55 protein-coding genes and 1 riboswitch (2 of these 56 cut by a window edge) are annotated in these 56,182 nt (G+C 65.7%); of the genes, 35 read left to right on the forward strand and 20 right to left on the reverse strand.

The features are described 5' to 3' along the window. Positions 1-813, reverse strand: partial view of an ATP-binding protein gene (locus JQ573_RS08225; RefSeq protein ID WP_249131265.1) — the 5' portion only. It extends 885 nt beyond the left edge of the window; only the first 813 of its 1,698 coding nucleotides appear in the window; it begins with the start codon at positions 811-813; the stop codon falls past the left edge of the window. Positions 814-970: 157 nt separating this feature from the next. Then, positions 971-1,897 carry a LysR family transcriptional regulator gene (locus JQ573_RS08230; RefSeq protein WP_212310929.1) on the reverse strand — a complete coding sequence of 309 codons (927 nt, stop codon included), beginning with the start codon at positions 1,895-1,897 and terminating at the stop codon, positions 971-973. 167 nt (positions 1,898-2,064) lie between these two features. Here JQ573_RS08230 and JQ573_RS08235 point away from each other — a divergent pair, with 167 nt between their 5' ends. The 12 genes from JQ573_RS08235 to JQ573_RS08290 all read left to right on the forward strand — a co-directional run bounded on the left by JQ573_RS08235 (position 2,065) and on the right by JQ573_RS08290 (position 16,186). Continuing rightward, on the forward strand, positions 2,065-3,084 hold the full coding sequence (locus JQ573_RS08235) for a class 1 fructose-bisphosphatase (protein ID WP_212311648.1): 1,020 nt from the start codon (positions 2,065-2,067) through the stop codon (positions 3,082-3,084). Between the two features lie 10 nt (positions 3,085-3,094). Next, on the forward strand, positions 3,095-3,970 hold the full coding sequence (locus tag JQ573_RS08240; protein WP_212310928.1) for a phosphoribulokinase: 876 nt from the start codon (positions 3,095-3,097) through the stop codon (positions 3,968-3,970). Then, entirely contained in the window at positions 3,967-5,988 is a 2,022-nt protein-coding gene (gene tkt, locus JQ573_RS08245; RefSeq protein WP_212310927.1) for a transketolase, read from the forward strand. Before JQ573_RS08240 ends, tkt begins: the two co-directional genes overlap by 4 nt. Before the next feature lie 15 nt (positions 5,989-6,003). Continuing rightward, on the forward strand, positions 6,004-7,086 hold the full coding sequence (fba, locus tag JQ573_RS08250; RefSeq protein ID WP_212310926.1) for a class II fructose-bisphosphate aldolase: 1,083 nt from the start codon (positions 6,004-6,006) through the stop codon (positions 7,084-7,086). A gap of 33 nt (positions 7,087-7,119) precedes the next feature. Beyond that, complete coding sequence (locus JQ573_RS08255) at positions 7,120-8,583, forward strand: form I ribulose bisphosphate carboxylase large subunit (RefSeq protein ID WP_212310925.1); 1,464 nt, start codon at positions 7,120-7,122, stop codon at positions 8,581-8,583. A gap of 12 nt (positions 8,584-8,595) precedes the next feature. Next, complete coding sequence (locus tag JQ573_RS08260) at positions 8,596-9,021, forward strand: ribulose bisphosphate carboxylase small subunit (protein ID WP_212310924.1); 426 nt, start codon at positions 8,596-8,598, stop codon at positions 9,019-9,021. A 111-nt stretch (positions 9,022-9,132) separates the two neighbouring features. Beyond that, positions 9,133-10,062, forward strand: a complete 930-nt coding sequence (gene cbbX / locus JQ573_RS08265) for a CbbX protein (RefSeq protein WP_212310923.1) — start codon at positions 9,133-9,135, stop codon at positions 10,060-10,062. After that, positions 10,059-10,775: an HAD family hydrolase gene (locus tag JQ573_RS08270; RefSeq protein ID WP_212310922.1), complete on the forward strand. Its 717-nt coding sequence runs from the start codon at positions 10,059-10,061 to the stop codon at positions 10,773-10,775. The genes cbbX and JQ573_RS08270 overlap by 4 nt, the downstream gene beginning before the upstream one ends. 618 nt (positions 10,776-11,393) lie before the next feature. Next, positions 11,394-12,461: a multiple monosaccharide ABC transporter substrate-binding protein gene (gene chvE, locus JQ573_RS08275; RefSeq protein WP_212310921.1), complete on the forward strand. Its 1,068-nt coding sequence runs from the start codon at positions 11,394-11,396 to the stop codon at positions 12,459-12,461. 57 nt (positions 12,462-12,518) lie between these two features. After that, a complete protein-coding gene (gene mmsA, locus JQ573_RS08280) occupies positions 12,519-14,099 on the forward strand; it encodes a multiple monosaccharide ABC transporter ATP-binding protein (RefSeq protein ID WP_212310920.1) in 1,581 nt (526 codons plus the stop codon). Continuing rightward, complete coding sequence (mmsB, locus tag JQ573_RS08285) at positions 14,096-15,286, forward strand: multiple monosaccharide ABC transporter permease (RefSeq protein WP_212310919.1); 1,191 nt, start codon at positions 14,096-14,098, stop codon at positions 15,284-15,286. The genes mmsA and mmsB overlap by 4 nt, the downstream gene beginning before the upstream one ends. 57 nt (positions 15,287-15,343) lie before the next feature. Next, a complete protein-coding gene (locus tag JQ573_RS08290) occupies positions 15,344-16,186 on the forward strand; it encodes an inositol monophosphatase (protein WP_312011379.1) in 843 nt (280 codons plus the stop codon). 282 nt (positions 16,187-16,468) lie between these two features. Here JQ573_RS08290 and JQ573_RS08295 read toward each other — a convergent pair whose 3' ends face one another. After that, on the reverse strand, positions 16,469-17,695 hold the full coding sequence (locus tag JQ573_RS08295) for an ABC transporter substrate-binding protein (RefSeq protein ID WP_212310918.1): 1,227 nt from the start codon (positions 17,693-17,695) through the stop codon (positions 16,469-16,471). A gap of 183 nt (positions 17,696-17,878) precedes the next feature. Here JQ573_RS08295 and JQ573_RS08300 point away from each other — a divergent pair, with 183 nt between their 5' ends. Both JQ573_RS08300 and JQ573_RS08305 read left to right on the forward strand, forming a co-directional pair. Beyond that, entirely contained in the window at positions 17,879-19,510 is a 1,632-nt protein-coding gene (locus JQ573_RS08300; protein WP_212310917.1) for an NAD(P)/FAD-dependent oxidoreductase, read from the forward strand. Between the two features lie 160 nt (positions 19,511-19,670). Further along, positions 19,671-20,081, forward strand: coding sequence for a cupin domain-containing protein (locus JQ573_RS08305; RefSeq protein ID WP_212310916.1), 411 nt, complete (start codon positions 19,671-19,673; stop codon positions 20,079-20,081). A gap of 10 nt (positions 20,082-20,091) precedes the next feature. Here the strand turns inward: JQ573_RS08305 and JQ573_RS08310 are convergent, their stop codons facing one another. Together JQ573_RS08310 and JQ573_RS08315 are read right to left on the reverse strand one after the other, a co-directional pair. After that, a complete protein-coding gene (locus JQ573_RS08310) occupies positions 20,092-21,138 on the reverse strand; it encodes a LacI family DNA-binding transcriptional regulator (protein ID WP_212310915.1) in 1,047 nt (348 codons plus the stop codon). Between the two features lie 128 nt (positions 21,139-21,266). Beyond that, positions 21,267-22,193 (reverse strand): LysR family transcriptional regulator, encoded by a 927-nt coding sequence (locus JQ573_RS08315; protein ID WP_212310914.1) that lies wholly within the window; start codon positions 22,191-22,193, stop codon positions 21,267-21,269. 113 nt (positions 22,194-22,306) lie between these two features. On the opposite strand from JQ573_RS08315, the gene JQ573_RS08320 reads away from it, so the two are divergent. From JQ573_RS08320 to JQ573_RS08340, 5 genes are read left to right on the forward strand one after another with little or no spacing between them, the layout of a single operon-like run. Next, complete coding sequence (locus JQ573_RS08320) at positions 22,307-23,563, forward strand: CaiB/BaiF CoA-transferase family protein (protein WP_212310913.1); 1,257 nt, start codon at positions 22,307-22,309, stop codon at positions 23,561-23,563. 54 nt (positions 23,564-23,617) lie between these two features. Beyond that, positions 23,618-24,841, forward strand: coding sequence for an ABC transporter substrate-binding protein (locus JQ573_RS08325; protein WP_212310912.1), 1,224 nt, complete (start codon positions 23,618-23,620; stop codon positions 24,839-24,841). A gap of 19 nt (positions 24,842-24,860) precedes the next feature. Continuing rightward, entirely contained in the window at positions 24,861-25,478 is a 618-nt protein-coding gene (locus tag JQ573_RS08330; RefSeq protein ID WP_158231186.1) for a DsbA family protein, read from the forward strand. An 18-nt stretch (positions 25,479-25,496) separates the two neighbouring features. Further along, positions 25,497-26,231 (forward strand): glutathione S-transferase N-terminal domain-containing protein, encoded by a 735-nt coding sequence (locus JQ573_RS08335; protein ID WP_212310911.1) that lies wholly within the window; start codon positions 25,497-25,499, stop codon positions 26,229-26,231. A 1-nt stretch (position 26,232) separates the two neighbouring features. Continuing rightward, entirely contained in the window at positions 26,233-27,504 is a 1,272-nt protein-coding gene (locus tag JQ573_RS08340; RefSeq protein WP_212310910.1) for a CaiB/BaiF CoA-transferase family protein, read from the forward strand. A gap of 25 nt (positions 27,505-27,529) precedes the next feature. Here the strand turns inward: JQ573_RS08340 and JQ573_RS08345 are convergent, their stop codons facing one another. Genes JQ573_RS08345 through cobU form a run of 5 tightly spaced genes read right to left on the reverse strand, consistent with a single transcriptional unit; the run spans position 27,530 to position 29,977 of the window. Continuing rightward, complete coding sequence (locus JQ573_RS08345) at positions 27,530-28,267, reverse strand: CbtA family protein (protein WP_212310909.1); 738 nt, start codon at positions 28,265-28,267, stop codon at positions 27,530-27,532. Positions 28,268-28,277: 10 nt separating this feature from the next. Then, entirely contained in the window at positions 28,278-28,457 is a 180-nt protein-coding gene (locus tag JQ573_RS08350; protein WP_212311646.1) for a CbtB-domain containing protein, read from the reverse strand. 29 nt (positions 28,458-28,486) lie between these two features. After that, complete coding sequence (locus JQ573_RS08355; protein WP_212310908.1) at positions 28,487-28,831, reverse strand: hypothetical protein; 345 nt, start codon at positions 28,829-28,831, stop codon at positions 28,487-28,489. Next, positions 28,809-29,441, reverse strand: a complete 633-nt coding sequence (bluB, locus tag JQ573_RS08360) for a 5,6-dimethylbenzimidazole synthase (RefSeq protein ID WP_212311645.1) — start codon at positions 29,439-29,441, stop codon at positions 28,809-28,811. The genes JQ573_RS08355 and bluB overlap by 23 nt, the downstream gene beginning before the upstream one ends. Before the next feature lie 32 nt (positions 29,442-29,473). Next, on the reverse strand, positions 29,474-29,977 hold the full coding sequence (gene cobU / locus JQ573_RS08365; protein WP_212310907.1) for a bifunctional adenosylcobinamide kinase/adenosylcobinamide-phosphate guanylyltransferase: 504 nt from the start codon (positions 29,975-29,977) through the stop codon (positions 29,474-29,476). 150 nt (positions 29,978-30,127) lie between these two features. Here cobU and cbiB point away from each other — a divergent pair, with 150 nt between their 5' ends. After that, positions 30,128-31,069, forward strand: coding sequence for an adenosylcobinamide-phosphate synthase CbiB (gene cbiB / locus JQ573_RS08370; RefSeq protein WP_312011380.1), 942 nt, complete (start codon positions 30,128-30,130; stop codon positions 31,067-31,069). A gap of 11 nt (positions 31,070-31,080) precedes the next feature. Continuing rightward, positions 31,081-32,046, forward strand: coding sequence for a threonine-phosphate decarboxylase CobD (gene cobD / locus JQ573_RS08375; protein WP_212310906.1), 966 nt, complete (start codon positions 31,081-31,083; stop codon positions 32,044-32,046). On the opposite strand, the gene JQ573_RS08380 is transcribed toward cobD, so the two are convergent. Then, a complete protein-coding gene (locus JQ573_RS08380) occupies positions 32,043-33,491 on the reverse strand; it encodes a cobyric acid synthase (RefSeq protein WP_212310905.1) in 1,449 nt (482 codons plus the stop codon). The genes cobD and JQ573_RS08380 overlap by 4 nt on opposite strands. 11 nt (positions 33,492-33,502) lie before the next feature. Further along, positions 33,503-34,156 carry a cob(I)yrinic acid a,c-diamide adenosyltransferase gene (gene cobO / locus JQ573_RS08385; RefSeq protein ID WP_212310904.1) on the reverse strand — a complete coding sequence of 218 codons (654 nt, stop codon included), beginning with the start codon at positions 34,154-34,156 and terminating at the stop codon, positions 33,503-33,505. Between the two features lie 36 nt (positions 34,157-34,192). Then, positions 34,193-34,409: riboswitch (cobalamin riboswitch) on the forward strand. 92 nt (positions 34,410-34,501) lie between these two features. Here cobO and JQ573_RS08390 point away from each other — a divergent pair. The 7 genes from JQ573_RS08390 to cobJ are packed head-to-tail and all read left to right on the forward strand — an operon-like array spanning position 34,502 to position 42,409. Beyond that, positions 34,502-34,876, forward strand: a complete 375-nt coding sequence (locus JQ573_RS08390; protein WP_212310903.1) for a DUF1636 domain-containing protein — start codon at positions 34,502-34,504, stop codon at positions 34,874-34,876. Further along, on the forward strand, positions 34,873-35,907 hold the full coding sequence (gene cobW, locus JQ573_RS08395) for a cobalamin biosynthesis protein CobW (protein WP_212310902.1): 1,035 nt from the start codon (positions 34,873-34,875) through the stop codon (positions 35,905-35,907). The genes JQ573_RS08390 and cobW overlap by 4 nt, the downstream gene beginning before the upstream one ends. Then, positions 35,907-39,155 (forward strand): cobaltochelatase subunit CobN, encoded by a 3,249-nt coding sequence (cobN, locus tag JQ573_RS08400; protein WP_212310901.1) that lies wholly within the window; start codon positions 35,907-35,909, stop codon positions 39,153-39,155. Before cobW ends, cobN begins: the two co-directional genes overlap by 1 nt. Further along, a complete protein-coding gene (cobG, locus tag JQ573_RS08405) occupies positions 39,152-40,315 on the forward strand; it encodes a precorrin-3B synthase (RefSeq protein ID WP_212310900.1) in 1,164 nt (387 codons plus the stop codon). Before cobN ends, cobG begins: the two co-directional genes overlap by 4 nt. Then, the gene (locus tag JQ573_RS08410) at positions 40,315-40,944 is read left to right on the forward strand and encodes a precorrin-8X methylmutase (RefSeq protein ID WP_212310899.1); all 630 of its coding nucleotides are present in this window, start codon (positions 40,315-40,317) and stop codon (positions 40,942-40,944) included. The genes cobG and JQ573_RS08410 overlap by 1 nt, the downstream gene beginning before the upstream one ends. 2 nt (positions 40,945-40,946) lie before the next feature. Further along, a complete protein-coding gene (locus JQ573_RS08415) occupies positions 40,947-41,678 on the forward strand; it encodes a precorrin-2 C(20)-methyltransferase (protein ID WP_212310898.1) in 732 nt (243 codons plus the stop codon). After that, positions 41,675-42,409, forward strand: a complete 735-nt coding sequence (gene cobJ / locus JQ573_RS08420; protein ID WP_212310897.1) for a precorrin-3B C(17)-methyltransferase — start codon at positions 41,675-41,677, stop codon at positions 42,407-42,409. Before JQ573_RS08415 ends, cobJ begins: the two co-directional genes overlap by 4 nt. Here the strand turns inward: cobJ and JQ573_RS08425 are convergent. Then, positions 42,385-43,134, reverse strand: coding sequence for a cobalt-precorrin-6A reductase (locus JQ573_RS08425; protein ID WP_212310896.1), 750 nt, complete (start codon positions 43,132-43,134; stop codon positions 42,385-42,387). The genes cobJ and JQ573_RS08425 overlap by 25 nt on opposite strands. Between JQ573_RS08425 and cbiE the strand changes: the two genes are divergently transcribed. The 6 genes from cbiE to cobF are packed head-to-tail and all read left to right on the forward strand — an operon-like array spanning position 43,133 to position 48,250. After that, positions 43,133-44,314, forward strand: coding sequence for a precorrin-6y C5,15-methyltransferase (decarboxylating) subunit CbiE (cbiE, locus tag JQ573_RS08430; RefSeq protein WP_212310895.1), 1,182 nt, complete (start codon positions 43,133-43,135; stop codon positions 44,312-44,314). The genes JQ573_RS08425 and cbiE overlap by 2 nt on opposite strands. After that, positions 44,311-44,679 (forward strand): cobalamin biosynthesis protein, encoded by a 369-nt coding sequence (locus JQ573_RS08435; protein WP_212310894.1) that lies wholly within the window; start codon positions 44,311-44,313, stop codon positions 44,677-44,679. The genes cbiE and JQ573_RS08435 overlap by 4 nt, the downstream gene beginning before the upstream one ends. After that, on the forward strand, positions 44,676-45,461 hold the full coding sequence (gene cobM / locus JQ573_RS08440; protein WP_212310893.1) for a precorrin-4 C(11)-methyltransferase: 786 nt from the start codon (positions 44,676-44,678) through the stop codon (positions 45,459-45,461). The genes JQ573_RS08435 and cobM overlap by 4 nt, the downstream gene beginning before the upstream one ends. Further along, the gene (locus JQ573_RS08445) at positions 45,458-46,768 is read left to right on the forward strand and encodes a cobyrinate a,c-diamide synthase (RefSeq protein ID WP_212310892.1); all 1,311 of its coding nucleotides are present in this window, start codon (positions 45,458-45,460) and stop codon (positions 46,766-46,768) included. The genes cobM and JQ573_RS08445 overlap by 4 nt, the downstream gene beginning before the upstream one ends. Beyond that, positions 46,765-47,493, forward strand: coding sequence for a uroporphyrinogen-III C-methyltransferase (gene cobA, locus JQ573_RS08450; RefSeq protein WP_212310891.1), 729 nt, complete (start codon positions 46,765-46,767; stop codon positions 47,491-47,493). The genes JQ573_RS08445 and cobA overlap by 4 nt, the downstream gene beginning before the upstream one ends. 7 nt (positions 47,494-47,500) lie before the next feature. Further along, entirely contained in the window at positions 47,501-48,250 is a 750-nt protein-coding gene (gene cobF, locus JQ573_RS08455; protein WP_212310890.1) for a precorrin-6A synthase (deacetylating), read from the forward strand. Positions 48,251-48,287: 37 nt separating this feature from the next. Here the strand turns inward: cobF and JQ573_RS08460 are convergent, their stop codons facing one another. From JQ573_RS08460 to JQ573_RS08470, 3 genes are all read right to left on the reverse strand, one after another. Then, positions 48,288-48,482, reverse strand: a complete 195-nt coding sequence (locus tag JQ573_RS08460) for a hypothetical protein (RefSeq protein WP_212310889.1) — start codon at positions 48,480-48,482, stop codon at positions 48,288-48,290. Between the two features lie 354 nt (positions 48,483-48,836). After that, the gene (locus JQ573_RS08465; protein ID WP_212310888.1) at positions 48,837-49,343 is read right to left on the reverse strand and encodes a YkgB family protein; all 507 of its coding nucleotides are present in this window, start codon (positions 49,341-49,343) and stop codon (positions 48,837-48,839) included. A 31-nt stretch (positions 49,344-49,374) separates the two neighbouring features. Then, the gene (locus JQ573_RS08470) at positions 49,375-49,911 is read right to left on the reverse strand and encodes a carboxymuconolactone decarboxylase family protein (RefSeq protein WP_212310887.1); all 537 of its coding nucleotides are present in this window, start codon (positions 49,909-49,911) and stop codon (positions 49,375-49,377) included. 130 nt (positions 49,912-50,041) lie between these two features. On the opposite strand from JQ573_RS08470, the gene JQ573_RS08475 reads away from it, so the two are divergent. Further along, the gene (locus JQ573_RS08475) at positions 50,042-51,028 is read left to right on the forward strand and encodes an AraC family transcriptional regulator (protein ID WP_212310886.1); all 987 of its coding nucleotides are present in this window, start codon (positions 50,042-50,044) and stop codon (positions 51,026-51,028) included. A gap of 53 nt (positions 51,029-51,081) precedes the next feature. Here JQ573_RS08475 and JQ573_RS08480 read toward each other — a convergent pair whose 3' ends face one another. From JQ573_RS08480 to JQ573_RS08495, 4 genes are all read right to left on the reverse strand, one after another. Then, positions 51,082-51,756 (reverse strand): peroxiredoxin-like family protein, encoded by a 675-nt coding sequence (locus JQ573_RS08480; RefSeq protein WP_212310885.1) that lies wholly within the window; start codon positions 51,754-51,756, stop codon positions 51,082-51,084. A gap of 165 nt (positions 51,757-51,921) precedes the next feature. Next, positions 51,922-52,800, reverse strand: coding sequence for a LysR family transcriptional regulator (locus JQ573_RS08485; RefSeq protein WP_212310884.1), 879 nt, complete (start codon positions 52,798-52,800; stop codon positions 51,922-51,924). A 96-nt stretch (positions 52,801-52,896) separates the two neighbouring features. Further along, entirely contained in the window at positions 52,897-53,823 is a 927-nt protein-coding gene (locus JQ573_RS08490) for a response regulator transcription factor (protein WP_212310883.1), read from the reverse strand. After that, a protein-coding gene (locus tag JQ573_RS08495; RefSeq protein WP_212310882.1) for an ATP-binding protein crosses the window boundary here: on the reverse strand, positions 53,813-56,182 show its 3' portion. Its footprint extends 999 nt past the window's final position; only the last 2,370 of its 3,369 coding nucleotides appear in the window; its start codon lies beyond the right edge, outside the window — the gene reads right to left on this strand; its stop codon occupies positions 53,813-53,815. The genes JQ573_RS08490 and JQ573_RS08495 overlap by 11 nt, the downstream gene beginning before the upstream one ends.

Consider the following 56,182-nt stretch of genomic DNA (forward strand, 5'->3'; position numbering starts at 1 on the left):
CAGCCGCGCGGTGTCCTGCACCAGCGTGTTGAGGTTGGCTTCACGCGGCTGCAGCGGCTGCTGCCGCGAGAAGGCCAGCAGATGCTTGGTCACCTCGGCTCCGCGAAAGGCGGCGTCGCTGATCATTTTTGTCACCGACGACAGCGCGGCATCGTGCTCGACGGCTTCGGCGAGGATGTCGATCAGGCCGGTGATGACGGTCAGGATGTTGTTGAAGTCGTGGGCGATGCCGCCGGTGAGATGCCCGACGGCCTCCATCTTCTGCACCTGACGCAGCTTCTGCTCGGCTTCGAGTTGCTCCCGCGCGGCCTCGACCTCGCGGGCACGCATGAAGATTTCAGCTTCCATCTGCTCGGTGCGCTCGCGCAGCCGGTCGGTCAGCTTGTCCTGCTCGGCGCCGCGCTGCTTCAGCTGAATGAAGCCGGTGACGTCTTCCACCCGATGGATGATGTAGCTGAACTGTCCGCTCGGCCCGAACACCGGCGTATTGCGCGGGCTCCAGTAGCGTTCCTCGAATCCGCCACCCTCTGACTCGGGCTTGCGGATATCGTATTTCTGCACCGACATGGTGTCGGGGCGGCGGAACTGGACCACGCGTTCCAGCGAGGCGCGCAGGTTGCGCACCCCGTCGGCGGCCGGATCGTCCGGATTATCGGGAAAGACGTCGAACAGCCCGCGCCCAAGGATCGCGGCGCGCTCGGTTTTGGTGGCGCGCAGATAGGCGTCGCTTACTGCCACGATGCTGAAGTCAGGCTGCGTCAGCACCAGATAAAGGCCGGGCGCCGCCTCGAATAACGCCTTGAAGTCAGGCATCGGCGGGGACTGGTTTTGCAGTTCATCCTCCCTCGCAGGGATACGGTCCCCCAGTGACCGCAATCAAGATGTGGCACGCGTTCGCGGGAACTTCAATGCTTAACATACGGCGTTAACTCGATTTTTTCGATCGAACGGGTGTCACGGCAGCGCGCGGTTAGCGCGAATTCGGGAGATAGCGCCAACCCTCCTTGCCCAGGAAGTCCAGCATGGCCTGCGCGGGCGGCAGCAGGATCTTGTCGGTACGCCTGATGGCGTGCCACTGCCGGACGATCGGCAGGCCCTTCACCTTGAGCACCACCAGCCGGCCATCCTCCAGCTCATGAAACACGGTGTGCTGGGAAATGAAGGCGATGCCGAGCCCGGCCATGACAGCCTGCTTGATGGTCTCGTTGCTGTCCATCGCCATGCCGAGCTTCGGCTCCAGTCCGACCCGCTCGAAGTACTGCTGCATCAGCATCCGCGTGCCCGATCCCTGCTCGCGGGTGATGAAGGTTTCATTGGCGAGCTCCGATGTCGCAACGTGCCGCCGCCGCGCCAGCCGATGATCGGGTGCGGCGATGATGAAGTGCGGATGCCGGCCGAGTGGCTTCATCTCGACTTCGACATCGGCCGGCGGCCGGCCCATCACCGCGATGTCGAGATCGTAGCCGCGCAGCGCGTCGCGGATTTCTTCGCGGTTGCCGATCCTGAGCGTGACCTCGATCTTGGGAAAGCGGCGCGAGAACGCCGCGATCGCGAACGGCACGAAGTATTTCGCGGTCGAGACCGCGCCCATCGCGACGCGGCCGCCACTGCGGCCGGCGATCATGTCGAGCGACTGCTCGCAGTCCTTCAGCGCCGCCTCGATCCGCTCGATGAGCGCCAGCACATGCGCGCCGGCATCGGTCAGCGCCATGCCGTCGCCGGTGCGCTGGATCAGCGGCAATCCCGCGAGCGCCTGCAGGTTACGGAGCTGCAGCGTCACCGCCGGCTGCGTCAGGTTGAGCTGGTTGGCCGCCGACGTGATCGAGCGGGCCGCGTGCACCGCAGACAGCGCGCGCAGCTGGCGGATGGTGAGGTCGCGCGCGAAGTTACCGGCCATCACAAGCTCCATAAGAAATACTTTGCCCAGACCTAAGATAATGAAATTTCCCTAATTCGGCAATTCGCGCGTTGATAGCGCGAAGGCGACTCCCCAGCGGTCGTCTCTCGACACCTCGGGACAGAGGGCGCGATCAAAGGGAGAGGCCGGTGGAGATTCGTCCTGCATTGCATGCCCATCTGGAGTGGCCGACGCAGCACAACCCGTTGCGCGTCGCGACCGTTGCGGTGATTGAAGCCCTTGCCGGCGCCGCGATCGAGCTCTCGCGCATCATCGCCGCCGGCCCGCTCGCCGGCATCGGCGGCGAGAGCGGCGGGATCAATCCCGACGGCGATCGCCAGAAGCCTATCGACATCGTCGCCGACGGCCTGATGCGCGACGCGTTGCGCACCGCGCCGGTCGCCGCGGTTCTCTCGGAGGAGGTCGAACTGCCGGAGACGCTCGATCCCGACGCGCCGCTCTGCGTCGCGATCGATCCGCTCGATGGATCGGCCAATCTCGAAAACAACATCTCGATCGGCACGATCTTCTCGATCCGGCCGAAGGGAAACGACATTCTCTCGACCTTCTTCGAGCCCGGCACGGCGCAATGTGCCGCAGGCTGCTTCATCTACGGTCCGCAGACCGTGCTGGTGCTGGCGCTCGACCAGTGCGTCGACTGCTTCACGCTGGATCCGCGAGCCGGCGAGTTCGTCCTGACGGCGCGCGACCTCCGGGTGCCGCAGAACGCGACGGAATTCGCCATCAACGCCTCGAACCGGCGGCACTGGAGCGGCCCGGTGCGGAACTACATAGACGAGTGCCTTGCCGGCGTGAACGGCGAGCGCGGGCAGGATTTCAACATGCGCTGGATCGGCTCGCTGGTGGCCGAAGCCTACCGCATCCTGATGCGCGGCGGCGTGTTCCTGTATCCGGCGGATGCGCGCCAGGGCTACCGCGAAGGCCGGCTGCGCCTGCTCTACGAGGCGCATCCCATCGCGCTGATCATGGAGTGGGCGGGCGGCGCCGCGTCCAGTGGCCGGTCGCGCATTCTCGAACTCTCGGCACGCACGCCGCATCAGCGCGTGCCGCTGATCATGGGATCGGCGCGCGCCGTGCGCGACGTCGATGCGATCCACCTGACCGTCGAGCCGTTGTTCGAGAGCAGCGATGCCCCGCTGTTCGCGCGGCGCGGCCTGTTCCGCTGAGGGGGAGCGCATGTCTCGTCGACATCCCATCATCTCGATCACCGGTTCGTCCGGTGCCGGCACCACCTCGGTGAAGAAGACGTTCGAGAACATCTTCCGCCGCGAGAATGTGGTTGCGGCCTATATCGAGGGCGACGCGTTCCACCGCTACGACCGCGCCGTGATGCGCAGCCATATGCTGGAGAAGGCCGAGCGCGGCGACAAGCATTTCAGCCATTTCAGCCCCGAGACCAATTTGTTCGAGGAGCTGGAGAAGCTGTTCAGCGACTATGCCGAGACCGGCACCGGAACGACGCGGCACTATGTGCACGACGAAGAGGAATCGCGGCTCTACGGCGCCAAGCCCGGCACCTTCACCGCGTGGGAAGCGCTGCCAGAGAATTCCGACCTGCTGTTCTACGAGGGCCTGCATGGCGCCGTGGTGACCGACAAGGTGAATGTCGCGCAACACGCCGACCTCAAGATCGGTGTCGTGCCTGTGATCAACCTCGAATGGATCCAGAAGCTGCATCGCGACCGCAGCCATCGCGGCTATTCCACCGAGGCGGTGACCGACACCATCCTGCGCCGCATGCCGGACTATGTGAATTACATCTGCCCGCAATTCAGCGAGACCGACATCAACTTCCAGCGCGTGCCGACGGTCGATACGTCGAACCCGTTCATCGCGCGCTGGATCCCGACGCCGGATGAATCGATGGTCGTGATCCGGTTGAAGAACCCGCGTGGCATCGATTTCCCCTATCTGCTCTCGATGATCCCGAACAGCTTCATGTCGCGCGCCAATTCGATCGTGATTCATGGCGCCAAGCTCGATCTCGCGATGCAGCTCATCCTGACCCCGCTGATCCTGCAATTGATCGAACGAAAGAGGCGAACGATATGACTGCACTTGCGTCCGTTGCCAGCCGGCCCGAAATCAGCCATGACGAGATGGCCAACGCGATCCGTTTCCTTGCCATCGACGCGGTGGAGCAGGCGAAGTCTGGCCATCCCGGCATGCCGATGGGCATGGCCGATGTCGCGACCGTGCTGTTCACGGACTTCCTGAAGTTCGACCCGGCCGATCCGGCCTGGCCCGACCGCGACCGCTTCGTGCTGTCGGCCGGGCACGGCTCGATGCTGCTCTACGCGCTGCTCTATCTGACCGGCTACGAGAGCATGACGCTCGATCAGCTCAAGGCGTTCAGGCAGTGGGGATCGCAGACCCCGGGACATCCCGAGTATGGTCATACGCCCGGTGTCGAGACCACGACCGGGCCGCTCGGGCAGGGGATCGCGACCGCGGTCGGCATGGCGCTCGCCGAGCGCTTGATGAATGCCCGCTTCGGCGACGACCTCGTCGATCACTACACCTACGTAATCGCTGGCGATGGTTGCCTGATGGAAGGCCTCAGCCATGAGGCGATTTCGCTCGCCGGCCATCTGCGGCTGAACCGGCTGATCGTGCTGTTCGACGACAACCAGATCTCCATCGACGGCGCCACCTCGCTGTCCTGCTCGGACGACCAGACGGCGCGATTTGCGGCCAGCGGCTGGAACGTGTGCCGCATCGATGGCCACGATCCGCAGGCAATCTCTGCGGCGATCAGGCAGGCACGCGCGAGCGATCGTCCGTCGCTGATCGCCTGCCGCACGGTGATCGGATTCGGTGCGCCGAACCGGCAGGGCTGCGAGAAGGTACACGGCGCACCGCTCGGCGGCGATGAGGCGGCGAAGACCCGCAGCGCGCTGCGCTGGCCGTATCCGGCCTTCGAAATCCCCGACGCCGTGCTGGCCGAGTGGCGCGAGCTCGGTGGCCGCGGCCGCGACGCACGGCGGGCCTGGATCGAGCGCTCGCGCAGCGCCTGCACGGGCAACAAGGGCGAGCGATCTCCGTTCCACGACGCGCTGAACCGGAAACTGCCCTGCACCTATGCCGAGGCGATGGCGAAGCTCGTTGAGCGGTTTGCGACCGAGCAGCCAAAACTCGCCACGCGGCAGGCCTCGCAGCAGGTCATCGACGTGATCGCCGAAGCATTGCCAAATCTCCTGGGCGGATCGGCCGACCTCACGCACTCCAATCTCACGCTGGCCAAGTCGCAGGTCTCGGTGCGGCCGGAAACGCTCGACGGCAGCTATATCCACTACGGCATCCGCGAGCACGGCATGGCGGCGGCGATGAACGGCATCGCGCTGCACGGCGGGTTCATTCCCTATGGCGGCACCTTCCTCAGCTTCGCCGACTACAGCCGGCCGGCGATCCGCCTCGCGGCATTGATGGGCATCCGCGTCATTCATGTGATGACCCACGATTCGATCGGGCTCGGCGAAGACGGGCCGACGCATCAGCCGGTCGAGCATCTGGCGGCGCTGCGGGCGATCCCGAACCTGCTGGTGTTCCGTCCGGCCGATGCGGTCGAGACCGCGGAAGCCTGGGACTGTGCGCTGAAGGCAGAGACCTCGCCGTCGATCCTCTGCCTGTCGCGGCAGGCGCTGCCGACGGTTCGCGACGGCAGCAAGGACAACCAGGTCGCGCTCGGCGCCTATGTTCTCGTCGAGCCGGCCTTCGGGCGTGACGTCACCCTGATTGCAACGGGTTCGGAGGTGTCGATCGCGCTCGAAGCCGCAAAGCTGCTGGCGGAAGCAGGGGTGAAGGCCGCGGTCGTCTCGGCCCCGTGCTTCGACCTGTTCCGCCAGCAGCCGCGCGACTATCGCGCCGAGGTGCTGGGCAACGCGCCGCGTGTCGGTGTCGAAGCCGCAGTCGAGGGCGACTGGGCCCGCTGGCTCGGCGACGACGGCGTATTCGTCGGCATGACCGGCTTCGGCGCCTCGGCGCCGGCCGACGTGCTGTACCGCGAATTCGGCATCACGCCGGCGGCCGTCGCCGCGGCGGCAACACAGCTCATGCAACGAGCGAATTGAAAGGAGGACGCCATCATGGCGCGGATAACCCTGAGGCAATTGCTCGACCATGCCGCCGAACGCGGCTACGGCGTGCCGGCCTTCAACATCAACAACATGGAGCAGGGCCTCGCCATCATGGAGGCGGCGGCGGCCTGCGATGCGCCTGTGATCATCCAGGCTTCGCGCGGCGCGCGGTCCTATGCCAACGACATCATGCTGGCGAAGATGATCGATGCGCTCGAAGAGATGTATCCGCAGATTCCGCTCTGCCTGCATCTCGATCACGGCAACGAGGAGGCGACCTGCGCGACCGCGATCCGCTACGGCTTCACCTCGGTGATGATGGACGGCTCGCTCAAAGCCGACGCCAAGACCGCGGCCGACTATGACTACAATGTCGATATCACCCGCCGGGTGGTCGACATGGCGCATTGGGTCGGCGCGTCGGTGGAAGGCGAGCTCGGCGTGCTCGGTTCGCTCGAACACGGTGGCGGCGAGCAGGAGGACGGTCACGGCGTCGAAGGCAAGGTCAGCCACGATCAGCTGCTCACCGACCCGGACCAGGCGGTCGATTTCGTCCGCGCCACCAAGGTCGATGCGCTCGCGATAGCGATGGGCACCTCGCACGGCGCCTACAAGTTCACGCGGCGGCCCGACGGCGAGATCCTGGCGATGCGCGTGGTCGAGGAGATCCATACGCGCCTGCCCAACACGCATCTGGTGATGCACGGCTCGTCCTCGGTGCCGCAGGCGCTGCAGGACATGTTCAACCAGTTCGGCGGCGAGATGCCGCAGACCTGGGGCGTGCCGGTCGAGGAGATCGTCCGCGGCATCAAGCACGGCGTGCGCAAGGTCAACATCGACACCGATTGCCGCCTGGCGATGGCCGCCGCCTTCCGCAAGGTCGCCGTGCAGTCGAAGAGCGAGTTCGATCCGCGCAAATTCCTGAAGCCGGCGATGGATGCGCTGCGCGAACTCTGCCGTGACCGCTTCGAGCAGTTCGGCACGGCCGGCAATGCCGCCAGGATCAAGGTGGTTGCACTGCCGGAAATGGCCCGTCGCTATCGCGCCGGCGCGCTCGATCCGCAGATTGGAAAGATCACCCAGGCCGCCTGAGCAGACGGCGACGAACGACGACAGGAGATTGAGATGAACATACAGCCATCGATTACCGTGCGTGGCAAGGATCGCTACAAGTCCGGCGTGATGGAATACAAGCGGATGGGCTATTGGGAGCCGAACTACGAGCCCAAGGACACCGACGTCATCGCCCTGTTCCGCGTTACGCCGCAGGACGGCGTCGATCCGACCGAAGCCTGCGCGGCGGTGGCTGGCGAATCCTCGACCGCGACCTGGACCGTGGTGTGGACCGATCGGCTGACCGCCGCGGAGAAGTACCGGGCGAAGTGCTATCGGGTCGATCCGGTGCCGAACTCGCCGGGCAGCTACTTCGCCTATATCGCCTACGACCTCGACCTGTTCGAGCCGGGCTCGATCTCGAACCTGACCGCCTCGATCATTGGCAACGTGTTCGGCTTCAAGCCGCTGAAGGCGTTGCGGCTCGAGGACATGCGGCTTCCGATCGCCTATGTGAAGACGTTCCAGGGCCCGGCAACCGGCATCGTGGTGGAGCGCGAGCGGCTCGACAAGTTCGGCCGTCCGTTGCTCGGCGCCACCGTGAAGCCGAAGCTTGGCCTGTCCGGCCGCAACTATGGCCGCGTCGTCTATGAAGCCTTGAAAGGCGGGCTTGACTTCACCAAGGACGACGAGAACATCAACTCGCAGCCGTTCATGCACTGGCGCGAGCGCTTCCTGTACTGCATGGAGGCGGTCAACCGCGCGCAAGCCGCGACCGGCGAGATCAAGGGCACCTATCTCAACGTCACCGCGGCGACCATGGAGGACATGTACGAGCGCGCCGAGTTCGCCCACGAGCTCGGTTCCAACATCGTCATGATAGACCTTGTGATCGGCTACACCGCGATCCAGTCGATGGCGAAGTGGGCGCGCAGGAACAACATGATCCTGCATCTGCATCGCGCAGGCCATTCGACCTACACGCGGCAGCGCAGCCATGGCGTCTCGTTCCGCGTGATCGCGAAATGGATGCGGCTGGCCGGTGTCGACCACATCCATGCCGGCACGGTGGTCGGCAAGCTCGAGGGCGATCCCAACACCACGCGCGGCTACTACGATATCTGCCGCGAGGACTTCAACCCGATGCAGCTCGAGCACGGCGTGTTCTTCGACCAGAACTGGGCAAGCCTCAACAAGCTGATGCCGGTGGCTTCCGGCGGCATTCATGCCGGCCAGATGCACCAGCTGCTCGACCTGCTCGGCGAGGACGTCGTGCTGCAGTTCGGTGGCGGCACGATCGGCCACCCCCGCGGCATCCAGGCCGGCGCCACTGCCAACCGCGTCGCGCTGGAAGCCATGATCCTCGCCCGCAACGAGGGCCGCGACTACGTCCACGAAGGACCGGAGATCCTGGCCAAGGCGGCGCAGACCTGCACGCCGCTGCGCGAGGCGCTCGACGTCTGGAAGGACGTGACCTTCAACTACGAATCGACCGACGCCCCCGATTTCGTTCCCACGCCGAGCATGGCGGTCTGACAGGAGTTTCTCATGCGCGTGACCCAAGGCTGCTTCTCTTTCCTGCCCGATCTCACCGATGAGCAGATCGCCGCGCAGGTGCAATACTGCCTCGACAAGGGCTGGGCGGTGAACATCGAGTTCACCGACGATCCGCATCCCCGCAACACCTATTGGGACATGTGGGGCCTGCCGATGTTCGACCTGCGCGATGCGGCGGGCATCATGAAGGAGCTCGCCGATTGCCGGCGGGTGTATGGCGACCGATACATCCGGATCTCCGGCTTCGATTCCGGCCACGGTTGGGAGTCGGTTCGCATCTCCTTCATCGTCAACCGGCCGCGGGAGGAGCCGGGCTTCCGGCTCGACCGCCAGGAGGCTGCCGGACGAAACCTGCATTATGCGACGCATTCCTATGCGACGACGCGCCCCGAGGGCGAACGCTACACCGATCGTTGACCGCGTCCGGCTTGCAAGCCAGGCGGGTTGCTCCCTCGACCGTCCTGGTCCGGATGCACTTCTCCGTCGTCGCCGCCGCGGCGACGGAGCCTTTTTCGAAGCGAGAGGATGATGACCCAAACGCAAGAACAAATCCGCGAGACGCCGCCCGAGACCATCGACCTCCGGCACGAGTTTGCCGACCTCGGCATCGGTAACGTGCTCGACCAGCTCGATTCCGAATTGATCGGCCTCAAGCCAGTGAAGACCCGCATCCGGGAGATCGCCTCGCTGCTGCTGGTCGAACGCATCAGGCAGAAGATGGCGCTGGCGACGACGTTCCCGACCCTGCACATGTCGTTCACCGGCAATCCCGGCACCGGCAAGACGACGGTCGCGCTGCGGATGGCCGGTATCCTGCACAAGCTCGGCTTCGTGCGCCGCGGCCACGTCATCAGCGTCACGCGCGACGATCTCGTCGGGCAATATATCGGTCACACCGCGCCGAAGACGAAAGAAATATTGAAGAAGGCGATGGGCGGTGTGCTGTTCATCGACGAGGCCTATTACCTGTACCGCCCCGAGAACGAGCGCGACTATGGCCAGGAGGCGATCGAGATCCTGCTGCAGATCATGGAACAGCAGCGCGAGGATCTGGTGGTGATCCTGGCCGGCTATGGCGACCGCATGGAGAAGTTCTTCCAGAGCAATCCGGGGTTCCGCTCCCGCATCGCGCATCACATCGACTTCCCGGACTATTCCGACGGGGAGCTGCTCTGGATCGCCGAGTTGATGTTGCAACGGCAGAATTATCGTTTCTCTCCGGAAGCACGCGAGGCCTTCACCCGGTACATCGGCATCCGCAAGGAACAGCCGCTGTTCTCCAATGCGCGCTCGATCCGCAACGCGCTCGACCGCATCCGGCTGCGCCAGGCCAACCGGATCGTGGCGAAGCTCGACCGCACGCTCACGGCCGACGATGTGATGTCGATCGAGGCCGGCGACGTGCTTGCGAGCCGCGTGTTCGCGAAAGGGACCGGTGCTGTGGGCGAGGCACGATGAACCAGGCGCTCGCCGGCATCAGGAACGCCGGGATGCGCCACATCATTGCGGGCGCCCGCGCGTTGATCTTCGATGTCGACGGCACGCTCGCCGAGACCGAGGAGGTGCACCGCCGCGCCTTCAATGAGGCGTTCGCCGAAGCCGGCCTCGATTGGTTCTGGGACCAGGTCACCTACGCGCGGCTGCTTCGGGTCGCCGGAGGCAAGGAGCGCATCCGCGCCTTCGACCAGCGCAACGCGGTTCCGTCGCTGACATTCTCTGATATCGCCGACTTGCATGGAATCAAGACCAAGCGCTACGCCGCGCTGATTGCAGCGGGTGACTGCCCGTTGCGGCCGGGCGTGAGGGCCTGGCTCGCCGGCGCGCGCAGCCGCGGCCAGCGCCTCGCGCTCGCCACGACGACCTCGCATGGCAATATCGATGCGCTGCTGTCGGTCGCGCTGGGGCTGGACTGGGCCGATCTGTTCGAGGCTGTTGTCGCCGGCGACGACGTGCCCCGGAAGAAGCCGGCTCCGGACGTCTACGTCGAGGTGCTGGCGCGACTCGGGCTCGGACCGGCGGATTGCATTGCCGTCGAGGATTCCGGCAACGGCCTCATCGCCGCGTCGCGGGCGGGCATCCCCGTGGTCATCACCCGCAGCACCTATTTCAGCGACGACGATTTCGCCGGAGCGTTGCTTGTTGTTGACGATCTGTCTGACATCGACGCTTGAAGGCTGCTGCCGCCGGCCGGCCGTCAGCTCTGATTAATTTATTCTGGAAGTTAAATAAATGATGCTTGCCTCCGTTGCATTGTAGGGGCACAATCTCACCAAAGGTTGTCGGAAGCATCGCCGCACCTAGCGGATGGCGAGGCTTGCTCAATTATTTCGGGAGATAACGCCTCGTGACCCTCCGTGCCTCCGATCAATTTATTTGGATATCTAAATAAATGGCCAGTCGGTGCGCTCATTCATATAGTAGGGGTGGTATCTACCAAAGGTTGCTCGAGACGGTGACGTACCACCAGAAAGTCCGGCGGGTGGTAGCGTTTGCCAACAGTTCCGGGAGACCGGCGCCTCATGATCCTCCACGTCATTCCGACACCTCGTTCATCCCACGACATGACTCGCGGGTGAGCTTGGTATTGCAGGATCGACATGGCTGACTGTGTGGAGTGAGCATTGGCGCTGTTGACGGGTTCAACCGACATTCCGCAATTTCGGTTCGTGACGGCCCCGGCGCCGATCCGACATCGCCGTGGATCTGCGGCCGGCCCACGAATGATAGCCGTCGATTGACGCGGTCCACGGCAACGGTACCCTCAACTCAAAAAACCAAGGGAGCGAAGCATGTTCAAACTGAAGGTCTCGTTGATCGCACTGGCGTTGGCAGGTCTTACTGCGACCGCACCGGGCGCACGCGCCCAGAGCAAGCCGACCATCGGCATCGCGATGCCGACCAAATCCTCGGCGCGCTGGATCGACGACGGCAACAACATGGTCAAGGTGCTGAAGGAACGCGGCTACGGCACCGATCTGCAATATGCCGACGACGACATCCCGAACCAGCTCTCCCAGGTCGAGAACATGGTGACCAAGGGCGCCAAGGTCCTGGTCATCGCGGCGATCGACGGCACCACGCTGTCCGATGCGCTGAAGCAGGCCAAGGCCCAGGGCATCACGGTGATCGCCTATGACCGCCTGATCCGGGACACGCCGAACGTCGACTATTACGCGACCTTCGACAATTTCCAGGTCGGCGTGCTGCAGGCAGGGTCGATCGTGAATGCGCTCGGGCTGAAGGACGGCAAGGGGCCCTTCAACATCGAGCTGTTCGGCGGCTCGCCCGACGACAACAACGCCTATTTCTTCTACGACGGCGCGATGTCGGTGCTGAAGCCGTATATCGACAGCGGCAAGCTTGTGGTCGCGAGCGGCCAGACGGGCATGGGTAAGGTCGCGACCTTGCGCTGGGACGGCGCGACGGCGCAGGCGCGGATGGACAATCTGCTCAGCGCCTTCTACGGCAAGAAGCGCGTCGATGCGGTGCTGTCGCCCTATGACGGCCTGTCGATCGGCATCATCTCCTCCCTGAAGGGCGTCGGCTACGGCAGCAAGGACCAGCCGATGCCGTTCGTCAGCGGCCAGGATGCCGAGGTGCCCTCGATCAAGGCGATGCTGCGCGGCGAGCAATACTCGACCATCTTCAAGGACACCCGCGATCTTGCCAAGGTCACGGCCGACATGGTCGATGCCGTGCTGAGCAAGAAGGAGGTCGCCGTCAACGACACCAAGACCTACAACAACGGCGTCAAGGTGGTTCCGTCCTATCTGCTGAAGCCGGTCGTGGTGGATAAGACCAATTGGGAGAAAGTCCTGATTGACAGCGGTTACTACAAGCGCTCGCAATTCGACTAGGGCGGGCGAGCGTAGCTGATAGCGCCGAGGACGAGTGACGTTGCGGGACGTGATCCGATGACGGCGATGCTTGAGATGCGCAACGTCAGCAAGAGCTTTGCCGGCGTGCAGGCATTGCGCGACGTCAGCTTCACGGTAGAGGCCGGCCAGATCCATGCGCTGGTCGGCGAGAACGGTGCGGGCAAGTCGACCCTGATGAAGGTGCTGAGCGGGGTCTATCCCGCCGGCAGCTACGAAGGGTCGATCCTGTTCGATGGCGAGGAGCGCCGGTTCCGCGACATCAACGACTCCGAGGCGCTGGGGATCATCATCATCCACCAGGAGCTGGCGCTGATCCCGCTGATGTCGATCGCCGAGAATATCTTTCTGTCGCGCGCGCCGTCGCGGTTCGGAGTGGTAGACCGCAATGCGGTGTACCGGCGGACGGCCGAGCTGCTGGCGCAGGTCGGCCTGCGCGAATCGCCGGACACTCTCGTCACCGATCTCGGCGTCGGCAAGCAGCAGCTGGTCGAGATCGCCAAGGCGCTGTCGAAGCAGGTGCGCCTCCTGATCCTGGACGAGCCGACCGCGAGCCTCAACGAGGCCGACAGCGCCGCGCTGCTGGACCGGCTGCTGGTATTCCGCGAGCAGGGAATCGCCTCGATCCTGATCTCGCACAAGCTGAACGAAGTCGCGCGGGTCGCCGACCGGATCACGGTGTTGCGCGACGGCCGCACCGTCGACAGCATCGATTGCCGGACCGAGCAGGTCGACGAGGACCGCATCATCCGCAGCATGGTCAACCGCGATCTCGCGCATCGCTTCCCGGAGCGAAACGTTGCGATCGGTGATCCCGTGATGACGGTGGAGAACTGGTCGGTGTATCACCCGTTGCATACCGCCCGGCAGGTGATCAAGAACGTCGATTTCAGGGTGCGCCGCGGCGAGGTGGTCGGCATCGCCGGCCTGATGGGCGCCGGCCGCACCGAGTTCGCCATGAGCCTGTTCGGCAGGGCCTGGGGCTACAATATCTCCGGCAGGATCAGCCTTGACGGACGCGAGGCCAACCTTGCCAGCGTGCCGGCTGCGATCCATGCCGGCCTCGCCTATGTCACCGAGGACCGCAAGCAGCTCGGGTTGATCCTCGCCGACGATGTCCGCAAGAACGTGACGCTGGCGAGCCTTCGCCAGGTGTCGGATCGCGGCGTGATCGACGATGTCGTCGAGCTGAAGGCCGCGAGCGACTACCGCAGCCGGATGCGGATCCGCTGTTCCGACGTCTATCAGGAGGCCGGACAGCTCTCGGGCGGCAACCAGCAGAAGGTGGTGCTGTCGAAATGGCTGATGACCGATCCGCAGGTGCTGCTGCTGGACGAGCCGACCCGCGGCATCGACGTCGGGGCAAAATACGAGATCTATTGTATCATCAACGAGCTCGCGGAGGCCGGCAAGGGCGTCGTGGTGATCTCGTCGGAAATGCCGGAATTGCTCGGCATCTGCGACCGGATCTGCGTGATGAATGACGGCGCCTTCGTCGGCGAGTTCGCGAAGGACGACGCGACGCAGGAGAAGATCATGCGCGCCATCATGCGCAATGTCAGGCTGTCCGGGAACGGCGCCCACGACAGCGGGGAACGGGCGGGAGACGGAGCACAATGACCGACAAGACGGTGTCACTTCCCGAGACCCCCAAGCATTCCGGCTTCATCAAGAACAATCTGCGCAACTACGGCATGCTGCTGTCGCTGCTTGCGATCATGCTGTTCTTCGAGATCGTGACCGACGGCACGCTGTTGCAGCCGGTCAATCTCACCAATCTCGTGCTGCAGAACAGCTACATCGTGATCATGGCGCTCGGCATGCTGCTGGTGATCGTCACCGGGCATATCGACCTTTCGGTCGGCTCGGTTGCGGGATTCGTCGGCGCGGTCGCGGCGGTGCTGATGGTGAGCTACCATGTCGACTACCCGACTGCCTTCATCGTCTGTCTCTTGATCGGTGCCGCGATCGGCGCTGCGCAGGGCTACTGGGTCGCCTATTTCAAGATTCCGTCCTTCATCGTGACGCTGGCGGGCATGCTGGTGTTCAAGGGGCTTGCGCTCGCGGTGCTGCAGGGCCGGTCGGTCGGGCCGTTTCCGCCGACCTTCCAGAAGCTGTCGTCGGGCTTCATCCCCGAGCTGTTTCCGAGCGCCGGCACGCTCTATCCGACCTCGCTCCTGATCGGCGTCGTGCTGGCGTTCGCGCTGGTGCTCGCGAGCGCCAAGAGCAGGGCGCGCGAGCAGTCGCACGGCATCGAGGTCGAGCCCTACGCGTTCTTCGTCGCCAAGAGCATCGCGCTGGCGGGCGCGGTGCTCTACTTCACCTATCTGATCGCCTCGCATCGCGGCCTGCCCAACGTGCTCGTCATCATGACGGTGCTGATCGCGCTGTACGGCTTCGTCACGCGGCGGACCGTGATCGGCCGGCAGATCTATGCGGTTGGTGGCAACGCCAAGGCCGCGAAGCTGTCGGGCGTCAAGACCGAGCGGCTGACCTTCTTCACCTTCGTCAACATGGGCGTGCTGGCGGCGCTCGCCGGGCTGGTGTTTGCTGCGCGGCTCAACACCGCGACGCCGAAGGCCGGCCTCGGCTTCGAGCTCGACGTGATCGCCGCCTGCTTCATCGGTGGCGCCTCGGCCTATGGCGGCGTCGGCCGGGTCGGCGGCGCGGTGGTCGGCGCCATGATCATGGGTGTGATGAACAACGGCATGTCGATCCTCGGCATCGGCATCGATTATCAGCAAGTGATCAAGGGCCTCGTCCTGCTGGGCGCCGTCTGCATCGATGTCTACAACCAGCGCCGGTGATTGCCGCGCAGTCATGATCCTGCGATAGGATGGCGGCGCAACGCAGGAGAATGCCGCGTGAAACTGTCCCATGCCGATGCGCTGAACATCGGAAGCATTCTCGCCGAGGTCGGCCGCACCGAGATCATGCCGCGGTTCCGCCGCGTCCGGGAGATCGAGGTCCGTACCAAGACGTCGGCATTCGACGTGGTCACCGAGGCCGATGAAATTGCCGAGCAGGCGATCTCGGCGGCGCTGCTCCGGGCGTTTCCGAATGCGGTCGTGATCGGCGAGGAGGGCACGGCACGCGATCCGGCCGCGCTCGATCAGGTCGGAACCGCGGAGCTCGCGTTCATCATCGATCCGATCGACGGCACGAGGAATTTTACCTCGAGTCTGCCGCTGTTCGGCTCCATGGTGGCGGCCACGATGCGCGGCGAAATCGTGTTCGGCGCGATCCATGACCCGGTCAGCAACGACACTGCATTCGCGCTGCGCGGCGAGGGGGCGTGGCTCGAAATGCCGGACGGCAGGCGGCATGATTTGAGGGTGGCCCCGGCGGTGCCGGTCAAGCAGATGGACGCGGTGGTCGGTGTCAACTTCCTGCCGGAGCCGTTGCGCGCAACTGTCGCCGGCAATCTGTCCAGGCTTGGCGTCAGCGCCTGGCTCAGATGCGCCGCGCATGAGTATCGCATGGCGGCGTCGGGCCATTGCCATCTCTTGTTCTACAACAAGCTGATGCCGTGGGATCATGCCGCCGGCTGGCTGTTGCATCGCGAGGCCGGCGGCTACAGCGCACATTTCGACGGATCGCCCTACAAGCCGGTCAATCTGACCGGCGGCTTGCTCTGCGCGCCCGACGAAGCGAGCTGGCATGCGGCACAGCAGGCGATCCTGACGCCGCCGGGTAGGGTGGGGTGATGTGCGTTCGGAATAGAGTTTCGAGCTCAACTGTCAAGCAACACGCTCGGTGTCGTCCCTGCGTAAGCAGGGACCCATACTCCGCGGCGGGTGTTGTGATTGGGACTCGTAGTTCCGGCGTCGCGCAATAACGACCGTTTGTGGTTATGGGTCCCTGCTTTCGCAGGGACGACGTCGAACATGCTGCACGCCCGTGAGTCAAACACCCGCGTCGTCGCGACGCGAATTGCCTCAGCTTTGCGTCTCGTCCCACCCTCTCATTGAACAGAGCGCGCAGGCGCACTATTCGCTGCCGACCTCGCCGGTGATGATGTTGCCGAACAGCTTCCAGCTCTCGCCCTCGAACCGCATCAGCTGCGACTGTTCGATCGGACGGAAGTCGTTCGCGCTGGTGTTGATCCTGATCCCGGGCAGGATCATCTTCGGCGCAAAGTTCTTTAGGCTGGCGGCCTGCTTCATCACGTTCTCGCGCGTGAGATCGTCGCCGCATTGCTTGAGCACTTGCGCCAGCGTTTGCGCGGCGGCGTAGCCATAGACGTGATTGCCGTTGGTCTTGTCGCCGTCGGGCATGTACTTGTCCATGAACGCCCGCCATTCCTTGGTCTCGGCATCGTCGTTCCAGATCGTGTCGGTCGGATCCTTGAGGTAGGCGACCGAGATGATGCCCTGCGAATGCTCGATGCCGGCGGCGCGCATCACCGAGGCGACCGAGGTCGCGGTGGAGGTCAGGAAGAAGGTCGGCTTCCAGCCGAGCTCGGCGACTTTCTTGATCGTCTGCGCCGCGCCCTTCGGCGCCGCCCAGGTGAACAGGATATCGGCGCCGGAGGCGCGCAGCGCCACGATCTGCGAATCCAGCGTCGGATCGGTCAGCTCGTAGGACTTGTCGGCGACGATCATGCTGCTCGCCTTGTCGCCGAGGCCGTCGCGCAGCCCCTTGAGCGCATCCTTGCCGGCATCGTCGTTCTGCCAGAGCACCGCGATCTTTCCGTTCGGGAATTTGTCGAGGATGTATCTGGCGTAGATCCGTCCTTCGCTCTGGTAGTTCGGCTGCCAGCCCATCGTCCAGGGAAAGCCTTGGGGATCGCCGAAGCGCGTCGCGCCCGATGCGATGAAGAGGTGAGGGACCTTCTTGCCGTTCAGATATTTCTGGATCGCGACATTGGGCGCGGTGCCGAGCGGCTGGAACACCAGCAGCACCTCGTCGCCCTCGACCAGCTTGTGCGCCTGCTCGACCGATTTCGGCGGCGAAAAGCCGTCGTCGTAGCTGACGAAGTTGACCTTGCGTCCGTTGATGCCGCCCTGGTCGTTGATCATCCTGAAATAGGCCGCCTCGGTCCGGCCGATCGCGCCGTAGGCCGAAGCAGGACCGCTATAGGGCATGATGTTGCCGATCTTGATCTCGGTATCCGAGACCCCCGGGCCGTAGTTCTTCTGCGCGAGCGCGGGCGACAGCGCGCCGATCGTTACCGCGGCCGCCAGGCACGCACGAAGACAGAATCCGTCCAACATCCCTCAGTCACTCCCTGATTGTCCGCTGATCGCCGTGTGGCGCGCGCGCGGTTCCCTCGGTCGACGGCCGGTGCGTTGACGCCAGGCGACAATTATCGTATGCGCTTCCAGTCTGGAAACGTTTCCAGACTAGCGCGCGTTCCCACCGATGGCAATATTCTTGCGGCCGGAGAGATGTGACAAATGAGCAGACTGGAGCAGACGAGCCCGGACCATGGCGCGAGGCCGCCGCTGGTCGCCGAGTGCGATGCGGTCGTGGTCGGTGCCGGCTTCGGCGGGCTCTATGCGATCTATCGGTTGCGCGAGCTCGGGCTGAAGGTGATCGGGATCGAGGCGGCGTCCGACGTCGGCGGCACCTGGTACTGGAATCGCTATCCGGGCGCGCGCTGCGACATTCCGAGCCTGTTCTATTCCTACACCTGGTCGGAGGAGCTGCGGCAGGAATGGCGCTGGAGCGAGAAATACGCCGCCCAGCCGGAGATCCTGCGCTACGCGCAGCGCGTCGCCGAGCGCTTTGATCTGCGCTCCCTGATCCGCTTCGACACTCGCGTGACGAGCGCCGACTGGGACGAAGAAGGCGAGAGCTGGACGTTGCGCACCGATCGCGGCGATTGCATCGTCGCATCGACTTGTGTGATGGCGACCGGCAATCTCTCGGTACCCAACAAGCCGAAGCTCGCGGGCCTCGCGCGTTTTCGTGGGCCGGTCTATCACACCGGGCAGTGGCCGCATCAGGAGATCGACTTTTCCGGCTTGCGCGTTGCCGTGATCGGCACCGGCTCGTCGGGTGTGCAGACGATCCCGATGGTCGCAAAGGCGGCGAGCCGCCTGACCGTATTCCAGCGCACGCCGAACTACTCGGTGCCTGCACGCAATGCGCCGCTGTCCGAAGCCGACATTGCTGCCGCCGAGCCCGTGATCGCGAAATATCGCGAGAGCCTCGAGACGCCGGAGTTCGGGCGGGTTCCTGCGAATGCCTTCGACGCGCCGGTGCCCGAGCGGGACGCGCAGTGGGCGCGCTATGAACAGCTTTGGGAGCAGGGCGGCGGCGGCATTCTGACCGCATTCCCGAACATCCTGACCGATGCGGCCGTCAACGACGTCGCCTGCGATTTCGTGCGCGACAAGATCCGCGGCATCGTGCACGACGGGGCGACGGCGGAGGCGCTGTCACCGAAGGATTATCCGCTCGGCGTCAAGCGTATCTGCATCGATACCGGGTATTTCGCGACCTACAATCTGCCGCATGTCGAGCTGGTCGATTTGCGCACGGAGCCGCTGACGACGGTCACCGAAGCGGGCGTCGAGACCGCGACGCGGTCGTTCGCGCTCGATGCGCTGGTGCTGGCGACCGGCTATGACGCGATGACCGGGGCGCTCGCCGCGATGCAGATCCGCGGGCGCGATGGCGCGACGTTGAAGGAAGCATGGGCCGATGGCCCCAGCGCCTATCTCGGCCTGATGGTGTCGGGCTTTCCGAACCTGTTCGTCGTGACCGGGCCAGGTAGCCCCTCTGTCATCGGCAATGTGATCCATGCCTGCGAGAATCATGTCGAGTGGATCGCGGCCTGCCTCGACAGTATGCGTACCAAGGGATTGACGCGGATCGAGCCCGAGCCCGACGCGGAGCGCGCCTGGATGGCGCATGTCGCCGACGCCGCCAGCCGCACGCTCTATCCGAAGGCCAATTCCTGGTACCAGGGCGCCAACATCGCAGGCAAGCCGCGGGTGTTCATGCCCTATGTCGGCCAGGGCTACCGCCACCGCATCGCGCAGATCGCGCAGCGCGGTTATGAAGGGTTTGTGCTCCGCTGAGAGCGGCGCTATGAGCGCCGTCTATCTCCGTCATTGCGAACGCAGCGAAGCAATCCATCGCGCGGCATATGCGGGACGATGGATTGCTTCGTCGCTATCGCTCTTCGCAATGACGAAGTTATGGAATCGTTTCCAGATTGGAAAGATGAGAGGATCACAGATGGACATCAAGCGTGCAGGATCGATCGCAAGCCGGCGCGGCAACGCCGATTGGTTCAGCGGCACCGTATGGGCTGATGCGATCGTCAATGCACCCGCACCCGCGCGTGTGCAGGCCGCGCGCGTCACCTTCGAGCCGGGTGCGCGTACGGCGTGGCACACCCATCCGCTCGGCCAGACGCTCTACGTCACGGCCGGCGCCGGATATGTGCAGAGCTGGGACGGCCCGATCCGCGTGATCCGGCCGGGTGACGTGGTATGGATTCCGCCGGGCGAGAAGCATTGGCACGGCGCGGCGCCAACCACGGGCATGAGCCATATCGCGATCCACGAAGCGCTCGACGGCGACTACGCGACCTGGATGGAGCACGTCTCCGACGCGCAATACGCAGCGGCGCCGCTGGCCGATTGATGGCGCGGCGCTACTTCCGCCCCCGCGCGGGCGCTGCCGGTGCGGCGCAGGAATGGCGCAGGATGAGGCGCGTCGGCAGGAACACCGGGGCGCTGCTGCCGGCCTTGTCGCTGTCGCGGATTCGTTCCAGCAACAGCCGCGCGGCGGTGCGGCCGACCTCGTTCATGTCCCAGCTCAGGGCCGAGATCGCGGGCGTCGCATGGCGGGCGAGGTCGGTGTCGCCGCTGCACACGATCGATACGTCCTGCGGATAGCGCAGGCCGTTGCTGGTGATCGCCTCCAGCACTTCGGCAAGCATGCTGGTGCCGAGCGAGATGATCGCGGTCGGCGGCTTTGTCATTTGCAGCAGCTGGCACACCGAGCTGAAGGCGGTGTTGGCGCCCTGCATGTGCGGGCGGATCAGGGTCGGGTCGACCTCGATCTTGGCCTCCTGATGCGCCTGCCGGTAGCCCGCAAGCCGCTCCGAACTCGGCAGCACCGCAGCGCTTCCGGTCAGCAACGCGATCCGGCGATGGCCGAGGCCGATCAGATAGCGCGTTGCCTCCAGCGCGCCGCCGCGGTGATCGACGCGAACCATCACACTATCAGGTACCTCGCGGTCGACGGTGACGCAGGGCAGGTCGAGCGTCGCCAGCCCCTTCATGAAATCCTTGTGGGAATTGTCGCCGGCGAACAGCAGCAACCCATCCATCTGGCGCCGCCGCACCGCCGACAGGAACGCCGCCTCGCGCGCCTCCTCATGCTTGGTCGCCGCCAGCATCAAGAGGAAGCCGGCGCGCTGGAATTCCTCCTCCGCCGCGCTCACCATGCCGGTGTAGTGCGGATTGGAGAAATCGGCGACCATGCAGCCGATCGTGTTGGAGGCCCGCGAGCGCAGCGCCTGCGCGGCCTGGTCGGGCTCGAACCCGAGGCGCTTCACCGCGCGCATGATGCGGGCATGCAGCTCGGCGCTGGTGTAGATGCCGCCATTGAGGGTGCGGCTGACGCTTGAGACGGAGACGCCGGCCTCGGCCGCGACGTCACGAATCGTCGGTCGTGTCCGTCGCGTCCTGGTCATCGGTGATCGGGCCCTGTCGGTTCGGCATTGCCGCCGTCAGGCGCGCAGGGTGCGGCGTGCAGCAGACGGCATCGCCGAACCTAATCAGGCTCCGCCGCGAATCTCAAATGATTCTTGTGAGTCTTGGGTTATCGCCGTGATGCGCTCAGGAACAGCGGCCGGAAGATATCCAGAAATCCGGTCGCGGCCGGCGTCAGTGGGCGGTTCTTCAGCCGCAGGATCCCGATCTTGCGAACCAGCGGCGGCGACACCAGCCGCCTGACGATCACGCCGCGCGGCGCCCGCGGCGGCACCGCCGAGGCCGGAACGATCGAGATGCCGACATTGGCTGCGACGAAATCGTAGAGCGTGCCGAACTGCTCGACGATGGTGCTGTGATTGAGCACGATGCCGCTTGCGGTCGCGGCGCTGTCGATCTGCTTGCGCAGGCCCGAGCCGGTCGGAAGCGAGACGAAGGTTTCGTTGCGCAGTTCGCGGAGGCTCAGCGTGCTGTTGTTTCGCAGCGGATGGCGCGAGGGCAGGATCGCGAAGCAGGACTCCTGCACCGCGTCGTCGCTGACCACCTCCTGGCCGAGTGCGGTGACGTTGCCGACGCCGAAGTCGGCGAGGCCGCTGCGCACATCTTCATAGACCTCGCTGCCGAGGCCCTCGCGCAGGTGGATTTCGACGCCGGGATGCGCCTTCCTGTATTTCAGCACGGCCTCCGGCACCACGTGGTGCGTGAGTGACAACAGGCAGGAGATGATCAGGCGTCCCTTGATCTGCTCGCCGAGTGCGCGGGCGTTGTCGACCTGGGCGCCGAGATCGGCGAGCAGGCGCTGCGTCGATGCCGTGAATTCGCGGCCCGGCGCGGTCAGGATGACGTTGCGCGTCGATCTGAGGAACAGCGAAACGCCGAGCTGCCGTTCGAGCTGCAGCACCAGACGGCTCACCGCCGACTGCGTCATGCCGAGGTCGGCGGCGGCCGCGGTGAAGCTGCCATACACCGCGACCGAGTTGGCGGCGCGAAGATGTTTGAGGCTGACCTCGAACCGGCGTGGGCGTCGCTCGCGCATCATTCATTCCATTTTCGCATCAATAATCCGGATCGGAAAATATTTGACCTATATGCCCGCCGCGTCAACGATGAAGACAGCCACAGAGCAGCAAGCGGGAAGGGAAATTGCGGATGACGGCGAGCCTGACGATGACGAGGCAAGGCGCGCTGCACGGTGTCCGCGTACTCGATCTCACGCGGTTCTATTCAGGTCCGTTCGCGACCTTGATGCTGGCGGGTTTCGGCGCCGAGGTCATTCGCATCGATACCCCGGAGCAGGGCGATCCTACCATGACCGGCCCGCCGTTCCTCGGCAAGGACGGCGTCTCGCTCGACCGCAAGCATGACAGCGATCTCGGTCTCGCCTATCTGAAGCGCTGCCGCGACAAGAAGTCGATCACGCTGAACATGCGCACGGCGGAGGGCATGGAGCTGTTCCATGCGCTGCTGCGCAAGTCGGACATCCTGGTCGAGAATCTGCGTCCCGGTGCGGCCGAGCGGCTCGGGATCGACTACGAGGCAAACCGCCAGGTCAATCCCGCGATCGTGCATTGCGCGCTGACCGGCTACGGCTCGACCGGCGCCGACCGGCGTCTCAAGGCGTACGATTTGATGATCCAGGCAGCATCCGGCCTGATGTCGATCACCGGTGCGCCGGATGGCAGCCCCAGCAAGGCCGGCACCGCGCTCGCGGATGGCATCACGGGCGCCTTTGCCGTCTCCGGCATCCTCGCCGCGCTGACCGAGCAGCGCGTGTCGGGACGAGGCCAGTTCGTCGATGTCGCGATGGCTGACTGCCTGTTGTCGCTGGTGCTCGACGAGCCCTTGGATTGCTACCCGCAGATGGGGATGGCGCCACGGCAGGGCAATCGCATCATGCGGTTCTCGCCGTTCAACACCTATGCCACGCGCGACGGTGCGATCGCGCTCGGCGCCGCCACGAATGAGGACTGGCTGGCGCTGCTCGGTGTGATGGACCGGCTCGACCTCGCCGCGGACGCGAAGTTCATGAACACCGGCTGGCGCGTCGCCAACAACACGATCGTCGATGCGATCGTCAGCGAATGGACGCTGGGCCGCACCACGCTCGAGGCGATCGAGGCGCTCAATCGCGGCGATGTCGCCGCGAGCCAGATACGCGACATCGACGACATCCTCGCCTGGGAGCATCTCGGCGCGCGCGACATGCTGCAGCCGGTCGTGCATCCGACCGAGCCGCTGGAGCAGCGCGTCATTGGCGCCGGGTTTCCGATCAAGATGGGACGGACGCACAAGGGATACACCGCGCCGGCGCCGACGCCCGGGCAGAACAATCAGGAGATCTATGGCGGGCTGCTCGGCCTCTCCGGGCAGCGGATCGACGATCTGACGTCCAGGCGGATCATCTGAGAGCAAGAAGGCCGGCACATGCATGCCGGCCCAAGCGGGAGCGTCGAGATAGTCATGGCGAAGAAACGAACACCCACAGCTGCAGCGATCGCGTTGCTGGTCGGCGGCGCGATGCTGACGCCGGTTCGGGCGGCGGATGTGCAGCCGGTCAGGATCGGCGTGCTCACCGATATGTCGGGGATGTACCGCGACATCATGGGGCCGGGCTCGGTGCTCGCTGCCAGGATGGCGGTCGAGGATTTCGGCGGCAAGGTGCTGGATCGTCCGATCGAGGTGATCTCCGGCGATCACCAGGCGAAAGCCGATGTCGGCGCGGCGATCGCCCGCAACTGGTTCGACAATGGCGGTGCAGACGTCGTCGTCGATGTCGCGCAATCCGCCGTGGCGCTCGCCGTGCAGGAGCTGGCGCGGACGCGCAACAAGATCGTCATCCACGGCGTGACCGGAAGCCCCGCAATCACCCAGCAGGCCTGCGCGGCGACCGCTTTCTCGTGGTCGCTCAACGCCTACGCCATCTCGGCGCCGCTGCCGAAGCCGCTGATCGAGCGCGGGCTCGATACGTTCTTCTTTCTCTCGGCCGACTATTCCTTCGGCAAGGCGATGGAGGATGCCGCGGCGGGCGCGATCAAGGCGGCCGGAGGCAAGGTGCTGGGCTCGGTGCGCTTCCCGCAGAACAATCCCGACTTCAGCTCGTTCCTGCTGCAGGCGGTGGCGTCAAAGGCCAAGGTGATCTGGCTGATCTCGGCGGCGGAGGACACCACCAACGCCCTGAAGCAGGCCAAGGAGTTCGGCCTCGCCGAGGGCGGGCAGCACATCGTGGTGCCCCTGACCTACATCACCAATGTGCACGCGCTCGGCATTGCCAATGTGCAGGGCCTCACCTTTGCGACCCCGTTCTACTGGGACCGCACCGACAAGACGCGCGCGTGGTCGGAGCGCTTCTTCAGGCAGCACCACGCAATGCCGACCATGGACCAGGCCGCGGTCTATTCGGGAACGCTGCATTATCTGCAGGCCGTCGCTGCCGCCAGGACCCTGGACGGCCTGAAGGTCGCCGACGAGATCCGGAAGCTGCCGGTCAACGACATGTATGTCGAGAACGGTTTTGTGCGCGCCGACGGCTGGCTGATGCATCCGTTCTACATGGCGAGCATCAAGGCCCCCGGCGAGGTCAAGAAGCCCTGGGACTACTACACCATCGAGAAGGTCATTCCGGCATCCGAGGCGGCGCAGCCGTTGTCGGAGAGCCAATGCCCGCTCGTCGCTCAATCGCAATGACATCGGCAAAGGAGAGACAATGTCCCGCGAAGTTCTCAAGATGTATTCGGACTACAAGAGCCCCTATGCCTGGCTGGCATTCGATCCGGTGTTCGAGCTGGAAAAGAAGTTCGACATCAAGGTGCAGTGGCGGCCGTTCCAGCTCCGGATCAAGGGCTCCGGCCAGCGCAGCGTCTATTCGGAATACAAGGTCAAGTATTCCTACATGGATGCCCGGCGGTCCGCGAACGAGCGCGGCGACAAGAAGATCATCCGCGGCCCGCTGAAGATATTCGACACCGCCCCGGCGCTGATCGGCGGGCTGTTCGCGGAGAAGCAGGGGCGGCTGATCGAATACAGCCGCCTGGTCTACGAGCTGTTCTTCCGCCGCGAGCTCGCGGTCGACGAGGTCGATGCGGTGGAGCGCTTCATCGAGTCGCTCGGGATGTCCGGCGCTGAATTCCGCAGCTATTTCGAAGGTGACGGCCGGCGCGAATATGAGGAGGCTCAGCAGGAGAGCCAGGGCGATCATATCTTCGGCGTGCCGATCTGCGTCTTTCGCGGCGAGCAGTTCTGGGGCAACGACCGTGTGCCGATGCTCGAGCGGCGGCTGCAGGAGGCCGGACTGTCGCTGTCGCGCGAAAAGCAGCTGGCCTGAGCTGTGCCGGAGGCTCCGATGATCGATCTTCATTTCGCGCCGACGCCGAATGGCTGGAAGGTCTCGATCATGCTCGAGGAATGCGAGCTGCCGTACACCGTCGTGCCGGTCAACATCACGCGCGGCGACCAGTTCAAGCCCGAATTCCGCAAGCTCAATCCCAATGGGCGGATCCCTGTCATCGTCGACAGGGACCCGCCCGGCGGAGGCGAGCCGCTGACGATCTTCGAGTCGGGAGCGATCTTGCTTTACCTCGCGGAGAAGACCGGCAGGTTCGCTCCGCGTGATCTGCATGGCCGCACCCGCGTGCAGCAATGGCTGATGTGGCAGATGAGCGCGCTCGGGCCGATGCTGGGTCAGAACGGGCACTTCTCGCTCTATGCGCCGAGCAGGATTCCCTATGCGGTCGAGCGCTATGGCAACGAGGCGCGCCGTCTCTACGGCGTGCTCAACGATCGGCTGGGCAAGAGCAGCCACGTGGCGGGCGACGACTATTCGATCGCCGACATCGGCTGCTTTCCATGGGTGATGACTCACAAGGCACAGGGCTTCACGCTCGACGATGTCCCGCACGTCAGGCGCTGGTTCGCCGAGCTTCGTGGACGGCCGCTGCTCCAGAAGGGGCTGGCGGTCGGGCGGCGCGCGGTGCGCAAGACGCTCGACGCGCAGGCCCGCAGCAATCTGTTTGGAACGAGGCCGGCGGGCGGAAACGCGCCCGCCGAAACTCTTCAGTCACAACAACTGGACAATTGAGATGACCCTGCGTCCGAAAATGCTGACCGGTTATCGCGTGCTCGATATCACCCAGTTCGTCGCAGGCCCGACCTGCACGCGTCTGCTGGCCGAAGCCGGCGCCGACGTGATCAAGATCGAGCTCGCGCCGTTCGGCGACCGGTCGCGCTTCCAGGGCCTGAAGCCGCGGGATCCCGCGTACAAGAACACCTCGCAGAGCACGTATTTCTTCCAGCAGAACCATTCGAAGCGCAGCCTCGCGCTCGATTTCAAGCATGAGAAGAGCCGCCAGATCCTGACCCGGCTCGCCGCCAAGGCCGACGTTCTGGTGGAGAATTTTACGCCCGGCGTGATGGAGCGCGCCGGACTTGGTTATGAGACGCTCAGGAAAATCAATCCGCGGCTGATCATGTGCTCGATCTCTTTCGCGGGACAAACCGGACCGCTGAGCGATAAGCCCGGCTTCGACTATATCGCCCAGGCCTTCGCTGGCATCACCGGCGTGATCGGCGATCCCGACGGGAAGCCGGCGCAAGTGCCGGTGGCGATCGGGGATGCCTCGACCGGCGTTGCCGCAGCGATGGCCATAGGCTTTGCGCTGCTGCACCGCGAGCGGACCGGAGAGGGACAGTTCATCGAATCGACGCTGCTGGACACCTACTTTCACATGCACGAGGCCAACGTGCCGAAGGTCTCGCTGCGCGGGGATAGCTTCGTGCCGCAGCGGGAGGGCTCGCTGCATCCGAATGGCGGTCCAGTCGGGGTGTTCGATTGCGGCCGAGGTGAGTTTCTCGTGATCTGCGCGCTGGCGCATCAATGGCCGCAAATGGTTCGCGCGCTGGGGCGGCCGGAGCTCGAGAAGGATCCGCGGTTCGAGTCCGCGCGCGCCCGTGCCGACAACAGGGTGCTGGTGGGGGAGATCGTCGAAGCCTGGCTCAAGACGTTTCCGTCGCGCGATGCGGCGATCGCCGCGCTGGAGCAGGAGCGGATACCCTGCGCGCCGGTGCTGACACTGAATGACGCCATGGCCCAGCCGCATCTGATCGAGCGCGGTACGGTCCGCCATGTCAGCGATCCCCGGATCGGCCAATTTGCGATCCCGGGCGTGCCGATGCGCTTCTCGGAATGGCCGCAGCGCACCGAGCTGAGGGCCGACCTGCTCGGTGAACACAATGAGGAGATCCTGGGCGAACTCGGGCTGTCCGGGCAGGAGATCGACCAGCTCTATGCCGAGAAAGTGCTGGTGCAGGACAGGGAGCTGCGGGCCGGCAAGCCGCTCAGGCAGGCGAGCTGAGCGGCCACGATATCAGGCAGGGGCGTTACGCCGACGCGGGCTGGTCGAAATAGGCGAACGCGGCGCTGGTCAGGCCGCCGAGCAGCGACCAGAACACCAGGCTGGTCAGCGTGACCGCGACCACGAACTGATGCGACAATGACGAGGGCACGCTGGTCTCGACATGCTCCAGCTCGGGCGCGCCGATCAGATGCGGCAGCATGATCAAGACCACGCCGGCGATCGCGGCCGGCATCGAACGCCGGAAAACGATCAGCCCAAGGCCGGCGGATGTCGCCAGCACCGCCGTCACCCACCAAATCTGACGTGACAACAGTGGTGCGGTGGGGACCCCCGGTAGTTCAGGCGGCAGCCCAAGGCCCGGCGCAATCGTGAAGACGGCAAAGCCTGCGAGGCCCCACATCAAGCCTTCGTGCCACGAGATCGGCTCGCCGGTCGCGCCGCTGCGCACCGAAAAGAAGCCGCAAAGCAGCAGCGCAAAGCCGATCGCGGTCAGGATGTTCGCTCCCGCGGTATAGAGATTGCGCTCCAGGCCGTCGCGCGGCTCCCACGCCTCGGCGCCGTGATCATGTTCCGCATGATCGTGGACGAGGATGGCCTGCGCTGGCGCGGCGGCTTCGTGCTTGTGCTCGGCCGCCTTCTCATAGACCTCGGCCTTGAGGATCAGCGGAACGGTGCCGAACTGCTGGGCCGCAGTGACGATCAGGCCAACGATGAATCCGGCAATGACCGAGGAGAAGACGATCGAGCGAAACGTGCTCATGCCGACGAGATCAGTGGCAGGGGAAAGCGTTGGAATGGCGCACATCGTGCGCGGCGTTGTGGATCACGTCGATGTGCGAGAAGCCGACCACGCCGACGATGAACAGGCCGAGCGTCATCGCCATCAGGGACTGGGCAAGCCGTCCGACCCGTCCGGTCGCGACCGGCAGATGCGTGACCTGGGATTGCATGACCTGGGTTTGCGCGGCCGGGGACTGGCTCATGGTCGTTCTCCACATTCGATTTGGTCGGCTTCTAGCAGCTTTCGAGCGATGTCGCGACTGGTAAGATGCAGATTTGTTCCAAGAGGGATGCGCTTGCGCAGGATCTTGGAGCGCGCCGCGGCCCTGAACGCGTCTTCAAACCGTGCGAAATAACCGATGCAGCCGTCCGGCGTCGGGTCGGCGCCAAGCAATGTTCGAAACGCGCCCCGATGTACCGCACAGATGGCGCCGTGCTCCGGGAGCGGAAAAACCAGGGAGGCGATGTCGGCGCGCCAGTGGGCAGCGCTGTTCGAGGCGCCGCTGCCGGTCGGAGATTGGTCAGCGCCGGATGGTGAATTCATCCGGACCTCGCCGCGATTCCCACTTGGCCTGCTCGAGCTCTGGACGGTCGCATTCCGCCTGGGGGTAACCGATACAGAGGTAGCCGATGAATTTCCACGTATCGGGTATTTCCAGAATCTCGTGAACGCGGCCTGGAGTGAAGATCGAGACCCAGCCGAGCCCGATGCCTTCCGCGCGCGCAGCCAGCCACATCGAGCAGATCGCAGCCACCACGGAATATTCTGTCGTCTCCGGCATCGTCGCGCGGCCGAGACCGGAGCCGATCTGGTCGCTCTTCTCGGCGAACACGGCGAGATGGCCGGGCGCCTCTTCAAGGCCTGAAAGTTTCAATGCGGCATATTTGGCTGCACGCTCACCGGAATAGGAACGCAGCGCGTCGGCGTTGCAGGTCTTGAAGTCCTCGATGACAGCGCGGCGCCGCGCCGCATCGTCGACAATGACGAACCGCCAGGGCTGGCTCAACCCGACCGAAGGCGAGAGGCAGGCGATCTCGATCAGCCGCTCGATCGTACCATCAGGCAGCGGCTCGGACCGGAAGCGGCGCACGTCGCGCCGCCACACAAAAAGTTCGTGCAGTTGCCGGCGAAACGCATCGTCGAACGAGACCATCGCGGGGCCGTTGGCGGGATCGGTCGGGTTGCTCATTTCAGCTTCATCGGCAGGCCCGAAACGACGAATTCGACCTCGTCCGCCGCACCGGCAATGCTCTGGTTCATGAGTCCTGCGGCGTCGCGGAAAGTCCGCGCCAGTGCGTTGTCGGGCACGATGCCGAGGCCAACCTCATTGGTGACCATGATGACCGGGCTGTGCTGGCGCGCCAGCGCGTCCGCCAGCCGCGCAACTTCCTGCGACCAATCGCGCTCCGCATGCAGCAGGTTGGACAGCCACAGCGTCAGGCAATCGACCAGCCTTGCGCCGCCGCCATCGGTCTCGGCCAGCGCCTCCACGAGATCGAGCGGCACCTCGCGCTCGATCCAGTCGCTGCCGCGGCGCGCACGATGCTTGGCGATGCGCTCATCCATTTCCGAGTCGAGCGCCTCGGCGGTCGCAACATAGACCGGTTGACCTGGAAAGCTGCGCGCGCGCAGTTCGGCGCGGCGGCTTTTTCCGGACCGGGCTCCACCGGTGATCAGAATGACGGCCATATGGACTCCTGTCGCGAACCGGTATCCGCCTCGCCTCGAAAACGCTCTAACCACCAATCGCGGTAAAAGACAAAGCCGAAATCCGCCCCGGAGGGCTTGCACTCGGCCGACGTCTTGCGCATCAGGGGGATCGCGGTTGAGGAGAGGTGCGTGGGTTTTGCGGGAGCGATGGCGGTGGCGATGGCTGTGGACGCCTTGATCGGCTGGCCGGCTTGGCTGTTTGCCCGCATCGGCCATCCCGTGACCTGGCTCGGCCGGCTGATCCATCTCGTCGATACCGCCTGGAACCGGGCCTCCGATCCGCCGGCGTTTCGGCGCATCGCCGGTGTCGCGGCGGCCATCCTGGTGATCGCGCTGGCGACGGCGCTGGGTTGGGCGGTTCAGTCCACGCTCGCATCCGGATGGGTCCGCGTCGTCCTCGTCGGTGTGCTGGCGTGGCCGCTGGTGGCGCTGCGCTCGCTGCATGATCATGTCGCCGCGGTGGCACATCCGCTTGCGTCCGGCGACATCGCGGCCGCGCGTTCGGCGGTCGCGCAGATTGTCGGTCGTGATCCCGCAACGCTCGACGACGCCGGCATCGCGCGCGCGACCATCGAGAGCCTTGCCGAGAATGCATCCGACGGCATCGTGGCGCCGGTGTTCTGGGGTGCTCTGTTCGGCCTGCCGGGAATCCTTGGCTACAAGGCAATCAACACGCTGGACTCGATGATCGGCCATCGCACCGAGCGGCACGAGGCGTTCGGCTGGGCCGCCGCCCGGATCGACGATCTCGCCAATCTGATTCCGGCGCGGCTGACCGGCTTGCTGTTCGTGCTGCTTGCCCCGCGCTTCTCGCGGGCGTGGTCCTGCATGTTGCGCGATGCGCGCCGCCATCGCTCGCCGAATGCCGGCTGGCCGGAAGCTGCGATGGCCGGCGCGCTCGGTGTGCGGCTCAGCGGGCCCCGCATCTATCACGGCAGCATCGCGAACGAGCCCTGGCTGAACGAGGGGGCGCGCGATCCGGCTGCCGCTGATGTCCTCACCGGGCTGAAGCTCTATCGTTACGCCATGATGCTGCTGGCCGCGGCGTTCGTGGCCCTGGCGCTGGCGTGAAGGAGCGGCGCATGCGTGAGCACGGCGGAAATCTCGACGTCGCCCAGCAGCGCTTCGGCGGCGCCGCGGAAGACTGGATCGACCTGTCGACGGGGATCAATCGGGTGCCGTATCCTGGCGTCGATGTCGAGCCGCGCCAATGGGGCGCGTTGCCGTCGCGATCCGAAATCGAGTCGCTGCACAACGCCGCGCGGCAGGCCTACGGGACCGACGCGCCGATCGCGTCGATGGGCGGGGCGCAGGCCGCGATTCAGTTGCTGCCGCATCTGGCGCCGCGCGGGCGAGCCCGGATTCTTGCGCCCACCTACAATGAGTATGCGGGGATATTGTCGGCCGCCGGTTGGGACGTTGCCGAGGTGTTCGATCTTGCGGCGCTCGCAGGCGCTGATCTTGCCGTCGTCGTCAATCCGAACAACCCTGATGGACGGCGTCACGATCGGCGCGAACTGCTTGCGCTGCTGCCGCGCGTTGGCCGGGTCGTGATTGACGAGAGTTTTGCGGACGCGGTACCTGACCTGTCGCTTGCAGGAGCGGCCGGACAGCCGGGGCTCCTGATCCTGCGCTCATTCGGCAAGTTCTACGGACTTGCGGGTCTGCGGCTCGGCTTCGCGATCGGCAGCGAGCCGGATATCGCTGCGCTTGCGGCGATGGCGGGGCCATGGCCGGTTTCGGGGGCCGCGATCGCAATCGGGCGGCGCGCCTTGCTCGATCGCGACTGGGCAAAGGCGACGATTGCCCGGCTCGCGGATGATTGCCGCAGGCTCGATACGGCGGCGCGATCGCAGGGCTGGACGCTGCTCGGCGGCACGCCGCTGTTCCGTCTCTTCGACACCGGCGACGCGTTGGCCGCGCAGGAGAAGCTTGCCCGCGCGCAGATCTGGTCGCGGGTTTTCCAGCAAAAGCCGGGATGGCTGCGCTTGGGCTTGCCGGGCAGCGAGACCGACTGGTCACGCCTTTCTGCCGCACTATCCGCTTAGCGCGCCAGCGCGAGCAGGCCCTCGACATCAAGATGGGTCTCGATGTGCTCGGCAAGCGCGTCGAGCGCGCTCTCGACCCTGGCGCCGTACGGCTGATCCGCAACGGGGATATCGAGCTGCGCAAGAAACGCCTTGCGAAATCCGTCCGAGGCGAACAGGCCGTGCAGATAGCTGCCGTGAACGCGCCCATCGCTCGACATGGCACCTTCCGGCGCGCCGTCAAGCGATGCAAATGGCCGTGCGCGATCCGGCCCGTCGGTGCGCCCGATGTGGATTTCGTAGGCGCTGATCGGTTGATGGGTCGCAGCGTGCACCGCGTTGACGCGGGTCAGCGTCTTCTGTTCGGTCATGGTCGTCGTGACATCGAGCAGCCCGAGGCCAGGCGTTTCGCCGGCGAGCCCCTCGATCCCGTCAGGATCGGCGACGCTTTGCCCAAGCATCTGGTATCCGCCGCACAGGCCGAGGATGTGGCCGCCGCGGCGATGATGCGCCAGCAGGTCGATGTCCCAGCCTTGCGCACGCAGGAAGGCAAGATCGCCGCGGGTCGATTTCGAGCCGGGCAGGATGACGAGCTTCGCGTCGCCCGGAATGGCTTCACCCGGCCGCACCATCACGAGATCGACGCCGGGTTCGAGCTTCAGCGGATCGAGGTCGTCGAAGTTAGCGATCCGCGACAGCGCCAGAAACGCGATCTTGCACTGGCCGGGCTTGCGCGCCTCGCCGAGCCCGAGCGCATCTTCGGCAGGTAACTCACCGGCGCGAGCGAACCAGGGCAGCACGCCGAAGCCGCGCCACGCGGTCCGGGCTTCGATCAGGCGGTAGCCGTCGTCGAACAGCGTCGGATCGCCGCGGAACTTGTTGATGACAAAGCCCTGGATCATCGCAGTATCATCAGGATCGATCACAGCCTGGATGCCGACGAGCTGCGCGATCACGCCGCCGCGATCGATGTCGCCGACCAAGACTACGGGCACGTCGGCCCTGCGCGCAAAGCCCATATTGGCGATGTCTGACTTGCGCAGATTGACCTCGGCAGGACTGCCGGCGCCTTCGACCAGCACCAGGTCGGCGCGCGCCTTCAGGCGCCCAAAGCTCTCCAGCACCGCGCCCATCAGCGATGGCTTCATGGCGGCATATTCGCGCGCGCGTGCGGTCGCGATCCGCTTGCCGTGCACGATGACCTGCGCGCCGACGTCGGTCTCCGGCTTCAGCAGCACCGGGTTCATGTCGGTGTGCGGCTCGACGCCGGCGGCAAGCGCCTGCAAGGCTTGCGCGCGGCCGATCTCGCCGCCGTCGACGGTCACGGCGGCGTTGTTGGACATGTTCTGCGGCTTGAACGGGAGCACGCGCAGGCCGCGCCGTCTTGCGGCACGCGCAAGGCCGGCGACGATGAGCGACTTGCCCACGTCCGAGCCGGCTCCCTGGATCATCAATGCGCGCGCCATGGTGATGTCTGTCAGAACTCGACGCCCGGCTGGGCCTTGATGCCGGACCGGAAGGGGTGCTTGACCAACGTCATCTCGGTGACGAGATCGGCGATCTCGATCAATTCGTCCTTAGCGTTGCGCCCGGTGAGCACGACATGCGTCATCGGCGGCTTCGACGTGGTCAGGAAATCGACGACATCGGCGATCGCCAGATAGTCATACCGAAGCGCGATGTTGATCTCGTCGAGCACGACCATCCGCAGGCTCGGATCCGCGATCAGCTGCTTGGCCTTTTCCCAGCCGGCTTGCGCTGCCGCGATGTCGCGGGCGCGATCCTGCGTCTCCCAGGTAAAACCTTCGCCCATCGCATGGAATTGACAGAGATCGCCGAAATGCCCGGTGAGCAGGCGGCGCTCGCCGGTATCCCAGGCGCCCTTGATGAATTGCACCACGGCGCAGGGAAAGCCGTGCGCCACGCAGCGCACGATCATGCCGAAGGCGGAGGAGGATTTTCCTTTGCCGGCGCCGGTATGAACGATGATCAAGCCCTTTTCACCGCTCTTGGTCGCCATGATCTTGTCGCGGGCGACCTTCTTTTTCGCCATTTTGGCCGCGTGGCGCGCATCCAATGAAGGGTCGGTGCCGACGTCGCGATCTTCAGCGTCGTTTCCATCAGAAATCATCACGTTCCTTCGGCTTGACAAGTGCGAGGCTAGGCCGAATGGTGACCCCGCGTTGGTTCCTGTCCTACGACAGGCGAAGAGGGAATGCGATAGGGCTCAGACCGCTGGGTTTGCCCAAAGCGCAGCCGCCCCCGCGACCGTGACCGGAGAGATGCCCAAGCCACTGATTCCCTGATGGAGTCGGGAAGGTGGGCATCAAGGGAGAAATCCTACTCCGCAAGCCGGGAGACCTGCCGACGCGATGTGTTTGAGACCGGCGGACGGGGTGTTCCGCGACGGGGAACGAGCCTGTTCACGTCAGGTTCGTGTGCCTCATCGCTTCCCGCAGTCAATCCAGGAAGGGCGATGAGCGTTACACTTCATGTCTGTATCACGTGCCGCGCCGGCCAGACGCTCGCCGAAGGCGAGCTCGCGCCCGGTGCGCGCCTGCATGCCGCGCTTGTTGAGGCCGGTGTGCCCGATGACGTCAATCTGGTTCCGGTCGAATGCCTGTCGGCCTGCAGCCAGGGCTGCTCGGTCGCGCTCAGCGCGCCGGGGCGGTGGTCCTATGTGTACGGCCGCCTGTCCGCTGATCATGCCAAGGATGTGATCGCCGGCGCCTCTGCCTATGCCGCGGCGCCTGACGGCATCGTGCCGTGGCGCAGCCGTCCCGAAATCTTCCGCAAGCAATCGCTTGCCCGCATCCCACCCATCGCCATCGTGCCGGAGGCCGCAGAATGATGACGCTCGCCAAGGTTCCGGTCACCGTCGTGACCGGCTTTCTCGGGTCCGGCAAGACGACGCTGATCCAGCATCTGATCCGGAATGCCAACGGCAAGAAGCTCGCGGTGCTGGTGAACGAATTCGGCAGCGAGGGCGTCGACGGCGACATCCTGAAGTCGTGTGCGGACGCCAATTGCCCGACCGAGAATATTGTCGAGCTCGCCAATGGTTGCATCTGCTGCACTGTCGCCGACGATTTTATCCCGGCGATGGAGCAGTTGCTCGCGCGCCCTGTGAGACCCGATCATATCGTGATCGAGACATCCGGCCTCGCGCTGCCGAAGCCGTTGCTGAAGGCGTTCGACTGGCCGGAGATCCGCTCGCGGATCACGGTCGACGGCGTGATCGCGCTGGCCGATGCGGAGGCCGTTGCCGCGGGTCGCTTTGCGCCTGACCCGGCCGCGGTGGATGCGCAGCGCGCGGCAGATGAGAATCTCGACCACGAGACGCCGCTGTCCGAAGTGTTCGAGGACCAGATCGCCTGCGCCGATATCGTATTGCTGACCAAGGCCGATCTCGCCGGAGCCGAGGGGATCAAAGCGGCCAAGGCGCTGATCTCGGCCGAGATGCCGCGCGAGGTGCCGATGTTGCCCATCGTCGACGGCGCGATCGACGCCCGCGTGATCCTGGGCCTCGAAGCTGCGGCAGAGGACGACCTCGCGTCGCGGCCGTCCCACCATGACGGTGAGGACGAACACGAGCACAACGACTTCAATTCCGTGGTGATCGATCTTCCGGAGATCGCGGATGTCGATGCGCTGATCGCGTCGATCAAGGGGCTGGCGCGCGAGCAGAACGTGCTGCGCGCCAAGGGCTACATCGCGGTCGAAGGCAAGCCGATGCGGTTGCTGGTGCAATCGGTCGGCGAGCGGGTCAGGCATCAGTTCGACATGCCCTGGGGCGCGCGGGCGCGGCAGTCAAAGCTCGTCGTGATCGGCGAACACGGCGACATCGACGAAGCCGCGATCAGGGCGCGACTAGGTGTCTGATGCACGTCGTCTTCCACGAGAGCCGCGGCCTTGAGGAGACCGCGACGCCAAGGGACCTCGGCCAGGATCCGGCCGATCTCGTGGTGTTGTCGTTTTCCGACAGCGATCTCGCCGCGTTCGCGGCCGGCTGGCGGCGGGGTCGCGCCGCGTTGCCGTCGCTGCGGCTCGCCAATCTTGCGGAGCTGCGCCACCCGCTGTCGGTCGATACCTATATCGAGCGGACGCTGTCGCAGGCGCGCGGCATCCTGGTGCGGCTGATCGGCGGCGAACCCTATTGGTCATACGGGGTGGCCGCGGTGCATCGTTTGGCGAAGGAACGCGGCATCGCTCTGGTGGTGCTGCCGGCGGATGGCCGCGACGATCTGCGGCTGGATGAATTCTCGACCCTGCCGGTCTCGACGCTGCGCCGTCTGAAGGTGCTGTGCGACAAGGGCGGCCCCGTTGCCGCGCAGGCCGTGATCGCGCAACTGGCGCTGGCGTCCGGCCTTTATGCCGGGCCGGTCGTCGGCGAGATCGATCTTCCCGAGATCGGCGTCTACGATTCGCGGCACGGTGCCGTCATGGCACTGCCGGCATCGGATGGCCGGCCGCTTATGCTGGTGACTTTTTATCGCTCCTATCTGGCGGCGGGCGACACGGCGCCGGTCGATGCGCTGATCGAGGCCTTGCGCGAAAAGGGATTCGATGCCCACGGCGTGTTCGTCACCTCGTTGAAGGCGGCGGGCGTGGCCGACTGGCTGCGCGCTCAGTTCGCGCAATGCTCGCCGGCCGCCATCGTCAATGTAACCGCGTTCTCTGCGGCGGGTGACGACGGCACAACGCCGTTCGATGCCGCATCGTGCCCGGTGTTCCAGGTCGCTCTGTCGACGGCGCGGCGGGAGGATTGGGCCTTGTCGCTGCGCGGTCTGTCGCCCGGCGATCTCGCGATGCATGTGGTGCTGCCGGAGGTCGACGGTCGCCTGTTCACGGGCGTTGTGAGCTTCAAATCGCCCGGTGAGCGCGATCCCGATCTGCAATTCGCGCATCTTGCGCATCGGCCGGATGCCGAGCGCGTCGCCGCGGTCGCCGCGCGTGTGGCAGCCTGGCATCGGCTTGCCGGCAAGCGCGCCGGAGACAAACAGCTTGCGGTCGTGCTCTCGAACTATCCCGGTCGTCCGCATCAGATTGCGCATGCCGTCGGCCTCGATGCGCTTGCCTCGGTGGAGACGTTGCTGGCCGATCTTGCGACTGCGGGCTTTGATCTCGCGCCGGTGGAGTCGCTGGGGGGCGTACTGCTGCACCGGAAGCTGACATGGGACGTGGCCGAATATCGCGCGGCGATCTTGAACTTTCCGCAGCAGCTCCAGGATGATCTTGCGCGCGTATGGGGCGAGCCGGAGGATGACACCGACTGCCGTGACGGCGCATTTCATTTCTCGGCGATCCAGAGCGGTAAGTCGATCATCGCGGTTCAGCCGGAACGTGGTGATGTCGGTCAACGCGATGCCGACTATCACGATCTCTCGCGCACGCCGCGCCATGCCTATGTCGCGTTCTATCTCTGGCTCAGGCAGCAGGACATCGATGTCGTCGTTCACATGGGCGCGCATGGAACGCTGGAGTGGCTGCCCGGCAAGTCGGTTGCGCTGTCATCCGCATGCTGGCCGGAAGCGCTGATCGGCGATCTGCCCGTTGTCTATCCCTTCATCGTCAATGACCCCGGCGAGGCGGCGCAGGCCAAGCGCCGGATCGGTGCCATGACGATCGGCCATCTGCCGCCACCGCTGGCGCAGGCGGCGGTGCCGGAGGGCTTGCGCAGGCTCGAGCGGTTGCTCGATGAATATTCGACTGCGGACGGCCTCGATCCGGCGCGGCGGCAGCGCCTGATCGCTGCGATCCGCGAAGAAGCGCGCACCGCCGGGCTGGAGGACGATCTCGGTCTCGCGGCGTCGGTCTCGGCGGCCGAAGCCATTCCGCAGATCGATCGTTTCGTCTGCGATCTCAAGGAAAGCCAGTTCGGCGACGGCCTGCATGTGTTCGGGCAGGGTGCCTGCGGCGAGGCGGAGAGGGCAGCGTTGCGCGATGCGCTCGCGGGCCGGCGTGTTGCGCCGGGACCGTCGGGCTCACCCTATCGCGGGCGAAGCGACGTGCTGCCGACCGGACGCAATCTGTTTGCAGTCGATCCGCGCGCGGTGCCGACGCCGTCGGCGCATGCGCAGGGCGTGAAGCTCGCCGAAGAGCTGCTGCGCCGTCACTTGCAGGATCACGGCGACTGGCCGAAAGGGCTGGTCGTCGATCTCTGGGGATCGTCGACGATGCGCACCGCCGGCGAGGACTTTGCGATGGCGCTGCATCTCGCCGGCATCGCGCCGCGCTGGGATCATGGATCGTGCCGGGTGTCGGGCTACGTCATCATCGCACCGGCAGAGCTTGGCCGTCCGCGGATCGACGTGACGCTGCGCGTGTCGGGGCTGTTCCGCGACGTCTTCTCGGGGCTTGCGCAGTTGTTCGAAGCTGCGACCGAGGCGTTGTCCGAACGCAGCGAGGAGAGCGACGAGAATCCTTACCGGCAGCGCGTCTCGCGCGTGTTCGGGCCTCGTCCCGGACACTATGGCGCCGGCATCGCGTCTGTCCCGGACGTCTTCACGGAGGAGGCGCGCGACGCGGCCGGCGAAGCCTGGCTGTCGGCATCGTCCTGGGCCATCGCATCCGATGGCGAGATACGGCTCGACCGCGCCGGCATCGAGGCACGGCTCGCCTCTGCCGACAGCTTCGTCCACACCCAGGACTTGCCGGAGACCGATTTGCTGCTGGCGGCGGACTATGCCGCGCATGAGGCAGGCATCGCCGCAGCGGCGCGGCGGCTTGGTACAAAAGCCCCGTCGCTCTATCACCTTGATGCGACCCGGCCGGATCAGCCGCATGCGCGGTCGTTGACCGAGGAAATCTCGCTTGTGGTGCGGGCGCGCGCCGCCAATCCCGCGTGGATCGCGGGCATGATGCGCCATGGCTTCCGTGGTGCTGCCGAAATTGCGGCGACGCTGGAGCACATGGCGGCGTTCGCGCACCTCGCCGGCGTAGTGCCGCCGCATCTGTTCGATCTCTATTACGAGGCGACGCTCGGCAATGACGACGTCCGCGCCTTCATGGCGCGCGAGAATCCGGCTGCGCTTTCTGCGATCGAAACCTGCTTCACCCGGCTGCACGACGCGTCGCTCTGGCAGACGCGGCGCAATTCGATCGCGGCGGCGCTGCAGGAGGCCTCATGAGCGCCGTCGCGATCAAGGGTTGGTGTCCCGGCGCGCTGCGGCCGATGCTATCAGGCGATGGCCTCGTGGTGCGCATCCGCCCGCGCGGCGGGCGGCTGGACGCGTCGCAGGCGACGGGAATTGCTGAGCTCGCTGCGCGATACGGCAACGGCCTGATCGATCTGACCAGCCGCGCCAATCTCCAGATCCGCGGCGTCGGCGATGAGGGTTATCCGGCGTTGATCGACGGACTCGCCGAGCTCGGGTTGCTGGACGCGGATTCAGATACCGAGGCGCAGCGCAACGTTCTGGTGACGCCGTTCTGGGCTGCCGATGACGACACGCCTTCGCTCGCGGCCGAGCTTGAGCGGGCGCTCGCCAGCGCGCAGCTCGATCTTCCGACCAAGTTCGGTTTCGCGATCGATGATGGCAGCGAGCGGGTGCTGGGCGGCGCGTCGGCGGATATCAGGATCGAGCGCGATCGCAATGGCGGACCGCTGGTGCGTGCCGATGGCGCACGGTACGGTCGCTCTGTCTCGCGCAGAGAGGCGGTGGATATCGCGCTCGCGATGGCCGAATGGTTTGTCACCTCCGGCGGAGCCAAAGCTGAGAAACGACGGATGGCGTCTCATCTGGCCGGCGGCGCGAGCCTTCCCGAATTGCTTCGCGGCGACGCCGAGCCAGTGACTCGATCGGCAGCCGCTGTGCCCGGCCTCTATTCGACTGGCGCGATGGTCGGCTTGGCCTTCGGGCAATTGCCGCACCAGATGCTCAGCCATCTCGCCGGATCCGCACAGGCTCTTCGCATGACGCCGTGGCGGATGGTGCTGGCGGAGGGGATGCATGGGATGCCCCGTGGCGCGGATCTCGTCACTGATCCCAATGATCCGGCGCTCCGCGTGATCGCTTGCAGCGGCGCGCCGCGCTGTCGTGAGGCGCATGCCGACACGCGTGCATTGGCATCGGCGCTGGCATCGTTTGTCCCGGCGGATGCCCGGCTTCACGTGTCCGGCTGCGCCAAGGGCTGTGCCCATTCCGGTTCGGCTGACGTCACCCTGGTTGCGTCACGCGAGGGCTTTGAGCTCATCCGCGACGGCACCACGCGGGATGCGCCGGTCATGCGAGGTCTGACCCGTTCGGACCTCGTCGCAAATCCCTCCGCGCTGATGGGAGGCCATTGATGCCGCACATCTATGAGACCGATGGCGCGGCGATCTATCGGCAGTCATTTGCGACGATCCGGTCGGAGGCCGACCTTGCCCGTTTCACGCCCGACGAGGAGCCGGTGGTCGTGCGCATGATCCATGCCGCGGGGATGGTAGGCCTGGAAGCGCATGTCCGCTTCACGCCCGGCATGGCTGCGCGCGCACGGATAGCCCTGCAGGAGGGCGCGCCGATTCTCTGCGATGCGCGGATGGTGTCGGAGGGTATCACGCGCGCACGGCTGCCGGCCGGCAACGCCGTGATCTGCACGCTCGGCGGTCCCAAGGTTCCCGAACTCGCACAGTCGATGCGCAATACGCGCTCGGCGGCGGCGCTCGAGCTGTGGCGGCCGCATCTGGCCGGTGCGATCGTCGCGATCGGCAACGCGCCGACGGCGCTGTTCCATCTGCTCAACATGCTGGAGGATGCCGAGTGTCCGCGGCCGGCGGCGATCATCGGCTGTCCGGTCGGCTTCGTCGGTGCGGCCGAGTCGAAGGCGGCATTGATGGCCAAGCCGCCGGTGCCGGCGCTGACGGTCGAGGGGCGTCTCGGTGGCTCGGCGATCACGGTCGCCGCCGTCAATGCGCTGGCGAGCCGGAGCGAATAGCGATGGGACGCATCATTTGTTGCGGGCTCGGCCCTGGCGATCCGGATTTGATGAGCGTGCGTGCCGACCGCATGGTGCGAGCGGCGAAGCATGTCGCCTATTTTCGCAAGAAGGGGCAACTCGGGCAGGCGCGGCGCATTGTGGAGGGTTTGCTCGCTGCCGGCGTCAGCGAATATCCGATGGAATATCCGGTCACCACGGAGATCGCTTTCGACAGTCCGGACTATGCGCGGCTGCTTGCGGGCTTCTACGACGAATGGACCGAGCGCCTGGTGCGACTCGCACGCGCGGTCGACATCGTCGTGCTGTGCGAAGGCGACCCTTATTTCTACGGCTCTTTCATGCACCTGCATGCGCGCCTGCAGGGGCGGGTCGAGATCGAGGTGATCGCCGGCATTCCCGGCATGGTCGGTTGCTGGAACGCGGTCGGCCAGCCGATCGCGCTTGCCGACGATGTGACCACCGTGCTGATGGGCACGCTGCCGGAGGCTGAGCTCGCGCAGCGGATGCGCAGCTCCGACGCCCTTGTCGTCATGAAGACCGGCCGCAATCTGACGAAGATCCGCCGCGCGCTCGCGTCCGCAGGCCGCCTCGACGATGCATGGCTCGTCGAACGCGGCACCATGCCGGATCAGCGCGTCGCCCGGCTCGCCGATCTCGCTGAGGCCGACTGTCCGTATTTTGCGATCGTGCTGGTGCACGGGCAGGGCCGGCGCAGGGAGGCGGGGCAATGACCGGCACGCTGACCATCGCGGGACTGGGGCCGGGCGACGAGGCGCTGATCACGCCGGAGGTCTCCGCTGCGCTCGCAGTGGCGACCGACATCGTCGGCTATGCGCCGTACGTGACCCGCGTGCAGCCGCGCGATGGGTTGACGCTGCATCCCTCGGACAATCGCGTGGAGCTGCAGCGCGCCGGCGAAGCGTTGCGGCTTGCATCCGAGGGACGCCACGTCGTCGTGGTGTCTTCAGGCGACCCCGGCGTGTTCGCGATGGCATCCGCCGTGTTCGAAGCGCTGGAGGACGCGCCGCAATGGCACGACCTGCCGATTCGCGTTCTGCCCGGTGTGACCGCGATGCTGGCGGCGGCGGCGAGTGCCGGCGCGCCGCTCGGACATGATTTTTGCGCGATCAACCTGTCCGACAATCTCAAGCCATGGCCGCTGATCGAGCAGCGCCTGCGGCTCGCGGCCGAAGCCGATTTCGCGATCGCGATGTACAATCCGCGCTCGGCTAGCCGCCCTCATGGCTTTGCGCGGACGCTCGAGATTTTGAAAGAGACGGGCTGCGGCGAACGCATCGTGATTTTCGCGCGCGCCGTCAGCACGCCCGAGCAGCGGATCGAGACCGTCGAACTGCGCGACGCGAAGCCCGAGATGGCCGATATGCGGACGCTTGTGATCATCTGCAATTCGACGACGCGGCGGGTCGGCCGCTGGGTCTATGCGCCGAGGCAGGTCCGATGAACGAGCCATGCCATCACCTCGCTCACGCTTTCGACCCGCGGCCGCTCGGGCAGCTGCGGCCGTGTGATCATGATGATGGGAAGGCCAAGCGCGCGGGCGGCGACGATCTTGGCGCGCGCGCCACCTCCGCCGGAATTGCGGGCGACGATCCACGCGATAGAGCGCGCCCGCATCATCGCGAGCTCGTCGTCGAGCGTGAACGGGCCGCGCGATACGATGACGTCGGCACCGGGCAAGGGCAGCCGCTCGTCGGGTGGGTCGACGAAACGCAACGTGTAGGCATGCTGCGGCCGGGCGCTGAAGGGCGCGATATGCTGGCGGCCGATCGCGAGGAACACGTTGGCGCGGCTGTCCGGCAACGCCGCGACCGCCGATACGACGTCCGCGACCTCGATCCAGCGATCGCCGGAAGTTTTGTCCCAGGGCGCGCGTTCGAGCGCGAGCAGCGGCGTTGCGGTTTGCGCGCAGGCGGCGACCGCGTTGCGGCTCATCTCGGCCGCGAAGGGATGCGTCGCGTCGATCACATGCGTGATGCCTTCGCGACGCAGATAGTCGGCAAGACCGCTGACGCCACCGAAGCCGCCGATCCGGGTCGGCAGAGGTTGTTCGGCAGGAGCGGCGGTGCGCCCGCCATAGGAATAGACTGCGTCGATCCCTGCGCGGGCGATCGCAACGGCGAGCGAATTGGCGTCGGCCGTTCCGCCCAGGATCAGGGCGCGCATCATGGGTAGTCCCTGGCTGACCATCATCGGCATCGGCGAGGATGGCCTTGCTGGGCTCTCCGACGCAAGCCGAAAGGTGCTGCGTGAAGCCGAAACTATTTTCGGCGGTGAACGGCACCTCGCGCTGGCCGGGATCACCGACCGCGGCCACGTCTGGCCGGTGCCATTCGATGCGGAGATCGTGCTCGAATGCCGGGGGCGACCGACTGTTGTGCTCGCCTCGGGCGATCCGTTCTGGCACGGCGTCGGTGGCAGCCTTGTCGGGAAATTGCAGCCCGGCGAATGGGTCGCGCATTCCGCTCCGTCGACGTTCTCGCTGGCGGCGGCACGTTTGGGCTGGCGTCTCGAGAATGTCATCTGTCTCGGTCTTCATGCCGCACCGTTCGAACGGCTGTTGCCGCATCTGGCGCGTGGTGCGCGGATCGTTTGCCTGGTACGCGATGGCAAAGCGGCTTCCGATCTCGCGCGATGGCTCACGGAGCGGGGCTGGGGTTCGTCGGCGATGTGGACGCTTTCAGCGCTTGGCGGACCGGGTGAATCCATCACGCAGCATCGGGCCGACGGCTATGCCGGCGATTCCGGCGACAGTCTGGTCACCGTTGCGCTGGAGGCAGCGGGATCGCAGGGGATCGCGCGCAGTTCGGGACTTCCCGACGCACTCTTTGCGCATGACGGGCAACTGACCAAGCGGCCGGTCCGCGCGCTGGCGCTGTCGGCGCTTTCGCCGCGGCCTGGTGAGCGGCTGTGGGATATCGGCGCCGGCTCGGGCTCGATCTCGATCGAATGGGCGCTGTCCGGCGGGACGGCGATCGCCGTCGAGGCCCGCGGCGAACGGGCCGCCAACATTCGCAGCAATGCGGCAAGCTTCGGCTTAACCCACCGGATCACCGTCATCGAAGGCGATGCGCCCGGCGTCCTGTCGAACCTCGAAGCGCCTGATGCCGTGTTCATCGGTGGCGGCCTCGATGCTGATATGTTCGATGCCATCTGGTCGCACATCGCGCCGGGAACGCGGCTGGTCGCCCACGCAGTGACCCTGGAAACCGAGGCGCTGCTGTCCGATCTGCATCAGCGCCACGGCGGCGAATTGATGCGAGTGGAGATTGCGCAGGCCGAGCCGTTGGGGCGGTATCGCTCCTGGAAAGCCGCGCGGCCGATCGTGCAATGGAGCGCGGTCCGATGAAAGTCGCGGGTCTGGGGTTCAGGAACAATGCCAGTGTCGCGTCCTTGCGCGAAGCCCTCGATGCGGCCGGCGGGCCCAACGGCCTTGCGGCGGTTGCGACGGTGAGCGACAAGGTCGGTGCTGTGGCATTGCAGGCGTTGGCACAGGAACTGGGATTGCCGATCCGGGGCATTCCTGCGGCCATGCTGGCTGAGATAGAAACCGCGACACAATCCGAACTCATCAACGCCAGGTTCGGAACGGGTTCGGTCGCCGAAGCCGCCGCGGTCGCGGCCGCCGGGAGCGGTGCGCGCCTGATTTCGGCGAGGGCCGTGTCGCAGGATCGGATGGCCACTGCAGCGATCGCGGAAGGAGACGGCGAATGACGGTGCATTTCATCGGCGCGGGGCCGGGCGCTGCCGACCTTCTGACCTTGCGCGGCCGCGATCTCATCGCCGCTTGCCCGGTCTGTCTCTACGCCGGATCGTTGGTCCCCGAGGGCGTGTTGGCGCATTGCCCGAAGGATGCGCGCATCGTCAACACGGCGCCGCTCTCGCTCGACGAGATCATCGCCGAGATCGCTGCGGCGCATGCCGAGGGCAAGGACGTGGCGCGGCTGCATTCGGGTGATCTCTCGATCTGGTCGGCGATGGGCGAGCAGCTGCGCCGGTTGCGCGCGTTGCAAATTCCCTATTCGGTCACGCCAGGCGTGCCGGCGTTCTCGGCGGCCGCTGCGGCACTGGAGGCCGAACTGACGCTGCCCGGCCTTGCGCAGTCGGTGGTGCTGACGCGCACGCCGGGTAGGGCCAGCGCGATGCCTGATGGCGAGACGCTGGCGGCCTTTGCCGCGACCGGCGCGGTGCTCGCGATCCATCTCTCGATCCATCTGCTGGACAAGGTCGTCGCCGAGCTCACGCCGCACTATGGCGCGGATTGTCCTGTGGCAATCGTCTGGCGCGCGAGCTGGCCGGAGCAGCGCATCGTGCGCGCCACGCTTGCGAGCCTCGATGCCGCGGTCGGCCCCGAGCTCGAACGCACCGCGCTTATCCTGGTCGGCAAGACGCTCGGCGCCGGCGAATTCGCCGAGAGCCGGCTCTATGCGGCCGATTATGACCGCCGCTATCGCCCGGTCGGAGCGGAGCCGCGCTTTCCGGGATCATCGCGATGACCGCGGGGCTCGTGATCTCTGCACCGGCATCTGGTGTCGGCAAGACGACGCTGACCCTGGCGCTGGCCCGCGCCTATCGCAATCGCGGGCTGACGGTGCAATGCCTCAAGAGCGGGCCGGACTATATCGATCCGGCCTTTCACGCGGTCGCAACCGGACGCGCATCCGTCAACATCGACAGCTGGGCGATGGCATCAGACGCGATCGCGCATCTGGCGGGCCGTGGTGCGGACGCCGATCTCGTGCTGGCCGAAGGCTCGATGGGATTGTTTGACGGCGTCGCAACGCGCGGCGTCTCGGGTACCGGCGCCACCGCCGATATTGCCGAGATGATGGGATGGCCGGTGCTGCTGGTGATCGACCCCTCCGGCCAGGCACAGACCGCGGCGGCAGTGGCGGCGGGATTGCGCGATTTTCGCGCCGGCGTGCGGCTCGCGGGTGTCGTTCTTAACCGTGTCGCCAGTGCGCGGCACGAAGCGCTGGTGCGCAGTGCCATGGCCGGCGCGGGCATTCCGGTATTGGGTGCGCTGCCCCGTCACGCCGAGATCGCCTTGCCCAAGCGTCATCTCGGTTTGGTGCAGGCCGAAGAGCAGGTTCAGATCGATGGCTTGATCGACGAGGCCGCGCGCTTCGTCGTCGAGCATGTCGATCTCGACGCCGTGCTGCAATCGGCGCGCCCCTGGTCGCCGCAATCGGCCGCGCGCCGCCTCGACATCACACCGCCCGGCCAACGCATTGCGCTCGCGCGCGACGCCGCATTCTCCTTCGTGTACCCGCATACGCTGGAAGCCTGGCGCGCGGCCGGCGCCGAGATCGTATCGTTCTCGCCGCTCGCCGACGAAGGCCCCGACGTGGACGCCGATGTGTGCTGGCTGCCCGGCGGCTATCCCGAGCTGCATGCCGCGCGGCTTGCTTCCAACACGCGATTTCTTGGGCAATTGCGCGCCTTTGCCGAGGCGAAGCCGGTGCATGGCGAGTGCGGGGGTTACATGGTGTTGGGCACCGCGTTGACCGATGCAGAAGGCGTGCACCATGAGATGGCGGGATTGCTCGGTCTTGAGACCAGCTATGCCAAGCGGCGCATGCATCTCGGCTACCGGCTCGCCGAGCTCGCCGCGGCGATGCCCGGGCACGGTCCCGGCGCACGCCTGCGCGGCCACGAGTTTCATTACTCGACGATCATCGCGCAGCCGGACGCGCCGCTCGCGGTGGTGCGCGATGCGACCGGCGCGATCGTGGCCGAAACCGGATCGCGGCGGGACAATGCAACGGGTACATTCTTCCATCTGATTGCGGAGGACCGGTGAGCGGATTCGTTTCCTTCGTGTCGGCCGGCCCCGGCGATCCCGAACTCCTGACCATGAAGGGAGCCGCGCGGCTGCGCGAGGCCGACGTGGTGCTCTATGATGACCTCGCCTCGGGCGCGATCCTCGATCTCGCGCGCTCCGGCGCCAATCTTGTCGCGGTCGGCAAACGCGCCGGCCGTCTCTCGGCGAAGCAGCATCATGTCAGCCGGCTGCTGGTCGACTACGCGGCGGCGGGCGTGCGCGTGGTGCGCCTGAAATCCGGTGACGCCGGCATCTTTGGACGGCTCGAGGAGGAGATCGAGGCGTTGCGCGCGGCCGGCATCGGCTACGAGATCATTCCCGGCGTGACCTCGGCCTCGGTCGCCGCGGCGCAGGCCGGCATTCCGCTGACGCGGCGGCTGACCTCGCGCCGGGTCCAGTTCGTGACCGGCGCCGATGTGACAGGCGAGTTGCCCGCGGATTTGAATTGGGCGGCGCTGGCCGATCCGGAAGCGACCACTGTCGTCTATATGGGCCGGCGCACCTTTCCGGCCTTGGCCGCAAGGCTGATCGCACATGGCCTCGCTCCCGAGACGCCTGCGCTGTTGGCGGAGTCGCTCGGCCACGCCGACGAGCGGCTTGTCCGCACCACGATCGCAGAGCTCGCCGAACGGCTCACGCATGCAGGCGCTGCCACGGCGGCTGCCGTCATTCTGTTCGGTTCGCTGGCGCCGGAGCAAGGTTGATACGGCCATGTTGATGCTTTCGCTGATCGGTATCGGATGTGGCGATCCGCAGCAGCTCACGCTTGCTGCGATCGCCGCCATCAATGCCGCCGACATGGTCCTGATCCCACGCAAGGGGACCGCGAAGTCGGACCTCGCCGACTTGCGCCGAACGATCTGCGCGGAGGCGTTGAACAACGACCGCACGCGCATTGCCGAATTCGACCTGCCGATGCGTGACGCCGGCGAGGCGGACTATCGCAAGGGCGTCGACGATTGGCACGATGCGGTCGCTGCGACCTGGTCACAGGAAATCGCGCGCCATCTCGGCGGCGAGGGCCGCGTCGCCCTGCTGATCTGGGGCGATCCCTCGCTCTACGATTCGAGCCTGCGGATCGCGCAACGGCTCGATCCGTTGCCATCGATCGAGGTGATCCCGGGCATCACGTCGATCCAGGCGCTGTGCGCGGCGCATGCGCTGCCGCTCAACGAGATCGGCGAGCCGTTCCTGGTCACGACTGGCCGGCGGCTCCGCGAGGCCGGTTGGCCCTCCGGCGTCGACACCATCGTCGTGATGCTCGACGGCGGCGCCGCATTCGAGACGCTGGATCCGGAGGGCTTAAAGATCTGGTGGGGCGCCTATCTCGGCATGCCCGATCAGATCCTCATGGTGGGGGAGTTGGCCGAGGCGGGCCCTCGCATCGTCGCCGCGCGCCGCGATGCGCGGGAGCGGCACGGCTGGATCATGGACAGCTACGTCCTCAAGCGGCGATCGTGATCGAGGGATTGCGTCGGCCGTCCACGCAGCGGGGCGGTTATCCGGTCTTCAACCCGCGAATCGAGGGTTGGATCGTCAGGCGGTAGGCCACGAGCGTGTCGCCATCGAACTGCTCGAGGGTTGTGTCGCAGACGGGGCAGCGATACTCGCCCTTGCTTCCCGATCCGGATGCCAGCTCAAGGCGCCGGAATCCAGCCCCGCAGCGCGGACACGTGACGTCGTCCTTCTTCATCAACTCACCCCAGAACAACACCGGCGGTATTTTGTAACCTAGACCGCACGGCAGAACTATGGTCATGGCCGGGAGAGCGACCGATCATTCCTGCATGGCAACGCCGATGCGATCGAGATCGAACATCCGGGGTCGCCAGTCCGATCCCGCACAGGAACGGACCGGCAACTGCGACGCATTCCGCAAACTCAGCAACAGCTTATGGCGTGGCGTCGAAGCACGATCCGACTTCGCCCGCACCGCAACAATGGCTGCGATGTCGCGACGCCCGCGGTCTCCCGGTCCCCGATCAACGCGCGATCGCCGGCGAAACGCAGGGTTCGCCGGCGATCCATCGCCATCGGCGGACGTCACCTATCGCCGCGTCAGGCGAACCACGTCCTGCCTCAGCAGGTAGAGCGACACGGCGAGCAGAACGACGTCCTTCATCAGGAAGGGCACGTTGCCGGTCATTGCAGGGAAGCCTCCTGCGGCAACGTCCCAACCATCAGGCATGAACGGGATGATGGTGACGGTCGCGATGAAGGTGCCGGTCGAGCCGAGGGCGCCGAGCACGCCGAGGCGCTTGTCCCAGAAGCCCGCCAGCAGCAGCGAACCGAACGTCCACTCCGAGGCGCCGAGGAAGTAGCTGGCGCCGGCATGGCCGAAGACTGGATACAGCCACCAGATCAGCGGCCCGTTGCTGATGAACGGGACCAGCCGTTCGAATTCGTACGGAAACCACTTCTGGTAACCGAAGAACAGGAACATGATCACCATCGCGGCGCGGACGACGTGGTAGTCGAGATCATCCGCAAGCAGGCCCGACCTGTAGAGTGCGCGGACAAGCGGATTCTGTGTGGTGTTGGTAAGCGTGGTCATGGTCGTGATCCCTTTGTGTGGCGCGGTCGCACTAGGCGACCGCGGGGAAGTCGATGTCGGTGTCGTTGATGCGGTTGAAGACGTTGGTGAAGACGATGGTCGCGAACGCCAGGCTGATCTCGACCAGCTGCGCGTCGCTGTAGCCGGCGGCCTTGATCGCGGCGAAATCCGCGTCGCTGACGGTGCCGCTCGACTGCGCGAGCTTACGGACGAAATGCACCAGCGCATCGCGCTTGGCGTCACCGGTCGGCGCGCCGTCGCGGATCTGCTTGAGGACGTCCGCGTTCACGCCGGCGAGCCTGGCGAGATGGGAATGCGCGGCGACACAGTAGTCGCAGCCGCCGGCTGCGCTGATGACGAGCTTGATGATCTCCCGATCGCGCTTGGAAAGGCTTCCGCCGGCGAGCACCGCATCGGCGGCGAGCATCGACTTGAGCGCGGCCGGGCCGTGGGCGGCGATCGCCGCGTAGGCGTTCGGGACGCTGCCGGCCGCCTTCTTGATCTGGGCGTAGATCTGGCCTGACGGGCCGGTATCGGTTTCGAGATTGGGGACTGAGAGACGGGACATGGTGGCACTCCTTGTTGGGGTTGGTGAACGATTGCGGAGTGACAATAGGATCGAGATGTGAGACATTGAATGTCGATTAGGCGCGCATATATGCTCAATCGTCTCAATCCGGTCGCTTTGGGGGACTGCCATGGATTGGCTCAGCCGGCTGTTCGCGATGATGCCGGTGCGTGGGCGGCTCGATCTGCGTTGCAGCTACAGCGTGCCCTGGCGCATCGACCAGGGGCCGGGCGCGTCCAACGAGATCCCCTATCATGCGGTGCTTGCCGGCTCGGCGATCCTGGACGATCCCGCAGGCGGTCGGCCGTTGCTGCTGAAGACCGGCGACATTCTCCTGCTGCCAGGCAACCCGCGACACGTGATGCATGACGGCAGCGGGGCGGCACCGCTGCCGGCGCGCAACCGGGCGGCACAGAATTTCACGATCAGCGAAAACCTGGGTTCGGACGAACGGCTTGATTTGCTGTGCGGACACTTCGCGATTGCACCCCCGCACGACCGTCTGCTGCGCACCTATCTTCCGCCGCGTCTTGTCGTGCATGCCGGCCCGCGCACGGGAAAGGGAACGGCCGCACAGCTCGCCGGGCTCGTGTCCCTGATGCGCAGCGAAACGGCCGACGATCATCTCGGCGGCCGCGCCATGCTGGACGCGTTGTCCACGGCGATGTTTGCGCTTGTGCTGCGGCTTGCGAGTGAGACCGATGACAGGTCACACGGTCTGCTTGCACTGGTCGGCGATCCCCGCCTTGCGCCGGCGGTGGCGGCCATGTTCAACCAGCCTGCGCGCGCATGGTCGCTGCCGGAGCTGGCGCGTCTCTGCAACATGTCGCGCGCCACGCTTGCACGGCAGTTCCAGGAGAAGCTTGGGCGATCGGCCAGCGATCTGCTTACCGATATCAGGATGACGCTTGCGGCGAACGAGTTAAAGAGATCGTCGCGTTCGACCGGCGCCGTTGCGGAGATGGTCGGCTACCAGTCCGAGGCCGCCTTTCAGCGCGCCTTCAAGAGCCATATGGGCGTGACGCCGGCGCAGTGGCGAAAGGTGCAACCGTCAGAGCCGGATGCTGTGGCGAGTGTCGCCGCACCGGGTGATCCGGAACGCGCCGCACAAGCTTGACCCACGTCGGGCAGCGGCCGATGGGCGATCGCCACCGGCCGCACTGCGCGCTGTCATGCCTTGACGGCGGCGGCTTGCTGGAGAACTGCGATCATGTCCTCGGGCTCCGGGCGGCGGGTATAGTCGGGGTTCACCTCCGAGTAGAGGATCACGCCGTCCTGTCCGATGACGTAGCGGGCCGGCATCGGCAACGTCCAGCTCGGATCGTCGTTGAAGGTCGGCAGATCGTTCTTCAGCTGCTTGTAGAGCTCGACCAGATAGTCGGGCAGACGGAAGCGCAGTCCGAAGACGTCGCCGATCTGGCCCTTCGCGTCGGACAGGATCGGGAAGGAGAGCTTGTTCTGGCGCACCGACTTCCGGCTGTTCGGCGCGGTCTGCGGCGAGATCGCGACCAGCGACGCGCCGTATTTGTCGAATTCCGGCTTGGCGGCTTCGAGCGCTTGCAGCTCCATGTTGCAATACGGGCACCAGACGCCGCGGTAGAAGCTGAGCACCAGCGGACCGCGGTTCAGCAGGTCGGCCGAGTTGACGACATTGCCGTCGGGATCCCGGAGCGAGAAAGCAGGGGCGACATCGCCCGCCTTTTTGGCGCGCTGGGCGGCACCGGATGCGATCAGCTCCGCGGTGGCGCGGTGCATGATCTCGATGACGGCTGGCGGAACGTTGTAGGGCGGCTTTCCGGCTTCGAAATCGGCCTTGAAAGCGTCGAGCTTGGCTTGCAGCGACATGGCGGTTCTCCTTTGCTTCTGCGTGGTGGACGGCAGCGCCGTCCGTTTGTTGAAATCACACGCAGGAAGCTAACGGAGATGGCCGCGCAGGGTAGCGCTGCCGCTGGACTAGCGCTTATTCCTGGCCGGAATAGGCGCGAACTGCTTCAACCGGCGGATGACGCGTCATGCATTGAAGCTGCGCTCGAAGAAGTTCACGAATGCGCGGGCCTTGGCAGTCGCGGCGCGCCCGGTCGGAAGCACGGCCCAGAGATCGAGCGCGGGCAGGCTCCACTCCGGCAGGACCGCACGCACCGTGCCCGCTTTCAGTTCGGGGGTGAACATCCACTCCGAGGCGATCGCGAGCCCGGCATCGGCGAGCACCGCAGCCCGGACGCCTTCGGCCGCGGTGACCCGCAACCGGCTCCGCACCGTGACGGCAAGTTCGGTGCTCTCGCGTTGAAAGGACCACACGCTGCCCTCGCGGAGATAAACGACGGCCTGGTGCCGGCTCAATTCGCTCGGCGCGGCCGGCGTGCCGGCGCGGTCGAAATAGGCCGGCGTGCCCAGTACGAGGCGCTTGCATCTGGCGACACGGTGGGCGGTCAGCGCCGAATCCGTCATCTTGCCCATCCGCAGTGCGACGTCGATGCCTTCCTGCACGAGATCGATCTGGCGGTCGTCGAGCGCGACTTCGAGCTCCAGCTCCGGGTGCTGCGCGAGAAACTTCGGCAACATCGGAATGAGATGGATGCGGGCGAAGGTGACGGCGGCGCAGACCCGCAATCGGCCCTTGAGGCCGGCTCCGGCGCCGCGCGCCGCGATCTCGGCCTCGGCCGCCTCTTCAAGCGCGCGCCTGGCGCGCTCGAGATAGCCGAGCCCCGCTTCGGTCGGGGTGAGGCCATGGGTCGAACGCGTGAGCAGCTTGACCCCGAGAAATTCCTCGAGCTGCGCGACCGATTTCGAGACTGCCGGCTGGCCGACCCGGAGCTGTCGCGCCGCTCCGGAGAACGAGCCGGTCTCGACCACCCGCACGAACGTCTCCATCGCCGCCAGACGATCCATGGCTATTCTCCGCAGGAATGAGCGATCATGCCCATCCTGTCACGGTCCGAGGCGATTGGCCATTTCCAGACGTGCGCCGGCAGTGGAGCCGGCAGGCTACGACTTGCGATGCCTCGCATTGACCGCGATCGCGGCGGCGGCGGTGCGGTTCTCGACGCCGAGCTTGGCGTAGATCTGCTCGAGGTGCTTGTCGACGGTGCGCGGGCTTAAGCCCAGGATCTGCGCGATGTCGCGGTTGGTCTTGCCCTTGGAGAGCCAGGACAGCACCTCGCCCTCGCGGGTGGTCAGGCCGAGCTCGCTGGAGAACTCGGCCGGCATGTCGCCACTGGTGTCCTTGGCCAGCCGCAGCAGGAATTCGTTGGGCCCGAGCTTGCCCATGAACTGCAGGCGAAGCTGCTCGCTGCCGGGGAATGGCGCCACCGTTGCGGTCTTCCCTCCGGCTTTGCCCTTCTGCGCCTGTTCAAGCCATTGCGGCATCGGCTCCGGCAGCACGAAATTGTCGGCAGCGTCGGCGAGCGTATCCGACAGCAGCCGCTGTGCCTGCGGCGTCGCCCACAGTAGCGCGCCTGAGCTGTTGACCGCGAGCAGATAGCGGCCGGAGACGTCCAGCGCGGCGCGGGCGCTCTGCGTCATCCGCGCATTGGCGAGATGCACCCGGATGCGCGCCAGCATTTCCTCGACCACGATCGGCTTCGTGACATAGTCGACGCCGCCGGCCTCCAGCCCGCGCACGATGTGCTCGGTTTCGGCCAGCCCCGTCATGAAGATGATCGGGACGCCGTCGAGCCCGGCGTCGCGCTTCAGCCGCCGGCAGGTCTCAAAACCGTCCATGCCGGGCATCACGGCATCGAGCAGCACGATATCGGGCGTGATCTGGTCGACGATGCGCATCGCGGAGGCGCCGTCGAGTGCGACCATCACGGTCATGCCGGCGCCGTCGAGCGCGTCGGTCAGCAGGCGCAACGTCTCGGGCGAGTCGTCGACGACGAGCGCGACGTCGCGCTTTCGCTGTTCAATGGTCATAGCTGTGCAATGTTTTCAACGTCGCCATATATTGATCAAGATCGAACCGGTCGATCAGGGTGCGCATCTGGCCGACGAAATCGGCATGTTCGGGACATTCGTTGCCGATCTCGTCGAGCTTGAGCTGGATCGCCCTGATATAGCCGAGCTGGCCGAGGCTGATCAGCTCTTCGACATATTTCACCGGCGGGCGCGAACCAGTGTCGGGCTTCCATTGCGGGGGCGGAATCTGCTCGGCCTCATACTGCCACTCGATCTTGAGCAGCTGGCGGATGCTCTCGAGCAGCCGCGGGATATCGATCGGCTTCATGAGGTAGCCGTCGTGGAACGGTTGCGCCAGCGGCGCGCCGTGGGCTTCCAGCGCGCTTGCCGAGATCATCAGAATTCGTGCCTGATGATGGCCTTCGGAGCGCAAGGTTTCAGCGACCGTCCAGCCGTCCATGCCCGCCATCGAGATGTCGAGCAGGAACATGTCCGGCCGGCAATGCTGCGCGAGGGCAAGGCAGCCCGGTCCGTCCGGTGCACTGAGCAGGATGAAGCCGAGTGGCGCCAGGATCTCGCGCAGGAGGTCGCGGTGGGTCGGGTCATCGTCGGTGATCAGGATCGTCTTGCGCGGGCCGTGATAGCCGTACACCGGAGCGTCGACCGGCGCATCGCGGCGTGGATTGGTGACCTCGGAGAGCAGCAGCTTGACGCGGAAGGTGCTGCCGGTGCCGACCGTGCTCAGGACCTTGATGTCGCCGCCCATCACGCCCGCGAGCAGGCGGCTGATGGTGAGGCCGAGCCCGGTGCCGGTCTGCGGCTGGCTGACGCCAAGCGCGCCGCGCTCGAACGGGGCGAAGATCCGCTCGAGGTCGTCGGGCTGGATGCCCGGCCCGGTATCGATCACCTCGAACTCGGCGACCGGGCTGCGATAATGCACCACGAATTGCACCTTGCCGGTCTGCGTGAACTTGATCGCGTTCGAGAGCAGGTTGATCAAGATTTGCCGCAGCCGCTTCTCGTCGGCATAGACCACGACCGGCAGCACGGCCGGCCGCCTGAACACGAAGTCGATGCCCTTGGCCGCGGCCTGCAGGCGGAACATGCCGACCAGCTGCTCGAGGAAATCGTTCAGCCGCACTTCGTCGCGCGACAGATAGAGCCGGCCGGCCTCGATCTTGGAGATATCGAGAATGCCGTCGATAAGTCCCGACAAATGGTCCGCGCTGCGGCGGACCACGCGTACTTGCCCGCGTGGCCGCACCGGGAGACTGTCGTCCTGCTCCAGCAGCTGCGCGTAGCCGGAGATCGCATTGAGCGGCGAGCGAAGCTCGTGGCTGAGGCCGACGACGTATCGGCTCTTGGCGAGATTGGCGGCCTCGGCCACTTCCTTGGCGCGCTGCAATTCGGCATCGGTGCGCTTGTGGGCGTCGATCTCCTGGATCAGAAGCGTGGTCTGCCGGCGGGTTTCGTCTTCCGCGGCACGCCGGCTCTGTTGCGCCAGCACGAACAGCCACGCGACGACGCCGATGATCAGGGTCAGCGCAAAGAACACCTTCCACAGCACGTCGGCCAACAGCTCATTGGCATGCACGGCCGCGGTGGTCTGCAGGTAGATCAGCCCGAGCACCAGCGCCACGAGACCGGCCGAGACCGCGAACACGCCGAGGTAATGTCCGAGTTGCGAGTTGATGCGGGCGTAGATCGGCTGCGGCATCACCTTGCCCAGCGCGTCCGAGACTTGCGCGCCGATCCGCCCATGCGGCTTGCAGAGGTCGTGGCAGCGGGCGTCGAGCGAGCAGCACAATGAGCAGATCGGGCCGGCATAGGCCGGACAGGCGGCCATGTCCTCGGGCTCGAACGCATGCTCGCAGATACAGCACTGGATCGATTCAAGGTTCTGCCAGCTCCGCTTCGGCTTGCGTGCGATGTAATACTTGCCGTCGGTCGCCCACGCAATCAGGGGCGCCGCGATGAAGGCGACCGCAAGCGCGACGAAGGCGGACAGCGCCTTCGCGGTCGGGCCGAACAGGCCGTAGAACGCGCTGATCGAGACCACGGTCGCAATCGTCATGGCGCCGACGCCGACCGGATTGATGTCGCAGAGATGGGCGCGCTTGAACTCGATATGCTGCGGCCGCAAGCCGAGCGGCTTGTTGATGACGAGATCGGCGACCAGCGCGCCGACCCAGGCGATCGCGACATTGGAGTAGAGCGCCAGCGTCTGCTCCAGCGCCTTGTAGACGCCGATCTCCATCAACAGCAGCGCGACGACGACGTTGAACACCAGCCACACCACGCGGCCGGGATGCGAGTGGGTGAGGCGGGAGAAGAAGTTCGACCAGGCGATCGAGCCGGCATAGGCGTTGGTGACGTT

The organism is Bradyrhizobium sp. AUGA SZCCT0105, assembly GCF_018129565.1.
GTDB lineage: Bacteria > Pseudomonadota > Alphaproteobacteria > Rhizobiales > Xanthobacteraceae > Bradyrhizobium.

Coding starts and splice junctions, on each gene's coding strand:
- JQ573_RS08355 (WP_212310908.1), bottom strand. CDS start 28,831: ATGAATTCACCATCCGGCGCTGACCAATCTCCGACCGGCAGCGGCGCC.
- JQ573_RS08380 (WP_212310905.1), bottom strand. CDS start 33,491: ATGGCGCGCGCATTGATGATCCAGGGAGCCGGCTCGGACGTGGGCAAG.
- JQ573_RS08425 (WP_212310896.1), bottom strand. CDS start 43,134: ATGATGCGCGCCCTGATCCTGGGCGGAACGGCCGACGCCAATTCGCTC.
- bluB (WP_212311645.1), bottom strand. CDS start 29,441: ATGGTCTCGTTCGACGATGCGTTTCGCCGGCAACTGCACGAACTTTTT.
- cobN (WP_212310901.1), top strand. CDS start 35,907: ATGCACGTCGTCTTCCACGAGAGCCGCGGCCTTGAGGAGACCGCGACG.
- JQ573_RS08470 (WP_212310887.1), bottom strand. CDS start 49,911: ATGTCCCGTCTCTCAGTCCCCAATCTCGAAACCGATACCGGCCCGTCA.
- chvE (WP_212310921.1), top strand. CDS start 11,394: ATGTTCAAACTGAAGGTCTCGTTGATCGCACTGGCGTTGGCAGGTCTT.
- JQ573_RS08340 (WP_212310910.1), top strand. CDS start 26,233: ATGACCCTGCGTCCGAAAATGCTGACCGGTTATCGCGTGCTCGATATC.
- JQ573_RS08345 (WP_212310909.1), bottom strand. CDS start 28,267: ATGAGCACGTTTCGCTCGATCGTCTTCTCCTCGGTCATTGCCGGATTC.
- cobW (WP_212310902.1), top strand. CDS start 34,873: ATGATGACGCTCGCCAAGGTTCCGGTCACCGTCGTGACCGGCTTTCTC.
- JQ573_RS08240 (WP_212310928.1), top strand. CDS start 3,095: ATGTCTCGTCGACATCCCATCATCTCGATCACCGGTTCGTCCGGTGCC.
- JQ573_RS08475 (WP_212310886.1), top strand. CDS start 50,042: ATGGATTGGCTCAGCCGGCTGTTCGCGATGATGCCGGTGCGTGGGCGG.
- cobM (WP_212310893.1), top strand. CDS start 44,676: ATGACGGTGCATTTCATCGGCGCGGGGCCGGGCGCTGCCGACCTTCTG.
- cbbX (WP_212310923.1), top strand. CDS start 9,133: ATGACCCAAACGCAAGAACAAATCCGCGAGACGCCGCCCGAGACCATC.
- JQ573_RS08415 (WP_212310898.1), top strand. CDS start 40,947: ATGGGACGCATCATTTGTTGCGGGCTCGGCCCTGGCGATCCGGATTTG.
- JQ573_RS08230 (WP_212310929.1), bottom strand. CDS start 1,897: ATGGCCGGTAACTTCGCGCGCGACCTCACCATCCGCCAGCTGCGCGCG.
- mmsA (WP_212310920.1), top strand. CDS start 12,519: ATGACGGCGATGCTTGAGATGCGCAACGTCAGCAAGAGCTTTGCCGGC.
- JQ573_RS08490 (WP_212310883.1), bottom strand. CDS start 53,823: ATGACCATTGAACAGCGAAAGCGCGACGTCGCGCTCGTCGTCGACGAC.
- fba (WP_212310926.1), top strand. CDS start 6,004: ATGGCGCGGATAACCCTGAGGCAATTGCTCGACCATGCCGCCGAACGC.
- JQ573_RS08260 (WP_212310924.1), top strand. CDS start 8,596: ATGCGCGTGACCCAAGGCTGCTTCTCTTTCCTGCCCGATCTCACCGAT.
- JQ573_RS08315 (WP_212310914.1), bottom strand. CDS start 22,193: ATGCGCGAGCGACGCCCACGCCGGTTCGAGGTCAGCCTCAAACATCTT.
- JQ573_RS08460 (WP_212310889.1), bottom strand. CDS start 48,482: ATGAAGAAGGACGACGTCACGTGTCCGCGCTGCGGGGCTGGATTCCGG.
- JQ573_RS08295 (WP_212310918.1), bottom strand. CDS start 17,695: ATGTTGGACGGATTCTGTCTTCGTGCGTGCCTGGCGGCCGCGGTAACG.
- JQ573_RS08435 (WP_212310894.1), top strand. CDS start 44,311: ATGAAAGTCGCGGGTCTGGGGTTCAGGAACAATGCCAGTGTCGCGTCC.
- mmsB (WP_212310919.1), top strand. CDS start 14,096: ATGACCGACAAGACGGTGTCACTTCCCGAGACCCCCAAGCATTCCGGC.
- JQ573_RS08325 (WP_212310912.1), top strand. CDS start 23,618: ATGGCGAAGAAACGAACACCCACAGCTGCAGCGATCGCGTTGCTGGTC.
- cbiE (WP_212310895.1), top strand. CDS start 43,133: ATGGGTAGTCCCTGGCTGACCATCATCGGCATCGGCGAGGATGGCCTT.
- JQ573_RS08300 (WP_212310917.1), top strand. CDS start 17,879: ATGAGCAGACTGGAGCAGACGAGCCCGGACCATGGCGCGAGGCCGCCG.
- cobG (WP_212310900.1), top strand. CDS start 39,152: ATGAGCGCCGTCGCGATCAAGGGTTGGTGTCCCGGCGCGCTGCGGCCG.
- JQ573_RS08310 (WP_212310915.1), bottom strand. CDS start 21,138: ATGACCAGGACGCGACGGACACGACCGACGATTCGTGACGTCGCGGCC.
- tkt (WP_212310927.1), top strand. CDS start 3,967: ATGACTGCACTTGCGTCCGTTGCCAGCCGGCCCGAAATCAGCCATGAC.
- JQ573_RS08390 (WP_212310903.1), top strand. CDS start 34,502: ATGAGCGTTACACTTCATGTCTGTATCACGTGCCGCGCCGGCCAGACG.
- JQ573_RS08320 (WP_212310913.1), top strand. CDS start 22,307: ATGACGGCGAGCCTGACGATGACGAGGCAAGGCGCGCTGCACGGTGTC.
- JQ573_RS08330 (WP_158231186.1), top strand. CDS start 24,861: ATGTCCCGCGAAGTTCTCAAGATGTATTCGGACTACAAGAGCCCCTAT.
- JQ573_RS08485 (WP_212310884.1), bottom strand. CDS start 52,800: ATGGATCGTCTGGCGGCGATGGAGACGTTCGTGCGGGTGGTCGAGACC.
- JQ573_RS08335 (WP_212310911.1), top strand. CDS start 25,497: ATGATCGATCTTCATTTCGCGCCGACGCCGAATGGCTGGAAGGTCTCG.
- cobO (WP_212310904.1), bottom strand. CDS start 34,156: ATGATTTCTGATGGAAACGACGCTGAAGATCGCGACGTCGGCACCGAC.
- JQ573_RS08410 (WP_212310899.1), top strand. CDS start 40,315: ATGCCGCACATCTATGAGACCGATGGCGCGGCGATCTATCGGCAGTCA.
- JQ573_RS08480 (WP_212310885.1), bottom strand. CDS start 51,756: ATGTCGCTGCAAGCCAAGCTCGACGCTTTCAAGGCCGATTTCGAAGCC.
- JQ573_RS08445 (WP_212310892.1), top strand. CDS start 45,458: ATGACCGCGGGGCTCGTGATCTCTGCACCGGCATCTGGTGTCGGCAAG.
- JQ573_RS08465 (WP_212310888.1), bottom strand. CDS start 49,343: ATGACCACGCTTACCAACACCACACAGAATCCGCTTGTCCGCGCACTC.
- JQ573_RS08270 (WP_212310922.1), top strand. CDS start 10,059: ATGAACCAGGCGCTCGCCGGCATCAGGAACGCCGGGATGCGCCACATC.
- JQ573_RS08350 (WP_212311646.1), bottom strand. CDS start 28,457: ATGCAATCCCAGGTCACGCATCTGCCGGTCGCGACCGGACGGGTCGGA.
- cobF (WP_212310890.1), top strand. CDS start 47,501: ATGTTGATGCTTTCGCTGATCGGTATCGGATGTGGCGATCCGCAGCAG.
- cobD (WP_212310906.1), top strand. CDS start 31,081: ATGCGTGAGCACGGCGGAAATCTCGACGTCGCCCAGCAGCGCTTCGGC.
- JQ573_RS08255 (WP_212310925.1), top strand. CDS start 7,120: ATGAACATACAGCCATCGATTACCGTGCGTGGCAAGGATCGCTACAAG.
- cobU (WP_212310907.1), bottom strand. CDS start 29,977: ATGGCCGTCATTCTGATCACCGGTGGAGCCCGGTCCGGAAAAAGCCGC.
- cobJ (WP_212310897.1), top strand. CDS start 41,675: ATGACCGGCACGCTGACCATCGCGGGACTGGGGCCGGGCGACGAGGCG.
- JQ573_RS08305 (WP_212310916.1), top strand. CDS start 19,671: ATGGACATCAAGCGTGCAGGATCGATCGCAAGCCGGCGCGGCAACGCC.